This is a genomic window from Rhodoferax sp. BLA1 (genome assembly GCF_013416775.1).
Classification (GTDB): domain Bacteria; phylum Pseudomonadota; class Gammaproteobacteria; order Burkholderiales; family Burkholderiaceae_C; genus Rhodoferax.
Genome location: NZ_SZVI01000010.1, coordinates 288,209 through 344,967, shown reverse-complemented (window position 1 = coordinate 344,967; position 56,759 = coordinate 288,209). Strand labels below are relative to the sequence as shown.

Here is a 56,759-nt window from a genome sequence, read left to right as displayed (position 1 = left end):
ATGCCAATACTGGCCGCCAGCCCAAGTGATGCGGGGGTCAGACGCTCTCCTTTCGAGAGTATGGTAGCGCCTCGCTGGATGTCTTCACCGCTGCGGCGAATCCATTGGCCAAGCGTCACTGGTCCGTTGACCAACACACAGCCGTTCTCTTGCAATTGACAGTTTTCCTGCATCACCACCGCGTCCGCACCGGGTGGCAGCGGCGCACCGGTGAAGATACGCGCCACCGTTTGCGCGGCCAAGGGCTCAGGGCTGCTGCCCGCAGGGATGCGCTGCGACACCGGCAAAGCCTCCCCCGCGGCCAGATCGGCACAACGCAGGGCATACCCATCCATCGCGCTGTTGTCATGGGGCGGCACCTGCAGAGCGGACACCAGGTCTTGCGCCAACACCCGGCCATCGGCGTCGAAGGTGGAGATGGAGTCCACCCCGTCCAGGGGGTGGGCAAAATCGAGCAACTCCGCCAGTGCCTCGTCCAGCGGTTTCAAAGGTGGGCGCACAGTGGCTGGCTCGGCTTCAGGCGCAGCGACTGCGGATCAACTGCTTGATGGCGGCAGCATCGGCCGCCATGGTGATCACCCGTTTGGGCAAGGCCTCGATGCCATCAAACTTGGGCGGACGTTCCGGCTCGCGGCCAGTGGCTTCGACAATGGTTTCGGCAAACTTGATCGGCAAGGCGGTTTCCAACACGATCATTGGCACATCGGCTTGCAGCTGCTCACGCGCCACCTTGACACCGTCGGCGGTGTGTGGGTCGATCACCATGGCGTGTTGCTCAAAACTCTCCTTGATGGTGGCCAGGCGGTTGGCGTGGGTGCTTTTGCCGCTGACAAAACCGTAGCGCAGGCGGATGTCGTTGAAGGCCGGATGCTGGCTCAGGTCAAACTGGCCGCTGCGCGCCAGGGCCTCGCCAAACAGCGCTTTGACACGCGCGCCGTCGCGGCCCAGCAGGTCAAAAATGAAACGCTCGAAGTTGCTGGCCTTGGAAATGTCCATCGACGGGCTGGAGGTCTCATGGGTGTCGGCACTGGCGCGCACGCGGTAGACCCCGGTTTTGAAGAACTCGTCGAGCACGTCGTTTTCGTTGGTGGCCGCCACCAGCTTGGCAATCGGCAAACCCATCATGCGCGCGACATGGCCTGCGCAGATGTTGCCGAAGTTGCCGCTGGGCACGGTGAAGCTGACCTTCTGGTGGTTGCTTTCGGTGGCCTGGAAGTACCCGGCAAAGTAGTAAACCACCTGGGCCAGCAAACGCGCCCAGTTGATCGAGTTGACCGTGCCAATCTTGTACTGGCGCTTGAAGTCCAGGTCGTTGCTGACCGCTTTGACCATGTCCTGGCAGTCGTCAAACACACCTTCAACCGCGATGTTGATGATGTTCTCATCCATCAAGCTGAACATCTGCGCCTGCTGGAACGGGCTCATGCGCCCGGCCGGGCTGGTCATGAACACACGCACGCCTTTTTTGCCACGCATCGCGTATTCGGCAGCGCTGCCGGTGTCGCCACTGGTGGCGCCCAGGATGTTGAGCTGCTCGCCGCGACGTGCCAGCTCGTACTCGAACAGGTTGCCCAGCAGCTGCATCGCCATGTCCTTGAAGGCCAGCGTCGGGCCGTTGGAAAGAGCCTCCAGCCAGATGCCGTTGTCCAGATGGCGCAGCGGCACGATCTCACCGGTGCCAAACACCTCGGTCGTGTAGGTCTTGGCGCAGATGGCACGCAGGTCGTCGGCAGGAATGTCGTCGATATAGAGCGACAGGATCTCAAACGCCAGCTCGGCGTAACCCTGCACGTGGTAAACACTGCGCCAGCGGCTCAGGGTGGCGTCGTTTACCTGCGGGTAGTGCTCCGGCAAGTACAAGCCGCCATCGGGCGCCAGGCCTTCGAGCAGAATGTCACAAAAACGCTTGGGGCTGTGGTCGCCGCGGGTGGAGAGGTAGTTCATCAGGCCAGTTCCTCCTTGCGGATGCGGGTGATGGGCTCCAGCACACTGGGCAGGGCCTGCATCTGGGCAATCGCTGCGTTCATGCAGGCTTCCACACAGTCGTGGGTCAGGATGATCACATCGGTTTGCGGCACCTGGCCAAGGCTCACCTCGCCACTGATCTCGTCGGCCTCGCGCTGTAACACCGCGTCGATGCTGATGCCCGCCTCGGCCAGGATGCCCGTCACCTTGGTCAACACGCCAGTCTCATCGGCCACGCGCAGGCGCAGGTAGTAGCTGGTGACCACTTCACTCATCGGCAGCACCGGCAAGTTGCTCATCGCGTTGGGCTGGAACGCCAGATGGGGCACGCGGTGCGCGGCATCGGCAGTGTGCAGGCGGGTGATGTCGACCAGGTCGGCAATCACCGCGCTGGCGGTCGGCTCACTGCCCGCACCCTTGCCGTAATACAGCGTGGTGCCAACCGCGTCGCCCTGCACCACCACCGCGTTCATGGCGCCTTCCACATTGGCGATCAGGCGCTTGGCGGGGATCAGGCACGGGTGCACACGCAGCTCGATACCGTCCGAGGAGCCCTTGGCGGCGTCAGCAGCGCGGCGTTTCGTGATGCCCAGCAGCTTGATGCGGTAGCCAAGCTGTTCGGCGTATTTGATGTCGGCGGCGCCGAGTTTGGTGATGCCCTCCACATAGGCCTTGTCAAACTGCACCGGCACACCAAAGGCGATGGCGCTCATGAGTGTGGCCTTGTGGGCGGCGTCGATACCTTCGATGTCAAAGGTCGGGTCGGCCTCTGCGTAGCCCAGTGCCTGGGCTTCCTTGAGCACCACACCAAAGTCCAGGCCCTTGTCGCGCATTTCGCTCAGGATGAAGTTGGTGGTGCCGTTGATGATGCCGGCAATCCACTGGATGCGGTTGGCCGTCAGCCCTTCGCGCAGCGCCTTGATGATCGGGATGCCACCGGCCACGGCGGCCTCAAACGCCACCATCACGCCCTTGGCCGATGCCGCAGCAAAAATCTCGGTGCCATGCACCGCCAGCAGCGCCTTGTTGGCGGTCACCACGTGTTTGCCTGCGGCAATGGCTTCCAAAACCAGTGACTTGGCGATGCCGTAGCCGCCGATCAGCTCAATCACGATGTCGATGTCGGGGTTGGCGATCACCGCGCGGGCGTCGCTGACCACGGTCACACCGGGACCCACCAGTTCCTGGGCGCGTGCCACGTTGAGGTCGGCCACCATCGTGATCTCGATGCCACGACCGGCGCGGCGTTTGATTTCTTCCTGGTTGCGCTGCAGCACATTGAATGTGCCCGAACCCACCACACCGATACCGAGCAGACCAACTTGAATAGGTTTCATGATTTTCAATAGTTACAGGTTAAATTGGCCTCTAGCCCTTATGCAATAAGCACGAGTAGCTCTTAAAAACAGAGTGAGTCAGTTGCTGTGCCGCTTGCGGTAGCCTTCCAAAAACTTGGCAATGCGGCCAATCGCCACACGCAGGTCTTCCTCATGGGGCAAAAACACAATGCGGAAGTGGTCCGGCTGCGGCCAGTTGAAGCCAGTGCCTTGCACCAGCATCACCCGGGTTTCACGCAGCAGCTCCAGGAAAAACTGGCGGTCATCGGTGATCGGGTACAGCGTCGGGTCCAGCTTGGGGAACATGTAGAGCGCGGCTTCGGGCTTGACACAGCTCACGCCAGGAATGGCGGTGATCAGCTCGTAGGCCAGGTCGCGCTGGCGGCGCAGGCGACCACCCTCACACACCAGGTCGTTGATGCTCTGGTAACCACCCAGTGCGGTCTGGATCGCCCATTGGCCCGGCACGTTGGAGCACAGCTTCATGTTCGAGAGCATGGTCAGACCCTCGATGTAGTCTCCGGCGGCTTTTTTGTTGCCAGACACCACCATCCAGCCAGCGCGGTAACCGCAGGATCGGTAACTCTTAGAGAGCGAGTTGAAGGTCAGCGTCAACACGTCGGTCGACAAGCTGGCCAGCGCCGTGTGCTTGACACCGTCGTAAAGCACCTTGTCGTACACCTCGTCAGCCAGGATCACCAAACCGTGTTCACGGGCGATGGTCACAATGCCCTGGAGCAAGGCATCGCTGTACAACACGCCAGTCGGGTTGTTCGGGTTGATCACCACAATGCCTTTGGTGCGTGGTGTGATCTTGGCGCGGACGTCGTCCAGGTCCGGCATCCAGCCATTGGCCTCGTCACACAGGTAATGCACCGGCGTGCCACCCGACAGGCTGGTCGATGCGGTCCACAGCGGGTAGTCGGGCATCGGCAGCAGCAACTCGTCGCCGTTGTCCAGCAGCGCGTTGGTGGCCATGGTGATGAGTTCGCTGGCGCCATTGCCCAGGTAGATGTCGTCCAGCGTCACACCCACAATGCCCTGCTTCTGGGTTTCGTGCATGACTGCCTTGCGCGCCGCAAAAATGCCCTTGCTGTCCGAATACCCGGCCGAGTTGGGCAGGTTACGGATCATGTCCTGCTGGATTTCTTCGGGGGCATCAAAACCAAACACCGCCAAGTTGCCCAGGTTGAGCTTGATGATCTTCTGGCCTTCATCTTCCATCTGGCGCGCCGCGTCCATGATCGGGCCGCGGATGTCGTAAAGCACATTGGCCAGCTTGGCTGATTTGCGTATGGTTTTCAAAGTCCCTCCGGGAGTGGCTGCACGTGGGCGAAACCTATAATTTGACCACAAGTCTCGGCGCCCCCTGGCGCGGGTCGCAACACCCTCGCGCCACCCCAATTCACCTTGCCTGGCACCCCGAAAGACCCATGAAAATTCACCCTGACAAACCCCATGTGCAGTCGATCAGTGCGTACGGACCGGACTGGATTCAGGTGGCCAACGAGAAGATCACCCGCAGCGTCCTCCTGGACTCGCGCGGCAAACGTCTGGACTGGCCCTGTAACCGTTTTGAAGACATAACCGCCGAGCTGTTCGAGCAACTGGCGCAATGGCAACCCGAGTTGGTGATTTTTGGCAGCGGTGAACGCCTGCGTTTTGCCCACCCAAGCTTGACCCAAGCCCTGATCCAGCAGCAAATTGGCCTGGAAACCATGGACACCCAGGCCGCTTGTCGCACCTACAACATCTTGGCCGCCGAGGGTCGATATGTCGCGGTTGCACTGCTAATGCGTTAAAATCCGCAGTTGGCAGTCGAGGGCGCAGCAGCGCTATAAAAAAAGGATAGTGTCCGCGACTTGAGAGACTGACGCATCCTGTCACACGAGATTGAAGAACCATGGCGATTGTTGTCAATAAACCCATCCCCGAATTCGAGTCCAATGCCACTGGCGGTATCCGGGTCACCAACACTTCTCACCTCGGCCACATCGTCGTTTTGTACTTTTACCCCAAAGACAATACCCCTGGATGTACCACCGAGGCCATGCAGTTTCGCGACAAGTACAAAGACTTTGTCAAGGCCGGGGCCACAGTGTTTGGTGTCTCGCGCGACAACATGAAGTCACACGACGATTTCAAGCAAAAGCTGGAATTGCCGTTTGAGCTGATCGCCGACACCGAAGAAAAAATGTGCCACATGTTTGGTGTGGTCAAAAACAAGATCATGTATGGCAAAAAGGTCAAAGGCATCGAGCGCAGCACCTTCCTGATTGGTGCTGACGGTTACCTCAAGGAAGAATGGCGCGGCCTGAAAGTCCCAGGCCATGTGGACGAGGTGCTGGAGGCGGTCAAAAACCTCAAAAAGGCGGCCATCGCAGCCTGAGACGACCCCGTTTTGTCACACCCCGGAGACAAAACCTGCCAAAAAACCATCCAGCGCTGTTGTCAGACGGCTCGTGCATAATGATTTGCATGTTGCTGACAGTCACGCAAACTCGCTTTGAAACAGCCGCCCTGGTGACATGGCGGCTGTTTCGTTTTTAAGCCCCTACACCTCATCACTTCGAGAGTATTCATGCCCTTGCCCTCTGCCCCCACCAAACGCGCCGCCTTGCTGTCACAACAAGAGTATGAAACGCCTGCCAAGACGCGCCCGAAGCAGAAAACCACGGTCAGCGCCGAAGTGCAGGAACCGGTCAAGGCGACCGAAGTCCTGATCAGCAAGCCGGCCACAACCACACCACCCAGCCGCAGCCGGACCAGCAAAGCAGCGCAGCCGGTCCAGGCAGAACGGCCCATGGCCACACCCGAAGTGGTGCGCCCCGCCGCGCCCAAACCAGTGGAGCGTCCCCGCGCCAAATCCAAGCGCTTCGAGGGACCCACCCGCTTGTTTGTGCTCGACACCAATGTGCTGCTGCACGACCCGACCTGCCTGTTCCGTTTTGAAGAACACGACATCTTTTTGCCGATGATCGTGCTCGAAGAGCTCGATGCCCACAAAAAAGGCATGACCGAGGTCGCGCGCAATGGCCGCCAGACCAGCCGGTCGCTGGACGCACTGGCGGAACACCAGGGCGGCGACATCACCAGCGGCCTGCCGCTGGACGCCACCGGCCACACCGACGCCCGTGGCCGCCTGTTTTTCCAGACCCAGTTACTCAATTACGATCTGCCCCTGAGCCTGCCTCAAGGCAAGGCCGACAACCAGATCCTGGGCGTGGTGGAAGCGCTGCGCAAACAACACGCGCCGCGTGAGGTGGTGCTGGTGTCCAAGGACATCAACATGCGCGTCAAGGCCCGTGCGCTGGGCCTGTCTACAGACGACTACCAGAACGATAAGACTCTGGAAGATGGCGACCTGCTGTACTCCGGCGCCTACGCCCTGCCCTCTGATTTCTGGACCACCCACGGCAAATCGGTGGAGAGCTGGCAACAAGGCGCCCACACCTTCTACCGCATCAGCGGCCCGGTGGTGCCGCAGCTGCTGGTCAACCAGTTTGTCTACTTTGAATCACCCGGTGAACCCAGCCTGTATGCCAAGGTGACCGAAATCCGAGGCAAAGTGGCGGTGTTCAAAACCCTGCGTGATTTCACCCATCTAAAAAATGCGGTCTGGGGCATCACCACCCGCAACCGCGAGCAGAACTTTGCAATGAACTTGCTGATGGACCCCGAGGTGGACTTTGTCACCCTGACCGGCACCGCCGGCACTGGCAAAACGCTGATGGCACTGGCCTCCGGCCTGACCCAGGTGCTGGATGAACGCCGCTACACCGAGATCATCGTCACCCGCGCCACCGTCAGCGTGGGCGAAGACATTGGTTTCCTGCCCGGCACCGAAGAGGAAAAAATGGGCCCGTGGATGGGCGCCCTCGACGACAACCTAGAGGTGTTGGGCAAGACCGACACCGCCGCCGGTGAATGGGGCCGCGCCGCTACCAACGAGTTGATCCGCAGCCGCATCAAGGTCAAGAGCATGAACTTCATGCGTGGCCGCACCTTCCTGAACAAATACGTGATCATCGACGAGGCGCAAAACCTGACGCCCAAACAGATGAAGACCTTGATCACCCGCGCCGGGCCGGGCACCAAGATCATTTGTATGGGCAATATCGCGCAGATCGACACACCCTATCTGACCGAAGGCTCCTCCGGGCTGACCTATGCGGTGGACAAGTTCAAGGGCTGGGCGCATGGCGGCCACATCACACTGGCCCGCGGTGAACGCTCTCGACTGGCCGATTTTGCCAGCGAAGTGCTTTGAATTAAATAGCTACTAGCCCTTACAAAATAAGGGCTAGAGGCCACTTTTACCTACAAACCTGATGATGAACGGGCCTGTCTGGACCCGTGTCAACAGGCTTAGAAATCGCCGGTATCGCCACTGGCCAAAGACTCAAACTTGGTGATCCGGTTCAGGAAGGTCAGCTTGACGGTGCCGGTTGGGCCGTTACGCTGTTTGGCAATGATCACCTCGGCCACACCGGGTTCCTTGCAGGCATCTTTGGTGTAGTACTCGTCGCGGTAGATGAACATGATGATGTCGGCATCCTGCTCGATGGCGCCTGATTCACGCAAATCACTCATCATCGGGCGTTTGTCGGGGCGCTGCTCCACACTTCGGTTGAGCTGCGACAAGGCAATCAAGGGACATTTCAGCTCCTTGGCCAGCATTTTTAAACCCCGCGAGATTTCGCCCAGCTCGGTGGCCCGGTTTTCGCCGTCGCTGCCGTTGGAGCCACTCATCAGTTGCAAGTAGTCGACCACGATCAGGCCAAGCTGGCCACACTGGCGCGCCAGACGGCGCGCATTGGCGCGCAACTCGCTTGAGGTCAGGCCAGCGGTTTCATCGATGTGCAGGGAAATGGTGCGCAGCTTTTCAATGGCTTCGGTCAGGCGCGGCCATTCCTCGTCAGTGAGTTTGCCGGTACGCAAGTGGCCCTGGTCGATGCGACCAATGGAACCCACAATCCGCACCGCCAGCTGGGCCGCACCCATTTCCATCGAAAACACCGCTACCGGCAGGCCCTCGTTCATCGCCACATGTTCGGCAATGTTGATGGCAAACGCCGTCTTGCCCATTGATGGGCGCGCAGCCAACACCACCAAGTCACCCGCTTGTAATCCCGCCGTCATGCGGTCGAGGTCGTAAAAACCCGTCGGCACACCAGTGACATCGTTTGGGTTGTCGGCCATCTCTTGGACACGGTCGAGCAAATCAACCACCAGCGTGTCCATGCTCTGAAAGCCCTGCTTGGTGCGCGCGCCCTCTTCACCAATGTTGAAAATCTTCTGCTCGGCCTCATCCAGGATGGACGCCACCGGCCGACCCTTGGGGTTGAAGGCGTTGGCTGATATTTCTTCGCTGGTGGAGACCAGCTTGCGCAGGATTGAGCGGTCGCGCACGATTTCGGCGTAACGGCGGATGTTGCCAGCACTGGGCACGTATTGCGCCAGCGCGTTCAGGTAGGTCAGGCCTCCGACCTCCTCGGCCTTGCCCGCACTCTGCAACTGCTCATACACGGTGATCACGTCAGCCGGTTTCGAGGCGTTGATCAGCAACGCCATGGCCGCGAACACCGCACGGTGTTCATAACGGTAGAAGTCATGCTCGGCCAACACGTCACTCACCCGGTCCCAGGCTGCGTTGTCCAGCAATAAGCCGCCCAGCACGCTGGACTCGGCCTCAATGGAGTGTGGCGGGATACGCAGCTGCGCCACCTGGCGGTCTGGCGTCAGGTCATCGTGAAGAGCAGAAAGAACAGCAGACATGGGTGATTCCTTTGGACCTTGGATGCTAAGGTGTGTCGACGCGGGTGTCGAGTGAGAAGCTGGGGGCGACGTCTGTAAAACCTGTGAACAAACTGTGCAAAGGCTGTGATTTGAGCAAGCACCAATACAAAAGCCGCCTGGGCTTGCACCCGGGCGGCTTTTTAAAGCAGCGTCTGCGGCTTAGGCGGTTTCGCCGTACACCGACACGGTGATGTCGACCACCACGTCCGTGTGCAGGGCAACACCCACGGTGTTGTCGCCAACCACTTTGATGTGGCCAAGTGGCATACGGATCTGAGCCTTGGTCACGGTAAAACCGGACTTGGTCAGCTCTTCAGCGATGTCGGCATTGGTCACCGAACCGAACAAACGGCCATCCACACCAGCTTTTTGAGTCAGCTTGCAGGTGGTGCCTGCCAGCTTTTCACCCAAGGCTTGTGCTTCAGCCAGCTTGGCGGCAGCAGCTTTTTCAAGCTCAGCGCGACGGACTTCAAATTCCTTTTTGGCTGTTTCGGTGGCGCGACGGGCGCGGCCAGACGGAATCAGGAAGTTGCGGGCGTAACCGTCTTTGACTTTAACGATTTCACCGAGATTGCCAAGGTTCACCACCTTGTCGAGCAGAATGATTTGCATGGTAGGTAGTCCTTAGATCTTGTGCTGATCGCTGTAAGGCAACATGGCCAGGAAGCGGGCGCGCTTGATGGCGGTGTTGAGCTGGCGCTGGAAAATGGCACGGGTGCCGGTCAGACGTGCGGGAATGATCTTGCCGTTTTCAGCAATGAAATCACGCAGCGTGTCGATGTCTTTGTAGTCGATCTCTTCAACACCAGTCACGGTGAAGCGGCAAAAGCGCTTGCGCTTGAACAGCAGGTTTTGCGCGGGGCGCTTTGGGCGCTTGTCTTTGTTGTTGAAACGTTTTGGTCCGGCCATGATGGACTCCTTAAATATTTTGAAATGCGTTACTCTTGAGCAAATTCTTGGATGTGGAACACAACGTGTTTTGCACCACGCGGCGTCGCCACAAAACCCTTGAAATTCCAGCTGCTACCGATGTCTTGTTTGGCAAGTTGTTCTGCAACTGCACCAAAAGCCACCGACTTCATGACTGCCTTGACCTGCCTTAACTGACCCGCCTCAACCATCTCAGATGCATGCTCCAGACGACAGTTAAGAGCAGGAATTCCGGACGGCGTGTACCTTAAAACCTCGATTTCAAGAACGCTGGCTGTCAGGTGAAGGTGGTTGGCAAGGCTCACTGCAAGCTGGTTAACAAGGGTCTCAAGCCTGGTATTCGGCTTGCTGTGTCTTGCGAGCGTCTTCGCGCTCGACAGTCTTCATCATGGAAGAGGGGCCGGTTTCGGCTTTTTTCTTCAACACGGTCAGGTGACGCAACACAGCGTCATTGAACTTGAAGGCGTGTTCCAGTTCAGCCATCACAGCCTGGTCAGCTTCGATGTTGACACACAGGTAGTGCGCCTTGGCCAGCTTGTTGATCATGTAGACCAACTGGCGGCGACCCCAGTCTTCGACACGGTGCACTTTGCCACCACCAGCGGTGATCATGCCCTTGTAGCGTTCCAGCATGGCGGGAACTTGTTCGCTCTGATCCGGGTGGATCATGAGGATGATTTCATAATGACGCATTGAGACTCCTTGTGGAAGTACCTCTGATGAGGCGAAAAGCCACCCCCAGCGTCTGATTGGGGTGTGGCAAGGTAAGCCAAAGATTATAGCTTTTTGTTTGGGCTTGGCTGCCTGGCTTAGTGAGCCGGTTTGACGGAGCGTGTCAATACACTCACCAGCAGGGTTATGACCACCCCTGCACTGATGCCAAATACACCTGCAGAAATGGGCTCGATACCAAACCACAGGCCCGACCCCTGCCAGCCCCAGTAGGCACGTACACCAGGCGCGTTGATGAGCATGTAATACACCGTCACCCCCAAGCCGCTGAGCATGCCGCTGACGGCGGCCCAACGCGTGACACCGGTCCAGAAGATACCCAGAATCATCACCGGCACAAAAGCAGCACCAGCCAACGAGAACGATGCCGACACCAGGATCAAAATGTCGGCAGGCTTTTGAGCCGCCACATAGGCCGCCAACAAGGCCATCAACAACAGCGAAAACTTGGACAGCATGACCCGACTGACCGCACCCGAGGTCTCACTGTTTCCGCGGTAAAACAAGTCGTGAGCGAGTGCATTGCCAATGGTGAGCAACAAACCATCTGCGGTAGAGAGAGCAGCGGCCAGACCACCCGCCGCCACCAGGCCCGAGATGACATACGGCAAGCCACCAATTTCGGGAGTGGCCAGCATCACGATGTCGGGCCCCAGCCTGAGCTCGGCAAACTGCAAGATCTGATCACCGTTGATGTCACTGACTGAGATCAGCAACGGATCCAGCCTGGCCCACTGCGAAATCCAGGACGGCAAGTCATCAAAACGTTGCCCGACCAGATGACCCATGATCTCAAACTTGACCAACACCGCCAAGGCTGGCGCGGCCAGGTAGAGCAGCGCAATAAAAACCAGGGACCAAGTGGCCGAATTTCTGGTCTCGACCACGGACTGGGTGGTGTAAAACCGTGTCAGCAGATGCGGGAGGCCCGCCGTGCCCACCATCAGACAAAACATCAGCGCCAAAAAATTCAGCCGAGAGGTGTGAAACCTCTCTTTTTCATCGGGTGTGCCATTCGGGTCACCGGCAAACGGATGCGTCTGCTCAGACATACCAGCCAAAGGCTTGGCACGCTCCAGGTTGTCGTGCATGGCCCGGGTCCATTTGTCGCGGGCGCTGGCTTCATCACGCGGCAATGCGGCCAGCGCACGCCTGGCAGCCACAATCTGCGCCTCGTCTGCATGCGCCAGGGTCAGGCGTTGAACTTGGTCTCGATGCCACTTTTTTTCGGCATCCAGTGATTGCGGCAGGTTATTCAGCTTGAGGGCAAAGTCTCTTGCTCGCCGTGCGTATTCATTGACCACCTCCTGCTCGGCCGGGGAAGCTATCAAGCGCTGTTCCAGTTCGGCAATTTTGGGGAGTTGCTGACCATAAACAACCGGCGCCATGGGGTTGCCGAGCTGTTTGTAAGCCAGCCAGGAGACCGGGATCAAAAAGGCCAGAATCAGCACCACATACTGGGTCACCTGGGTCCAGGTCACCGCACGCATGCCCCCAAGGAACGAGCAGACCAGCACACCCCCCAAGCCCAGCAGAATACCGATCTCGAACTGAACCCCAGTCAGGCGCGAGGTGATCAAACCCACGCCATAGATTTGCGCCACCACATAGGTAAACGAACACAACACAGCGGACCAGGCCGCGATGATGCGAGGCCAACGCCCACCAAACCGGCGGCCGAAAAAATCGGGCACCGTGTACAGGTTCATCTTGCGCAAATGCGGCGCCACCAACAGCGCCACCAGACAAAACCCGCCGGTCCAGCCCAGCACATACACCAAGCCACCTGGCTGTGAACCTGAGCCGGAAAACCCCTGCAAATACAAGCCTCCAGCCATGCTGATGAACGAGGCAGCACTCATCCAGTCCGCAGCCACCGCCATACCGTTGTACATGGCCGGGATACGACGTCCGGCCACGTAGTATTCCGAGGCTCTGGAGGTGCGGTCGTAGATGCCGATCAAGGCATACAAAAAAACCGTGGCAAACAAAAAGATGGCGCCTACCCAGATCCTTTTGAGTCCGATGCGCTCAGCCAGTCCGAGGGCCAGCAAAAAAAACAGAAACATGAGCACATAGATCAAAAAACGCTTGTGGATGCGCCGTGTGTACCTGCCAAAGTCCGGGTCAACAAACACTTGAGCGCCATCTGCGCGATTGGCCAAGCGGGCATAAACGGCCACGATCAGGATAAAAATCAACAAGCTGCCCTGCGCGGCAAACCAATACGAAATCGGCCAACCAACCAGCGTGTGTTGAAGATCGTGGGCAAAAAAAACGATGCCAAATGAACCCAGAAACCAAACCACCAAAAGCCAGCCTTGCAAGCGTGTGAAGCTGGCAATGGGTTGGCTTTCAGGCAAGGGCAGCTCTGGTCTCATCTTCTGGAGATGATGGCACCCAGTGGTGCCAAGCTCTATAGGTGTTTGCTATTGACTGGCCAGGCTCTGCCAGGTGGCAACCACGGTGTCCGGATTCAGTGAAATCGAGGAAATACCTTGCTGCATCAACCAGACGGCAAAGTCAGGGTGATCGCTCGGGCCCTGGCCACAGATCCCGATGTACTTACCCTGGGCTCGGCAAGCAACAATCGCCTGACTGATCAAGGCCGTGACCGCCGGGTCACGCTCGTCAAAATCCTTGGCCAACAACTCCAGACCCGAATCTCGGTCCAGACCCAAGGTCAGTTGGGTCAGATCGTTGGAACCAATCGAGAAACCATCAAAGTACTGCAGGAACTCATTGGCCAAGATGGCGTTGCTGGGAATCTCGCACATCATGATCAGTTTGAGATCCAATTCGCCACGGCGTAGGCCGTGCTCGGCCAGCAACTCGGTCACCTTCTTGGCTTGGCCCAGGGTTCGGACAAACGGCACCATCACCTGGACATTGACCAGCCCCATGGTTTCGCGCACACGTTTGAGTGCCTCGCATTCCATGGCAAAGGCCTCACCAAAGTCAGCACTGACATAACGCGCCGCACCTCGAAAGCCCAACATGGGGTTCTCTTCTTCAGGCTCGTAGCGGCTGCCACCAATCAGCTTGCGGTATTCGTTGCTCTTGAAATCAGAGAGCCGCACGATGACCGGCTTGGGCCAGAAGGCCGCAGCAATGGTGGCCACACCTTCGGCCACCCGATCCACGTAAAAGGCCCGCGGAGAGGCATGGCCGCGCGCAACAGACTCCACCGCTTTTTTGAGATCGGCGTCAATATTGGGGTAGTCCAAGATAGCTTTCGGGTGCACACCAATGTTGTTGTTGATGATGAACTCGAGTCGCGCCAGACCCACACCGGCATTGGGCAGCTGGCAAAAATCAAACGCAAGTTGCGGGTTGCCCACATTCATCATGATCTTGACCGGGATCTCGGGCATCGCACCACGCTGAACTTCGGTAACCTCGGTTTCCAACAGTCCGTCATAGATGAACCCGGTGTCCCCTTCGGCACAACTCACTGTGACCAACATGCCGTCCTTGAGCACCTGATCGGCATGGCCACAACCCACCACCGCAGGAATCCCCAACTCGCGCGCAATGATGGCGGCATGGCAGGTACGCCCGCCGCGGTTGGTCACAATCGCCGAAGCCCGCTTCATCACCGGCTCCCAGTTGGGGTCGGTCATGTCAGTCACCAGCACATCACCAGGCTGCACACGGTCCATCTCGCTGATGTTGTAGACCACCTTGACCGGGCCAGTCCCGATTTTTTGGCCAATGGCTCGCCCTTCAGCCAACACAGCGCCTTTGCCTTTGAGCTTGTAACGGTGCTCCACCTTGCCCAGCGCCTGGCTTTTGACGGTTTCCGGACGCGCTTGCAAGATGTATAACTCACCATCAATTCCGTCCTTGCCCCACTCGATGTCCATGGGCCGACCATAGTGGGACTCAATGACCAAGGCGTAGCTGGCCAACTTCTGGACCTCGGCATCGGTCAGTGAATAACGGTTGCGCAGCTCGGTCGGGACATCCGTGGTTTTCACCAGTTTGCCCGTGGCGGCTTTTTCTTCGGGTGTTGAAAACTGCATCTGGATCAGTTTGGAGCCCAGGTTGCGTCGGATCAGCGCCAACTTTCCCGCCTTGAGCATTGGCTTGTGGACATAAAACTCGTCGGGGTTCACCGCACCCTGCACCACCGTCTCACCCAGACCATAACTCGAGGTGATGAACACCACATCTTCAAACCCGGACTCGGTGTCCAGGGTAAACATCACACCGGCCGAGCCCAGGTCAGAACGTACCATGCGCTGAACACCTGCACTGAGCGCCACATGTTCATGGGCAAAACCTTTGTGAACCCGGTAGCTGATGGCACGGTCGTTGTACAGCGAGGCGAACACCTCACGCATCTTGTGCAAGACCTCGTCAATACCGGTCACATTGAGGAATGTTTCCTGCTGGCCAGCAAAAGAGGCGTCGGGCAAATCTTCGGCCGTGGCAGACGAGCGCACCGCAAACGATGCAGAGGGGTTGTCACCACACAACACCGCAAAAGCCGCACGGATATCACGCTCGAAATCTGCCGGGAAAGGCTGGCTTTCCACCATGGCACGAATTTCAGCTCCAGCCACGGCCAAGGCATTGACATCTTCGGTATCCAAGCCCGCCAAACGGCCATTGATTTTTTGGCTCAGATTGCCATGGGCCAGGAACTCCCGGAAGGCATGTGCCGTGGTGGCAAAGCCGGTGGGTACTTTGACACCTGTGGGCAAATTGGAAATCATCTCCCCCAAGCTGGCATTTTTGCCGCCGACCGAATCCACGTCGGTCATTCTCAAGTTCTCAAAGGGGACGACCAGATCGGTCGATGCAAAAAGCGCGGTCATGATAAAACTCCAGAAGTTAAAAAACTGGTCATGACCGCCGTTTTTTTGCGTAACAGCGGTCAACGCGCAGCCCATTCCCGTCTGTTGTGGTGTTCTCGGTGGGGCGCTGCGCGGCAAATCGATCCGATAATAAGAATTGTAGGCTTGCGCGACACCGAGTCAGCCCTCTGGGAAGGCTGAAATTGACGGTTGGCACGCAAGTCACCCAACCTAAACCAGCCTGCACATGCCCAACCGCACTGTTTTTTTTGTCTCTGATGGCACCGGCATCACCGCCGAAACCTTTGGTAATGCCATCTTGAACCAGTTCGAGGCGAATCTGCACCGTGTCCGGTTGCCGTTCATTGACAGTGTGGACAAAGCACACACGGTGATCCGACAAATCAACCACGCGGCCACGATTGACAACAAACGCCCGATTGTTTTTCTGACGCTGGCGAACGTCGAGGTGCTGCGGGTCATCACTGAGAACTGCAGCGGCATGCTGATGGACATGTTCAGCACCTTTGTGCACCCGCTGGAAAATGAACTTGGCCTGAAGTCCAACCACCGTATTGGTCGATTCAGTGACTCGAGCAAGAGTGAAGAGTACCAGTCCCGCATTGAAGCCATCAACTTTTCTCTGGAGCACGATGATGGCCAGTCCAACCGCGATCTGGAAGGCTCCGACGTGATTTTGATCGGCGTCAGCCGAAGTGGGAAAACCCCAACCTCGCTGTATTTGGCGATGCAATATGGACTCAAGGCCTCGAACTACCCCCTGATTCCGGAAGATTTTGAGCGCCAGGACCTGCCCGCCGTGCTCAAGGCCCAACGCAAGAAGCTGTTTGGCCTGACCATCCAGCCCGAACGGCTCAGCGAGATCCGCAATGAACGCCGACCTAATTCCAAATACGCGTCTTTGGCCAACTGCCGCCATGAGGTCAAGGAAGCGGAAGCCATGATGCGTCGGTCCGGCATTCGGTGGCTGTCCACCACCACCAAATCGATCGAAGAAATCTCGACCACCATTCTGCAAGAGCTGCGCCCGGAGCGATTGACTTACTGACCTGTCTACGGCTTGCCTCAGCGACAGGCCTGCGCCCGCCACACCCAAGACCCCAGAATCGGATTGAAGCTCTTTTTACTCAGTTGTGGGGTGTTGTGTGGCCACCTGTTCGTGATCAGCTGGTGGGAGGTAAGCCGACCAGACCAGCCAGAGCAGGCACCAACTCCTGTTCAGACCCGACACATTCTGGAGCCATCCCCCGCACAGGCACCGACAACACAGGCGAACCACGCCCCTGTCGAGCACCGCCTGTTAGCCGCTAGGCCAAGCAGCAAGCGCGCGCCCGTGGCCCCCCCTGCAGCACAGACAGACCAGCCCACGAAAAACCCAAACAGCAGCACCCACACCCCCAGCCAGACAGGCACCATTGCAGAACATGCATCACCTACCCATACCGACAACGCTGCCCCGGTAGCGACCTCTGTCGCAGATGCGGGGAGCGCCGGTAAAAACACAGCGTCAAGCGGGCTGCACTTGCCATCCAACCAGGCAGATTACCTGAACAACCCGCAGCCGCCCTATCCCGCGCTGAGCCTCAGACTACGAGAAAGCGGCAAGGTCATGGTGCGGGTGTTGATTGGCAGGAACGGCCAAGCGTTGCGGGGTGAAGTTGTCCAATCCAGCGGATTTGAACGCCTGGACCAGTCGGCCTTGAGAGCCGTTCTGGCCTGGCGTTATGTGCCCGGCAAAGTTGATGGGCAGGCACAGGACATGTGGTTTGATGTGCCGATCAGCTTCAAGCTGCCCAATTAACCACAACAGGGCTTGTCAGAGGGCCAACGCGGCAATACCAGCACGTGCGATTTGTGCGTCTTCGCTGGACTTGACACCGCTGACACCCACTGCGCCCAGACACAAGCCATCTTTCAGAATCGGCACCCCACCTTCCAAAAGCCCTTCAACGGTGGGCACACTCAAGAAGGAGGTTCGCCCCCCATTCACGATGTCTTCATAGGCCTTGCTCTCACGCCTCCCCAAGGCTGCGGTATTCGCCTTGGCTGGCGCAATGTGGGCGGTCAGGGCAGGCGCACCATCCAGGCGCTGCAGCCACAACAAATGGCCACCGTCGTCCACGATGGCGATCGTCACCGCCCACTGGTTGCGCAGCGCCTCGGCTTCAGCGGCGGCAGCTATCAACTTGACATCAGACAATTCCAGAAACATCTTGGTTTTCATGTGCGTTTTTTGAGGTGTAAAGCACCAAGCATAACGGCGAACACACCGCGTTGTGACTCTGTTCAAGTCACAAGTAGCCTCACGAAAAGTAGGAGCTTGCACCCTCATTTTTTGAAAAAAGGGGCTGCCCACGCTTAAACTCTACGCGTCTTCATGTTTTCCGGCAGTAAAGGAGTATTGGTATGACCGATCACATTCAATCGATTGACCGCAGCTATGGCTTGAACGCTGGTGCACAACAACGCAACCGCGTCTTGCGCAACACCTATTGGTTGCTGGCGCTCAGCTTGGTTCCGACCGTCTTGGGTGCCTGGCTCGGTGTGGCCACCGGCATCACCCAGTCGCTGGGTGGTGGTTTGGGATTGATCCTGTTCCTGGGTGGGGCTTTCGGCTTCATCTTTGCCATTGAAAAAACCAAGAATTCGGCAGCCGGTGTGCCGGTGCTGTTGGGCTTCACCTTTTTCATGGGCCTGATGTTGTCGCGCATGATTGCCATGGTGCTGGGTTTCAAGAATGGCCCGGAACTGGTGATGACCGCCTTTGGTGGCACGGCAGGTGTGTTTTTTGCCATGGCCAGCCTCTCCAGCGTGATCAAACGTGACCTCTCTGGCATGGGCAAGTGGCTGTTTGTGGGTGCCCTGGCCATCATGGTGGGTGGCATCATCAATGTGTTTGTGGGCTCCACCGCAGGCATGATGGCGATCTCGGTGATGGCGATTGGTGTATTCAGCGCCTACATGCTGTACGACATCAAACGCATCGTCGATGGCGGCGAAACCAACTACATCAGCGCCACACTGGCACTCTATCTGGACGTCATCAACGTGTTCCAGAGCCTGCTGGCCCTGCTGGGTATCATGGGCGGCGAACGCGACTGACCTCCTGCTGCGCCCCAAGCGCCAGAACAAAAGGCCCATCCGGGCCTTTTTTCATGTTTTGTTGATGGGGCCGTCGTGGTTGAATCAAAATCACCCTGTGCCCGCTCATTCCCCTTTTGCGCTTTACCCTATGTCCAGACGCTTGCTGATCCTTTGTGTGGCCCTGCTGGTGGCTGGCTGCGACCTGCTGGGCCTGGGGCCGGACCCCAGAATTGCCCAAAAAGAGGCCGATGCCAAAGCCATTGGGGCCGCTTGCCGCAATGGCCTGCGCGGCATCGAAGATTGTTATGCCTTGAACAAGGGCATCAACAAAGCAGCGATTTACGCAGGCTGGCTTGAAATGGACGCCTATATGCGGGAAAACAAGCTGGAAGGTCAACGTGCCGAGATCGTGGCGCCTGCGGCAGCACCAGCTCCCCCTGCTGAAGAAATCATTGAAGACCCCAAGCCAAAGTCAAGAGCCAAGTAACACCCGGTTTGCCCAGGTGCAGATGGCCATCTGATCAACAAGCCTGCGTCTTACTCAGCCAGGTCAAAAACAGCCATGCTCTCCACATGCGCGGTGTGCGGGAACATGTTGACCACACCAGCGGCTGAACAGCGGTAACCCGCCTGATTCACCAGCAGACCGGCATCCCGCGCCAGGGTCGACGGATTACAACTCACATACACAATGCGTTTGGGCGGAGTCCAGGCTTGGGCGCCCGGTGTGGGCGGTAATTCGGAGGTGCCCAGGCGTTGCCGGTGCAGCTCAGCCAGCGCCAGCGCCAGCGCAAAAGCACCTTCACGTGGCGGATCCACCAACCATTTGTCAGCCACACCGTCCTTCACCAGCATCTCCGGGGTGATCTCAAACAGGTTGCGCGCTACAAAAGAAGTAGTAAATAGCCCTTTATTGATAAGGGTGTGAGCACGATTTTCCTCATAATTCTGGCGTGCCCGAGCCACCAGCACCTCGCTGCCCTCGATGCCCAAGACCTCCGCTGCCTGGGTGGCAATGGGCAAGGTGAAGTTGCCCAAGCCACAAAACCAGTCAATCACCCGCTCATTTTGTTGTGCGTCGAGCAAACGCAAAGCCCGCGACACAAGCACCCGGTTGATCTGCGGGTTGACTTGGGTGAAATCCGTCGGTTTAAACGGCATAGTGATGCCAAACTCAGGCAGCGCATAAGACAGCGGCTCACCGCCTTCGTCGAGCAGGCACACCGTCTCCGGGCCCTTGGATTGCAGCCACCACTGAACCGGCGGGTTGGCTGCCGCAAAAACACGCAAGCGCTGCAAATCTGCCTGGCTGAGGGGCTCAAGATGCCGCAGCACCAGGGCAATCACCTTGTCGCCACACGCCAGCTCGATCTGCGGACAGGTTTCCACTGCGTCGAGTGAGCCAATCAGGTCGCGCAGTGGCATCAGCATCGCACTGACTTGCGGTGGCAACACCGGGCAGACCGCCATGTCAGCCACATAACGGCTTTTGCGCTCATGAAAACCAATCAACACCGTGCCTTTTTTGCGGACAAAACGCACCGACAAACGAGCCCGGTAGCGGTAGCCCCAGGTCGGCCCCTCGATCGGTCGCAGCATCTGCTCGGGCTTGACTTTGCCCAGATGCCACAAATTGTCTTCCAGGGCACGTTGTTTGACCGCCACCTGCGCGGCGCTGTGCAAGTGCTGCATCTTGCAGCCACCACAGGCGCCGGTGTGCAGGCCAAAATGTGGGCAACCGGGCTGCACACGCTGGGACGAGTCGCGATGGATCTGGGTCAGTGTGCCCTGCTCCCAGTTGTTCTTGTGGCGGTTGATGTTGGCGCTGACCCACTCAAAAGGCAGGGCACCTTCAATAAAAACCACCTTGCCATCGGCCTTGTGGGCCACACCTTGGGCGTCCAGGTCGAGGGATTCGACCTGCAGCCAATGGTCAGGATATGCCGCCACAGCGGTTGTTTCGTTTGTATCTGTCATGGAATCAAGGCAAAAAATGACGTGCAACGTCAAGCCCGGCCGAGCCGGGACACCACTTAACGGGCTGGCAGGTATTTGGTGGGGTCAACCGGCTTGCCTTGGCGGCGCACCTCAAAGTGCAGCTTGACACGGTCGGCGTCACTGCTGCCCATCTCGGCAATCTTCTGCCCCTTGAGCACCGACTGGTCTTCCTTGACCAGCAAGGTCTGGTTGTGGGCGTAAGCGGTCAGATAGACGTTGTTGTGTTTGAGGATGATCAGGTTGCCATAACCACGCAGACCAGCGCCCACATACACCACCCGGCCATCAGCGGCGGCCAAAACGGGTTCACCCGCTTTGCCACCAATGTCCACACCCTTGTTCTTGACATCGTCAAACCCGGCCAGAATCGAGCCGTTAGCGGGCCAGATCCAGTTGATGTCATCTTCTGCCAGGGCTGGCTTGCTCGCGGCACTGGCTGGCGCCGATGCCGGAGTTGCGGGTTCGGAGGCCGCAGCCTGGGGTGCCGACGCGGGTGTGGCCACCACTTGTGGTTTGGTGACCGGTTTAACCACCACTTCGCTGCTGACGGGTGGCACCACACGTAGCACCTGACCCACCTCGATGCGGTTGGGGTTTTCTAGCTGGTTCCAGCGCACCACCTCTTGCATGCTCTGGCCGTGTTCCAGGGAGATTCTGAGCAAGGTGTCACCGGGTTTGACGGTGTAGTAGCCCGGTTTACCCGCATTCTCGAACCCTGGAGGCTGATTGACCGGTGCCATCACGGTCTGGGCCGGCGCTGCGGCCGCACCCTGCCTGACCGGGCGGTCTTCCACCGGTGCGCGGTTGAGCGTCCTCGAACCACAACCCACCAGCACCAGCGTCAACAGCGCCAGACCCATCCCCAAACCAAGTCGTCGAAACTCACGCATCATAAACATCCTGTCATGCAATACCCGATTTTAAAGGGACGAAATGAACCGCCTCCATCACGGTCTGACGTAAGCCTTGTGGCGTCTTGTCCACCACCACCAAAGCCTGGCGCCCGGGGCTCTGGGCACCGGCAGCCACCGGCGCCACCAGACGCCCGCCCACCGCCAATTGGTCCAGCCAGCAAGTTGGCAAGGCTTCACCCCCCGCAGCGGCAATGATGCCTGCGTACGGAGCCCCCTTGGCATAACCCAGCATGCCATCACCAAACAACAAATGCACATTGGCCAGACGGAAATGCCGCAGGTTGTCGCGTGCTTTGTCATGTAAACCGCGCAGCCGCTCGATCGAATACACCTCGCTGCACAAATGACTCAACAAAGCGGCCTGGTAACCACAGCCCGTACCAATCTCCAGCACCCGCCCCAGGCGAGAGGTCTGGCCCTGCAGCAACAGCTCCAACATGCGCGACACCACGCCCGGCTTGGAAATGGTCTGGCCCAGCCCAATCGGCAGGCTGGTGTCTTCATACGCCTGGTTGACCAGCGCGGAATCCACAAACCGGTGCCGCTCGACCTGCCCCAATGCGGCCAACACCCGCTTGTCCGAGATGCCTTGTTGGGCCAGTTTGTTGACCATGCTCAAACGCACCGCACTCGAATCCATGCCCAAACCGGTCGGCGCAGGTGCGGGACGGTGGCTGGCCACCCGGCTTACAGCTGGTGGCGGTGGTACTGCGGTCTGGATTGGCCCCAGACGCGCCGGAAAACCCGGGCGGGCTTTGACGCCCGCCTGACGATGGCTCGTCATCAACCCGGCCCCATGCCCGCAGCCAGGCGCGCGGCAGTCTGCGCCCAGTAGCCCAGGCTGTCGTGGTCGGTCAGGTCGATCTTGAGGGGGGTGATCGCGATATGACCCTGTGCGGTGGCGTGAAAGTCGGTGCCATCGGCATCGTCTTTGGCCGCGCCAGCGGCACCGATCCAGTACATGGTTTCATTGCGTGGGCTGAGTTGGGTGATGACCGGCTCGGCCGCATGACGCCGCCCCAGGCGACATAACTTGACGTGGCCCAGCTGATCTTCAGGCAGATTCGGAATGTTGACATTGAGCAGCCAGGCACTGCTGCCCAGCAGATTCTGCTGCGACATCTGTAACACTAGGTCACGCGCCTTGCGCGCTGCGGCATCCAGATGCAACCAGTCGCGCTGGACCTGGGAAAAGGCGATGGAGGGAATGCCAAACAGGTACCCCTCCATCGCAGCACCCACGGTGCCCGAGTAGATGGTGTCGTCACCCATGTTGGCACCGTTGTTGATGCCCGACACCACCAGGTCCGGCCGGTAGTCCAGCAGCCCCGTCAGGGCAATGTGCAGGCAGTCGGCCGGTGTGCCATTGACATACCGAAACCCGTTGGCTGCCCGATGTACATACAAAGGTGAATGCAGCGTCAGCGCATTGGATTTGGCGCTGTTGTTGTGCTCCGGGGCCACCACCTCAACCTCTGCCACGTCTTTGAGGGCCTCATACAGCGCCACGATGCCCGGTGCCTGAAAGCCATCGTCGTTTGAAATCAGAATTTTCATGCGTCCACCTTGTGTCTGAAACCATTGTAAGTGGCACCCTCACACCGACAGCAGACCGCCCGCCCGGGCCAGCATCAACACCGCCACCCCGACACAAAACCAAGCAAACACTTGCTGCAAACGCTTTGGGTGGACCCGGCTGGCCAACCGCCTGCCAGCCAGCAGCGCCACGATGGCACCGGCGGCAAAGGGCAGCGCAATGGCCCAGTTCATGGCGTCGTGTGCGGTTGCAGACATCACACCACTCAAAGACACCAGCGCCATCACCGCCAGCGAGGTGGCGTGCACACTGCGAATGCTCAAATTGGTGTAACGCGACAGGGCTGGCACGATCACAAAACCACCGCCCACGCCCAACAAACCACTGAGCAAACCCGACAGCAGCCCGGTACCGGCCAACACCTGGGCACAAGGGCGTGTCCAGATCAAGCGCTGGTCCACGGTGCTCAGCACACAAGGCGCTCGCGCCTGGGTGGTGGCTGGGGCAGCCAGACTGCGCCAGGCGCTGTACAACAGCACGCAGGAAAAAGCCACGATCAAAGGCCGATTGGGGATGTGTTGCGCCAGAAAAACGCCGAGTGGCGCCATCACCATCCCCGCCGCCCCCATCAAGGCCGCCGCACGGTAGCGCACCAGCGCCTCACGCCAAGCCAACACAGCGCCTAACAGCGATGCGGCAAACACCGCCAGCATACCGATGGGCGCCGCCTGCTGCACCGACAGATGCAGCCCAAACACCAGCAAAGGCACCGACAGGATGCCGCCACCTGCCCCGGTGAAGGCCAACACCAGACCAATCACCGTGCCCAACAGCGCCACCCACATCATCTGCTCCACGCGTGCCCCTGGGTTGCCGATTTGGCAAAAGAAGACATCAGCCAGAACGGCGGCAACCAGACATGACCTCCAAACTCAGCCAGATGGGCGCCGATGACATCAGCTGACAACAAGGCAAACACGTACAAGGTGGCGCTTACTCTGGCACGAGGAAGGTGGACTTTTCAAGCAACACCCCTGGGCTGTCCAGTGACTCGATCTTGAAATGAATCTCGTGTGAGCCCGGTTTGGCACCCTCAAACGGCAACTGCACACGCACCGGCACCGTTCGCGCCTCGGTGGACGGCACACTGACCGTGTCCTGCGAGGTCAACACCAGACCCGGCAGACCTTCCACCGAAAAGCGATAACGCTGAGCACTTTCGGTGGCATTCATCACCTGCAAGCGGTACACGTTTTCGGTTTTGCCCGCTTCCACCACCCGCGCCATCACACCGCGGTCACGCACCACGTCCACCTTGAACGGTGTGCGGGTGAACAGGCTGACCATGATCGCCAGCACAATCGTCAGCAAAATAGTGGTGTAGACCAGAATGCGCGGCCGGAACACATGGCGAAGTGTCTGCTTCTGCGTCCACTTGTTCAGCATGGCGTTTTCGGTTGAGTACTTGACCAGACCACGCGGGTAGCCCACTTTGTCCATGACGGTGTCACACACATCGGCACAGGCACCACAACCAATACATTCGTACTGCAGACCTTTGCGGATGTCGATGCCGGTTGGACACACCTGCACACACAGGCTGCAGTCAACACAGGCCCCCAGATTGAGCTTGGTTGGGTCCGCCTTCTTGGAGCGTGCACCACGCGGCTCACCACGTTCGGCGTCGTAGGTCACGATCAAGGTGTCTTTGTCAAACATCGCACTCTGAAAGCGTGCGTACGGGCACATGTGTTTACACACCTGCTCACGCATGAACCCGGCATTGCCATAGGTGGCAAAACCATAAAACAGCACCCAGAATGTTTCCCAGGGACCAAAATCCAGGTTCGCCAATTGGCTCATCATGGCCTGCATGGGCGTGAAATACCCCACAAAGGTGAACCCGGTCCAGATCCCAATGGCCACCCAGATCAAGTGTTTGGCTGTTTTGCGGCCCAGCTTCTCTGCGGTCATGGGGCCTTCGTCCCGGCGAATGCGGGCCGAGCGGTCCCCTTCCACAAATTTTTCAACCCACAAAAAGATCTCGGTGTAGACCGTCTGCGGACAGGCATAACCACACCACAACCGACCCGCCACCGCGGTAAAGAGAAACAGCGACAAGGCGGCAATGATCAGCAGACCGGTCAGGTAGATGAAGTCCTGCGGATACAAGACCAGACCAAAGATGTAAAAACGACGCACCCCCAGGTCAAACAGAACGGCCTGGCGCTGGCCCCACTCGACCCAGGGCAATCCGTAGAAGATGATCTGCGTCACCCACACCATGATCCAGCGCCAGTTGGAAAACACCCCTTTGACACTGCGCGGGTAAATTTTTTCGTGGGCGGCGTACAAAGAAACCAGCTGTGCCTCAGGCTCGGTTGGCACCGGGGTGATCGGGATCACCTTCTTCTCATCTTTTACTTCGGCATTCATTCGTCATTCCTCAAAAAATGGGGGCGGCACGCTGCGCTGCGACAGCACATCCATCTGTGCCAGAAATTCGTCACGGGTCAGGCCTGAAAAATAGGGATGCCAACGCCGTTGCTCCAGCACCGTGCTCACCGCACGTGCATGCTGTTCTTGCCCGCAAAACAGCAAGGTTTCGTCAGCGAGTGTAAAAACTTTTTGCATGACACTGTCCCACAGGTCCTGCGGCGATTGCGGGTAGGCCTGGTGGGGGCAGGTCGTGACCGCCAACAGCCCGCCACAGAACACGCGGTCGCGCCAGGCAAAACTCAGACAGCTGCGGGTGTGCCCCGGGGTTGCCAACACCTGGATCAGCCCATCACCAAATGGCAAGGTGGTGTGCCCCCCATCACCCTGGACCAGGGGTGCACCCAGCCCGGCCAACAGGCTGGGCTCGTGAGGAAACAGCCCATCATGGTGGTGGGTGCGCAACACCCAACGCAGCCGCAGGTCACGCTCGGCCAACAAGGCCAGCAGCACCGGGATGTCTTGTGCGCGGGGGTCGATCAGGACAGCGTCTTGGGTGTGGTCGGCCAGCAGGTAACTGAACTCGCCACTGTGGCTGTCATTGAGGATGCGAAAGTACATGTCATGCACCCCGCAGCGGCTGGTGCCCCGGGCAGTTTGGGTGGGTTGTTATCTTGGCCGCTGTTGTCATTTTCTAGATATAGATCAAGAAACGTGCCAACGGACGCACGCAGCCAGCACCCAACAGAATCAAGCACTTAGCCCAAACCCGCGACCCACGCACCGCGAGCGCGCCTGTCACAAGGCGCTATTTGTCAGAACAAACTGCCAAAAATGTCAGCTATCAACGGATAGCTGCAAGCGGGCTATCGGCTCAGATTCAGGCAAGATCGTCTTCACCAATCAGCAAACGGCTGTCCGACAGGTATTTGTGCGGCGGGATTTCCAAGTTGGTGGGTGCGGGTTTGTTTTTGAATACACGTCCGGCCGAATCAAAGGTCGAGCCGTGGCAGGGGCAAAAAAAGCCACCTTTCCAGTTGTTGCCAACACCCGGGTTGGCCGTGCCCTTGGCCACCGCGCTGGGTGAGCAGCCGAGGTGGGTACAAATGCCCACTGCCACCAGATACTCGGGTTTGATCGAACGGCTGACATTTTGGGCATAGGCCGGTTGCTGGCTCTTGACCTCTGACCTGGGATCAACCAGCTGCGCATCCAGGGTGGCCAGATCAGCCAGGGTTTCCTCGGTCCGGCGCACGATCCAGACCGGTTTGCCGCGCCATTCCACGGTTTTCATGGCGCCAGGCGCCAGGTCTGCAATGTCAGCCTCCACAGCGGCCCCGCTGGCCAGCGCCCGCTCACTCGGGGCAAAACTGGCAACCAGGGGAATGGCGGTGGCCACCGTGGCCACACCGGCCACCGCCGCCGTCAACAGCACCATGCTGCGGCGCTCGGCATCATGATCACTGGCATTGGCAGCCAGTGCTTCAAAGGTGTTGGAAGCAGACATCACATTCTCCTGAAGGACAAAAAGGGAAAGCAGCACCCGATGTTGCAGGTACTGCCCTGTTTGGTATCAATAAGCGTGCCACGTTGAGAATTCAGAAAAATCTTTTGATTTCAAGCACTTAAAAAGTCGACAAAATCCATCGGGTTCTACCTTCAGGGAATCACTGCCAGATTTGACAGACTGGCAGTCAGCTGACATACACTCACAAACACACCACACCCTGCGCTGAACCTACCTGATGAAACCGCTACCCGAACTCATGTCCTTCCTGGAAGGTTTGCCCGAGCCACACATCCTGTTTGACACCCAGTACCGCATCCTGGCCGCCAACGCCGCCTACCGGCGCCAGTTCAGCCCGGAGCGCAGCGTGGTCGGGCGCACCTGTTATGAGGTGTCGCACCACTTCCATCTGCCGTGTGACCAGGCCGGTGAATCCTGCCCGCTGCTCAAAGCGCGCGAGTCAGGCCAGCGCGAGCGGGTGCTGCACCTGCACCACAGCGCCAAAGGGGAGGAATACGTCAACATCGAACTGGCCCCCTTGCTCAATGCCGACGGTGAGCAGGCCTTTTTCATCGAGAAGATGGAGCCGCTGCGGGTGGCGCAGGGCCAATCCCGAACCCAGGGGCTGATTGGCCGCTCGGCCCCGTTCCAACAGATGCTGACCCTGGTGGCGCGGGTGGCACCCTCCATGGCCACGGTGCTGTTGCTGGGAGAGTCCGGTACCGGCAAGGAGTTGCTGGCACAGGCGGTGCACGAGGCCAGCCCACGCGCGGCACGGGCACTGGTGGCGGTGGACTGCTCCAGCCTGCCCGAGAACCTGTTTGAATCCGAACTGTTTGGCCACGAGCGCGGCGCCTTCACCGGCGCCAACGCGGCCCGTGGCGGCCTGGTCGAGGCTGCCAGCGGCGGCACGCTGTTCCTCGACGAGGTGGGCGACATCCCGCTGACCATGCAGGTCAAGCTGCTGCGCCTGCTGGAAACCGGCACCTACCGGCGGGTCGGCAGCGCCGAGCAGCGCCACGCCGACATCCGGGTGGTGTCAGCCACTCACCGCCATCTGGACGAGATGGTGGCCCAGGGCAAGTTCCGCGAGGATTTGTATTACCGCCTGAGCACCTTCCCGATCCACTTGCCCGCGCTGCGCGAGCGTCGGGACGATATTGCCCTGCTGGCCCAGGCCCTGCTGCAACGGGTGGCCGGGCCACGCAATATCCAGCTCAGCCCGGCGGCGCTGAGCCTGCTGGAGCAACAAGACTACCCCGGCAATGTTCGCGAGTTGCGCAACCTGCTGGAGCGCTCGGCACTGATGTGTGATGGCGAGGTGCTGGAGGCATCCCATGTTGAAGAGGCGCTGCAGTCAGGCCGACGCCCACGTGCCGCTGTCTCACAGCCCAAGCTGCTTGGCGCAACGCCACCGCTGTCTGATGCCGCTGTGCCGACAGCCGCCGCCGGCACACTCAAATCGGTCGAACGCGCCATGCTGCAAGACTTGGTGAACGCCCATGTTGGCAGCCGAGCCGAGTTGGCGGCGCGCTTAGGCATCAGCGAACGCTCGCTGTACCGCAAACTCAAAGCCCTGGCGCTGACCTGAGTCCTGAAACACTACCAAGAATATAGCTATTCGCCCTTGTTGAATAAGGGCTAGAGGCCATTTTTGTTCAAATTTCTGGGCTTCAGCGCATCTGGAACACCTTGACCGCGCGCACCAGCGTGTCAGCGCGGGCCGTCAAGCCCTCGCAGTCAGCGCTGGCCTGCTGGGCTAGATCGGCGTTTTGCTGGGTGACCACATCCAGCAAATGCATCGCCTCACTGATCTGCGTCACCCCGGCAGCCTCGTCCTGGGTGGCCTGGGTGATTTCGCCGAGGCGGGCCGACACCTCACACACCGCATCCACCGCCGTGCGGATGGTGGTGGCGGCCACGTCCACCGTGAGGGTGCCCTGTGACACCTGTTCGACCGAGTCGTGGATCAGCTGGCGAATCTGCTGCGCCGCCGTGCTGCTGCGCTGCGCCAGGGCCCGCACCTCGGCGGCCACCACGGCAAAACCACGGCCATGCTCCGCCGCATGGGCGGCCTCCACCGCCGCATTGAGCGCCAGCAAATTGGTCTGAAAAGCCAGTTTCTCAATCACCTCAATGATCTCGGTGATGCGATCCGACGAGGACTCGATGGCATGCATCGAGGCCGACACCTGGTCAATCGCCCGCGCACCTTCGCTGGCCATGGCGCTGGCATTGGTGCTCAAGGTCGACAAGGCATGTGCGGTGTCGGCGGTGCGTTGGACGGTGTTGGCAATCTCGCGCACGGCGGAGGTCGTTTTTTCGACCTCCCCGGCCTGGGTCTCGGTGTGACTGGACAACTCCACACTGCCTTGATGGATGTCTTGTGCCGCCAGGTTGGCGCCTTTGACCTCGGCACGAACGTCGGCCACGATGGCACGCATGTTGAGGTTGCTTAGCCACAAACGGCGCATCAGCGCCCCCAGCGGACTGGTGTTGTTGTAGTCAATCTGGCCATTGAGGTTGCAACAGGCCAGGTCATTGGCCAGACGTGTGGCCTTGTTGATCGGGTGCACCAAAGCCCGGCGAAACCAGGCCCAGAACAAGCCAGCACCCACCAAGCCAGCAGCCCCCTGGGCGGCCAGCAAGGTCTGGGCATCCTGACCGGCCAACACCCAGGTGGGCAACAAGGCCAGCACCAAGATCATGAGCAGCCCCAGGCCGGTACGCTGGCTCAGTGTGATGCGGTGCAATTTGCCCGGCCAGTCGCGCCAGCCCACCTGGCGCAGACCACCTGCATGCAGCCTGACGCGGACCTTGCCACTGGCGCGCTGCGCGTGCAGCAGCGCGTAGGCCTGTTCGGCCGCCTGGATTTGCGCGCGTGTGGGTTTGAGCCGGACCGACATGTAGGCGCAGGGTTTGCCGCCCTCCATCACCGGCACCACATTGGCCTGCACCCAGTAGTGGTCACCGTTTTTGCGGCGGTTCTTGACAATGCCAGACCACGGCCTGCCACGCCCGATGGTGCCCCACAAGTCCTTGAACGCCTCGGGTGGCACATCCGGGTGGCGCACGATGTCATGTGGCTGGCCCAGCAGTTCGGTGTAGTCAAAACCACTGGCTTGCACAAACGCCTGGTTGCAGTGGGTGATGATGCCTTTGGTATCGGTGGTGGACACCAGCGTGACGCCGTCCTCAAGCTCAAACTCACGCTGGGTGACAGGAAGGTTTATTTTCATTCTTGAAACAACTTGTGGCAACGACAAACACAGAAACGCGACTATCAGGGAGCGTGTAAACCCTAGGTTTGTTCTATATCAAACGGCCTCGTTTTTACAAATGAACGAGCACGACCATGCTGCTGTCATGCGGCATTTGTGCGACATCACACAGACAGCCCGTTTCGGCACAGCCACCATCGGCTTGTTTTTAGCCAATACACAAGGACACCATGAACCACCCCACCCCAACGACCCCGCCCGACAGTTTGCGGCAGCAAGCGGGCATCCACATTGAACAAGGTGCGGTCACACCAGGTTACGCCGCTGACCGCCCGCAGGTGTTGCTCCGGCTCAACGCAGCCCTGGCCACCGAGCTGGTGTGTGTGCTGCGTTATCGCCGCCACCATTTTTTGGCACGCGGCATCCACTCCCAGGCTGTGGCTGCCGAATTTCTGGCACACGCCAATGAAGAGCTGGGTCATGCCGACCAGATTGCGGCGCGCATCGTGCAGCTCGGTGGTGAACCTGATTTTTCGCCAGCCACTTTGCTGGAACGCAGCCACGCCGACTACACGGACGGGAAAAACCTGTCTGACATGATTTCTGAAAACCTGATTGCCGAGCGCATCGCCATCGACAGCTACCGCCGCGACATTGTTTACCTGTCTGACCAGGACCCGACCACACGGCGCATGCTGGAGTCGATTCTGGCCGTCGAAGAAGAACACGCCGACGAGCTGGCTGACCTGTTGGACGGGCTGCCACCCGCACCCACCCAAACCAAAACCAAGGACACCCCATGAGCATCGGCACCATTCTTCTGATTGTTTTGATCCTGATGCTGATTGGCGCGATTCCCAGCTGGCCTCACAGCCGAAGCTGGGGTTATGGGCCCAGCGGCGGCATCGGGCTGGTGGTGCTGATCATCGTGATCCTGCTGGTGCTGGGGCGGATCTGAACCTGGGGCGGCCCTGTCTGGGCCCTGCCTTTACTCGAAAGAAGGCGTTTGCGGCTTGACAACCGGCTTGCCAGCGCCCAACCAGGCGTCAAAACCGCCCGCAATCGACTGCACGTGCTGGTAGCCCATCTCCTGCAAGGCCCTTGCCGCCAGCGCGGCACGGCCACTGGTCTTGCAATACAACACAAGTTTCAGGTCGCGCGCTTGCAGTGCGGGGTCGGCACTGAACTTGAACTCCAGCAAACCACGCGAGATGTGCACCGCACCAGCCAGGTGACCGGCGGCAAACTCGTCAGCCTCACGCACATCCACCAGCACATCGGCCTGGGCGATGGCTTGCTCGGCCTCGGCCAGGCTGAGCTCATGCACGTGGGATTTGGCAGCGGCAACCAGATCGTGAGCGGTTTTCATCGGCGTTTCCTCCAGAGTTTACTATCAACAATATAGCTATTATCCCAATGAATATAAGGGCAAAAGCCCAATTTCTTCAATTTTTCAGACCCAACCAGCGCGTCACATGCGCCACACCCTGGTGGCCCGGCCCTTCCGAGAGATTCACCTCACCATGCCAGCGCAACACCGGCGTCAACAGACCAGCAAAGTCCTGATCGAGCAGCTCAGGCGTGTAGAGCATGTCCGCGTCTTTGGGGCCACCACTGTTGTGCTGCAACTGAGTGGGATGGAAGGCCTCCAGTAGCAAGCAGCCACCGGGGCACAGCGCCTGGGCCAGACGCTGATGGGCCAGGCGACGAAAACTGTTGGGCAAGTGGGTGTAAATCAACACCACGGCGTCCACACTCTGCGGCTCGGGCACCCAGTCGGCCAGATCGGCCACAAGCGTGTTGAGCACCAGACCATGCTGCTGCGCCAGCGCTCTGGCTTTTTGCAGGCCCACCACCGAACTGTCGACCGAACTCACCCTGTGGCCCTGCGCGGCCAGCCACACCCCATTGCGCCCTTCACCATCACCCGGCACCAACACACGGCTTGCCGGTGCCAGCCGCGCCGCTTGGCCGCGCAAAAAGACATTGGGTTCGGTACCGTATTTAAAACCGGGCTCGGCAAACCTTTGGTCCCAGAAGTTCATGATTGAAGGGCTCTCGGTAAGAGGTCGGCTCAACGGTCCAGCGCAGCGCGCAGATCCGCTTCGGTGCTGACAAAGCTGATGCGGTTGATCAGGTGTTGGTCCAGCTCGATCAGCGTCACCGCATCACCTTCGCGCGGCCAGGCCGCGAGTGTGGCCTCATCGGTGGACACACCAATCGGGTAAGGCAACTTCTTCAGCGCTGGCAGCGCAAAGGTTCGGGTGATGATCCCGGGCATCTTGCCCATGTCGGCCAGATACACCGCGTTTTTGCGAGTCAACAGGTCCGGCGGCAACTTTTGCAACACCTCCTGCACCAGGTTGGAGGCCTGGCGACTGGCCGCAAACATCAACAAACGGGTGTCGGCGTCCATCTGCCATGGCTTGTCGTGCTGGTCTTTGAGTGCCAGCGCAGGCAGGCGTTGACCTACTTGCACGGTGGACGTGGTTTGTGCGCTTGTCACCTTGGGCAGGCCAGCTGCGGCGGCGAGCAGGCTGGTGATCACCAGCGCGCTGAAGGCACGCCGCGTGGACTGGGCAGTGGGAACAAATGGCAACATGGACATCGCTCAAAACATGATGAAGAAGGACTATGACGCGGCCAACAGTGGGGGCGTGTACAGAGCTTACCTCTTCAGGCTGGGACTCTCCCCCCCACCCGCGAAGGCCTTGAGCAGCAACGAGATCAAGCACTACAGCAGTGACAACACCGCGCGATGGATCAACGCACCGCCTACAACCAGCCAGACAAACAGCACACCCGCCAGCAGCAAAGGTTTGACGCCCGCATGGCGAACAGCCGACAGGTGGGTGGTCAAACCCAGGGCGGCCATCGCCATGGCCAGCAAAACCGTGTCGACATCGATGACCCACACCACCACCGGGTGCGGCAGCCACTGCAGGGAGTTGAAGGCCACCATGGCGATGAAGGCGAAGGCAAACCACGGCATGCGGATGTTTGACCACCTGCTCCTCGCTCCACGATGTGGGACGGGCCACTGTGCAGGGCGCTGATGACACGCCAGCCAGGCTGACAACCCCATCAGAAACGGGGCCAGCATCATCACCCTCACCATTTTGGTGATGACGGCCGTGTCGGCTGCTGCGCTGTCCACCGAGTGGGCGGCGGCCACCACCTGGGCCACTTCGTGAATGGTCGAACCGACGTACATGCCAAAACCATGGACACCTCCGCCAACCACCGGCCAGTGCTGGTTCAGCACAAACAGCCACGGGTACAGCCACATAGCCAGCGTGCCAAACACCACCACCGTGGCAACCGCCACGGTGACATGTTCGGCGCGGGCGCGCAGCACCGGCTCGGTCGCCATAACCGCTGCCGCACCACAAATCGAACTGCCAGCACCGATCAAGATGGCCGCTTTGGGCTCCAGCTTGAGCCAGCGTGTGCCCAGCAGGTAAGCCAGCGTGAAGGTCGAGCCCAGCACCAGCGCATCGATCAGCACACCGGCCAGGCCCACCTGGCCGATGTCGTGCAACGTCAGGCGCAGTCCGTACAGGACAATGCCCAGGCGCAGCAGCCGCTGTTTGGCCAACGTCACACCGGGCGCACAGGGTGCAGCCAGGCGCCCATACACGGTGTTGCCGAGCAAGATCCCCAGCAAGATCGCCAGACTGAGGGCACTCAGACCATGCTTGCGCAGCCAGTCCAGCTGACCCAGTGCCATCGCCACACTGGCCAAAACGCCACTGAGCAACACACCCGGTGCATAACGCTGCAGAACTGCGCGTGTATGTGTCATGGCTATCTGGGGGTAGGCAAGCTGTGCCAAGTCGCTGCGGGTCATGGTGTTGCTGAACGGGAAAACAAGTGTTCAGCGACTGTAGGTTGCTGCTACTTATTTGTAAAACAGCTTATTCAGCTAATAATTACCCATCCAATCGCTATACCCCCCGCACCATGCCTGTTTTGCATCTGACCCTGCGCCAATTGCAGATTTTTGCTGCGGTGGCGGGCTGTGGCAGCACCACGGCGGCCAGCACACAACTGGCACTGTCGCAGTCAGCCACCAGCTCGGCCATCAACGAACTGGAGCGCCTGCTGTCTCAAAGCCTGTTCGACCGCAGTGGCAAGCGCCTGCTGCTCAACAACAATGGCCGCGACCTGCTGCCGCGTGCACAAGCCCTGCTGGATGCAGCCATCACCATCGAGCAAAGCGCCCAGGACGGCCTGGCCCAGGCACACACCCTGCGTATTGGCGCCAGCACCACCATTGGCAACTATGTGCTGCCGAGCTTGCTGCGCCAGTTTCTGCAACCGTCAGCCGCGCCAAGCAGCGCCTGGCAGTCGCATGTGCTGATTGGCAACACCGAGGTGGTGTGTGAGGCGGTCGCGGCCTTTGAGCTGGATGTGGGTCTGATCGAAGGACCCGCACACCAACCCACATTGAGCATGACCCCCTGGCTGCAGGATGAACTGCTGTTGGTGAGCGCCCCGGACACCCCGCGCGAGATTGACCCGCAAGAAGCAAATGCCCAAACAGCCAAGGTGTCCACCGTGTCGCTCGACGCCTTGCGCGAGCGGGTCTGGTTACTGCGTGAACAGGGCTCAGGCACCCGCGAGAGCACCGACCAGCTGCTGTTGCCCTACCTGCATGCTTACCAGCGCAGCATGGTGCTGGGCAGCTCAGAAGCCATCAAGCTGGCTGCTGCCGAGGGCCTGGGCGTGGCCTGCCTGTCACACTGGGTGGTGGCAGACTTCATCGCGACCGGGCGGCTGCAGGTGGTCGCCAGCCCCTTGCCAAGCATGCGTCGCCAATGTTACCTGGTGGTCCACCGGGACAAAAGCAACACGCCGGCGCTGCGCCACTTTGTAGCGCAGGCCAACCTGTATGCCACTGCGCGTGGGGCTTTGGCCCCGAACCAGTGAGTGCTGTGTGTCAAGCCGCTGCGCCGAAGTTGTCCGGCATCTGGATCGCCACCACGTCACCCCGTGCGGTGGCTACACCATCGGCGTAGACCGTCGCCTCCACCACCACCTTGCGGCCCTTGATCTCCTTGATGCGGCCACGAATCTCCAGCGTGACGTTGATCGGTGTGGGCTTGAGGTAGTCCACATGCAATGAGCCGGTGACAAACCGGAACGCGGGCAAACTGTCCATCGCCCGCCCCTCTTGCCGATACATCGCCGCTGCAGCAGTGCCGGTGCCGTGGCAGTCGATCAGCGAGGCCAGCAAACCGCCGTAGGTGTAGCCGGGCACAGCGGTGTGGTAAGGCTCGGGGGTGAAACGGGTCACCGTCTCGTCCCCATCCCAATAGGTCTTGATGCGGTGGCCGTGCTCGTTGTTGGCACCACAGCCATAACAATGCGACAGGTTATCAGGGTAATACTCTTGAAAAGCTTTCATGGGGCATCCTGCAAAAGTTGTGGGCAACAGCTGGGCCAAATGTAGCAGGCAGCGCCCTGACACCGTCCCCAGTCACTCAGCAGGGAAAGCCACCACATGGTCCGCCGCCAGGCGGATGCCAATCTGCTCACCCACCGCATGGTTATGGTGCGAGGGCACCAGCGACAACACGCGTTGGCCGCTGGGCAGCAGTAAGCCGTACAAAAACTCGGCCCCGCGAAACGCCTTGCTCTCGACCCTGGCCAACAACGGGCTGCTGTCGTCGTGCTCGATGTCATCCGGCCGCAGCAACACGTCGACCAGACAACTGTGGGTGCCGTCCGGGCTGACCGTTGGGCGGCATGACACCGGCACCCGGGCGTCCAGCACACCCAGTTCAATCGACACCTGCTGCTGGCCCAGCACCTCGCCCGGCAAAAAAGCGCCCTGCCCGACAAAGTCGGCGACAAAACGGTTGACCGGTCGGTGGTACAGGTTGTAGGGCGTGTCCCACTGCTGGATGCGGCCCTGGTGCATCACACCCACCCAATCCGCCAGGGAAAACGCTTCGTGCTGGTCGTGGGTGACGATCAGCGCGGTACTGGCTTCGCGTTTGAGGATGTCACGCACCTCAATCGACAAGCGCTCACGCAATTCCACATCCAGGTTGGAAAACGGCTCGTCCATCAGGATCAGGCGCGGGCGTGGCGCCAGTGCGCGAGCCAGGGCCACACGCTGCTGCTGCCCGCCCGAAAGCTGGTGCGGGAACTGCTTGGCCTGGCCGCTCAGCCCCACCAGCGCCAGCAGCTCTGCCACCCGCGCCGCAGCCACTGCCTTGGACTGGCCGTGCAGGCCAAAAGCCACGTTGTTGGCCACCGTCAAATGGGTGAACAACGCATAGTCCTGGAACACCATACCCACACCGCGCTGTTCGGCGGCCAACATCCAGCCCGGTCGGCTGACCAGGGTGTTGCCAATGGCCACCTCACCCTGCTGGATCGCCTCAAAACCCGCGATACAGCGCAGTGCCGTGGTTTTGCCACAGCCCGATGGCCCGAGCAGGCAGCCGATGTCCCCCTTCTCGAGCGAAAAACTCAGGTCGGTGATGACGGGTCGGGTGCCGTAAGACTGCGACACCCCTTGAAGCAACAATTCAGGCATAAAGATCAACAGCGCAGCTTATCCGCGCGCCAGGTCAAAAACAAAATTGGAACCAGCCCCACCAGCACAATCGCCAGCGACGGCAGCGCCGCGCGCTCCCACTGGCCTTCGGAGGTCATCTCATACACCCGCACCGCCAGCGTGTCCCAGCCAAACGGCCGGGTCATCAGGGTGATCGGCATTTCTTTCATGATGTCAACAAAAGCCAGCGCAGCGGCGGTGCTCAGGCTGGCGCGCAACATCGGCAGGTGCACCCGCCCCAACAATCGGCTGGTGCGCGTGCCCAGGCTGCGGGCGGCCTCGTCCACATTGCGGGTGATGCGCTGCAGCCCACTGTCCATCGGGCCAAAACCCACCGCCAAGAAACGCACCAGATAGGCCAGCAACATCACCAGCAGAGAGCCTTTGAAAACCTCGGTGCCCTGAAAACCAAACCAATCCCGCGCCAGGTCAATCAGGACATTGTCCAGGGCCGCCACCGGGATGAACAGCCCCACCGCCAGCACCGCACCCGGAAAGGCGTAACCCAGCGTGGCCAGGCGCTGCGTCCAGCGCATCAAGGCGCTGGGCCGCTGGCGACCGGCATACGCCAGCAGCACCGAGAACACTACAACTAACAGAGCACCCAGCCCAGATAATATAAGGGAGTGCCAGGCAAAAGACCAATAACGGGCGTCCAGGTCTTGCACCGCCACATCCAGCGTCCACACCACCAGTTGGGCCACCGGCACCCCAAACGCCAGCAACAGCACCAGCCCCGAGTAGAGGGATGCCAGCGCAGCCATGACCGGTGACAACACAATGCGGCGCGATACACCACTGCGCCCCACCGCCGCATAACGCATCTGGGCGCGTGAACGCTGCTCCAGCACCACCACGACCAGCACAAACAGGATCAACACCGAGGCCAGTTGGGCGGCTGCTGGCAAAGAAAACAAGCTGTACCAGGCCTTGTAGATGGCGGTGGTGAAGGTGTCGATGTTGAAAATCGCCATGGTGCCGAAGTCGGCCAGGGTCTCCATCAGCGCCAGCATCAGACCCGCCACGATCCATGGCCGCGCCATCGGCAGCGCCACCCGGACAAAACCTTGCGTGCGCGACAAACCCAGCGACTGCGCCGCCTCCAGTGCCATCGCGCCCTGAGTGGCAAAAGCGTTTTTCGAGATCAGGTAAACATAGGGGTACAGCGCCAGCGACAGCACCATCACCACCCCACCACGTGAACGCACTTCAGGCAGGCCGGTGATGCCCCAGCTTTCACGCAACCAACTCAGCAACGGGCCGCTGAAGTCCAGCAAGTCGATGGCGACAAAGGCCGTCACATAGGCGGGCAAAGCCAGGGGCAAGAGCAGCGCCCAGTCAAACAGGCGACGCCCCGGAAACTCACACATGGCCACCAGCCAGGCCAGTGACACCCCCAGCAGCGTCACCCCGAAGCCAACGCCCAGCAACAGCCAGAAGGTGTTGACCAGCAACTCCGGTAACACAAACTCACTGAGGTGCGACAGGATTGAGCCGTCGATCCGGGCGAACGACGACAGACTGACCACCACCGGCACCAAGACCAGCGCGGCCAGCAGCAGCGCAAACAGGACCCAACCGTCTACCCGAAAGCGCTTTTGGGGGGCAGCGACCGCAGTTGCTGCTGCCGGCAAGGAGATACTGCCCTCAGGCACAGACAGCCCGGATCACTTGTAACCGACGCGGTCCATCAGCTTCACGGCCTGCGCCTGCAGACTGCCCGCGTCTTTCACATTGATCAGGTTCGGCTGGAAGCTGCCCCAGGCGGCCACCGTGGCAGCGGGCTTGACCTTGGGGTTCACCGGGTACTCCAGGTTGTTGTCGGCAAACTGGTTTTGCGCCAGATCAGACGACAACCATTCGATCAGCTTTTGCGCGCCAGCCGGGTTTTTGGCATGCCGTGTCACACCCGCGCCGGACACATTGACGTGTACACCGGCGTCTTTGGACGTCAGGTTCTGGTTGGGCCAGAAAATGGCCAGCGGGTATTTGGGTTGGGTCGCCATCAAGCGGCCATAGTAATAGGTGTTGACCACGGTGACCGCACATTGGCGGTTGGCCACCGCCTCCATGGCTTTGTTGTCATCGGCAAAAGGCGCGGTGGCCAGGTTGTTGACCCAGCCTTTGACAATCGCCTCGGTTTTGGGTTCACCGTGCTCGGTGATCATCATCGCCACCAGACTCTGGTTGTAGACCTTCTTGGCGGTGCGCAGGCACAAACGACCTTTCCACTTGGGGTCAGCCAAGTCTTCGTAGGTGGACAACTCGGACGGTTTCACCATGGTGGTGTTGTACACGATGGTGCGCGCGCGCACCGACAAACCAAACCACTCGTTGCCCGGGTCGCGCAGGTGGGCTGGCACGTTGTCTTGCAAGGCCTTGGACTGGATCGGGCGCAACAGCCCCTGGTGCGAGGCTTGCCATAAGTTACCGGCATCGACCGTGAGCAACATGTCGGCGGGTGTGTTCTGACCCTCGGCTTTCAGGCGTTCCATCAGCGGGCCTTCGGCGCCGGTGATGAACTTGATCTGGACACCGGTATCGCGGGTGTAGGCATCAAACAGCGGTTTGATCAACTGCTCGGCGCGGGCGGAATACACCACCACGTCTTCGGCGGATGCACTCAATGCGGTAGCGGCCAGAACAAGGGCGGCCATCAGTGGCGGAAATGTCATGTCGGAAGGTCCTTCAGCAAGTTGTTGACAGAACAGTCATCTTACATCGAATGCGAATAGTTATCACTTGTGGGGAAATCATGCATAATCCATCACCAATGGGAATAACTCTCATTTAAACCAATGCAACCTGCCCCTCAGGTGCAAGGTGCCAGCCATCCGCTTCGTGAAACCAGAAACAGGAGAGCCTTGTGTGCCAAACCCACGCCATCGCTGACCATACCGCCACCAAGCCGATCAGTCCAGCCGCAGCGTCACCTGCGGTCGTTCAGACCACCACAGGCTCGCGCCGACGCAAGCTGTGGGAACTGGAAGACCGCGCATTTTGCCCGGTGATTGGTGTCTGCTTGCCGATTCCGGTCCTGCGGCGGGTGGTGAACAAGACGTTTCGCGGGCACAACGTCGACACCGACTACGCCCTGCATTCCGGCGCCGTGGGGCAATGTGGCAGTCGCACTCCCTTGGCCGAAGGCATGCAGCGCGAACTGGAGCAGCGGTATGCCCTGGCAATACGCCAGGCCACCAGCGTCAAAACCACCGAGGCGCTGGGCCACTGGTGGAATGAGGCTTCACAAAAAGACCTGGCTGGTCCGCTCTGGGCCACATTGACACATCCGCGCTGCAGTACCGACCTGGAGCGTCAGATCCTCGGTGAAGTGCACATGCTGCAACACCAGGTGGGTGCTGCACAACGCGCTGACCTGCAACGCCTGCAAACCCTGACAGATCACAACACTACGCTGACACGTGAGCTGGCCAATGCGCAACAACGCATCAACCAGTTGGCCAACGAGGGGGCGAACCGCCTCAAGATGCTGCAAGACCAGGTTTTACATCTGCGCACCGAGGTCATCAGCCGTGACACTCGCCTGGCCAACTTGCAACAACAGTTGAGCGCCCTGGAGGCCTCGGTGCCAGACCTGGCATGCCGCACCAAACAGGCGGCCGACCTGGCCCAACAAACCAAACAGATCCAGGCCCTGGAACGTGCCTTGCAGCAGGCACAACAGGACAATGAGCGCAACAGCCGCGTGATCGACATTCAAGCTGCTGAACTCAAACGCCTGGCGCCGCAGACCGACGCAGCGCTCACGGATGAAGCATCTGCCCCTCTCAAACCCGTCCAACTGGAGGACCGTGCCGTGTTGTGTGTGGGTGGGCGCACAGCCAGTGTGCCGCAGTACCGCGACATCATTGAAAGTGTTGGCGCCCGATTTGCCCACCACGATGGTGGTGAAGAAGAAAGCCTGACCAAACTCGACACCACGCTGGCAGCGGCCGATCTGGTGATCTGCCAGACCGGTTGTATCAGCCACAACGCCTATTGGCGCGTCAAAGACCACTGCAAACGTACCGGCAAACAATGCCTGTTTGTGGAAAACCCAGGTACTGCCAGCCTCAAACGCGCCCTGTCGGAGTTACAACACACCGCTGTGGCATGAGTTGCTGCACCCAGATGGATTGACCAAACCCAGACCGTTGACGGCCTGGGTTTGGTGCTGGCTTATTTGGTTAGGATGAGTTTGCCCAGTTTGGTGACCTGCAGGCGGTAAATCACACCCTCGTGCTCGATCGGCACCGACCTGAAACCACGCAATACTGCGGCGCTGGACACAGGCGATGGCGAGGCCAGACCACGCAGGTTGGCAGACTGTGCCGCCAAAGGCTGGGCGGCAACCCCTGCTTGGGTATCGTGAGCAGACTGCTGTGCCATCACTGCCCGGGCTCCGTGACAAAACCGATTTTGCGCAAGCCTGCCCGCTGTGCGGCCGCCATAACTTGCGCCACACGTTCATAACGCACCGCCTTGTCACCCCGCAAGTGCAACTCGGGTTGCGGCTCACGCGCGGCCTCGGTTTGTAACAACCCCGGCAAAGCAGACTCACTTACCAGGGCTTCGTTCCAGTAGTACTGGCCCTGCGCGTCCACACTGAGCCGGATGGTCTGCGGCAAAACCACTTGCGGCTGGTTGGCTGCCACCGGCAAGTCCACATTGACCGAGTGCTTCATCACCGGAATGGTGATGATGAAAATAATCAGCAACACCAGCATGACATCCACCAGCGGTGTCATGTTGATCTCACTCATCACATCGTCGGCATCGGATTGGGTTCCAAAAGCCATGCTCAGGCCCCCTTCTTCATCACCACAACATTGCTGGCACCGGTCGAATTCACCCGTGCCCCCGTAACAAAGAAGGCGTGCAGATCATGGGCAAAGCTGCCCAGCTTGTTCAGGATCGCCTTGTTGCCACGCACCAGGGCGTTGTAACCCAGCACCGCCGGAATCGCCACCGCCAGGCCCAGCGCCGTCATGATCAAGGCTTCACCCACCGGACCGGCCACTTTGTCGATGGTCGACTGACCCGACATACCAATACTGAGCAGCGCATGGTAGATGCCCCACACCGTGCCAAACAGACCCACAAAAGGTGCGGTTGACCCCACCGACGCCAGGATCGCCAAGCCAGACTGCAGGCGTGCGGTGATCTCATCCATGGCATTGCGCAGGCAACGTGTCACCCAGTCGCTGACATCCAGGCTGTCATGCAGATGTACCTTGCTGTTGCGGTGGTGTGCGGCAGCTTCCCGACCTTCAAGAACGATCTGGCGGAACGGGTCCGACGGATCCAAGCCCAGTTTGTCCAAGGCCGCAGCAAAGTCTTCGCTGTGCCAGAAGTCCGCCGCCTGTCTGGCCTGCTTGCGGTATTTGATGATGTCCAAGGTTTTGAGTGCAATCACGATCCAACTGGCCATTGACATCAGCAGCAACAGCACAGCCACCCCCTTGGTCACCCAGTCACCCTGGGTCCAGACATTGACGATGCCGAATTGCGATTCCATTGATAACACTCCTGATTAAAAAATAAGTTACTCAAGCACCCAATTGATGGGCACGTTAAAAGACATGGTGGTGGGCACGCCGTTGCGTTTGCCCGGGATGTAACGCCAGCGCATCACAGCGGTCAGAGCAGCCTGATCCAGTGCATCAAAACCGCTGGACTTCACCAATCGGGCACTCACCGGCAAACCATCGGTACCAATCAACACACTGTGAATCACCAAACCCTGCTCACCGCGACGTTTGCTGGCCGAGGGGTACACCGGCTTGGGGTTCTGCAAATAGTCCGCATCACTGGAAGGCAGCACCACACTCACAGGTGCAGGAGGCGCCGGTGTCGGCGACTCCACGGGTGCTGCGATGGGTGCCAGTGGCGCAACCGGCACCACCGGCACCGTCCAGGCTTCGGGCGCCGGGGTTTCGGTCCGTACCGCCAGTGTCTGTGGCACAACCGGGGTTTTGGGTTGGGTTACTGGGCGCTTGACCACCACTGGCGGCGCAGGCGGCATCACACGGGGCGCAGGTGGCTCAATAAATTCGCTCAGCATCTGCACCGGCACCACCATCTCGACCGCCTGGCGCAACAGCCCACTTTGCAGCGCCCACAGCGCCAGGGCGTGGAACACCAGGACATAGGCCACCACCACAAAAGGACGCCGGTCTGCGGCCGACATCGACAGCCAGGTTGAGCGTCGCTGTGTCAGAGACCTCATTTGCGCAAAACCCAGGCAGCCGCCACAAAAACCATGACCGCACTGCCCCCGAGAATGAAAAGTGTGTTCATGAAACAGCCCTTTCGAAGTGAATACATTCTTTATTATAAATACGAGTAATTCGCATTACATGACGTCGATCAATCATTTTCTTGTTATTTGCTGGCCCAAGCAGCAGACACATCTCTCTCCGTCGAGAACAGGCAATCACAGCCCGGCACCAAACGGTCGCAGCCACACAAAGCCATGGCCATTTCCAGTTCATCACGCAACAGACGCAGCACATGTGCCACGCCCAAAGCACCGGCATTGGCCAGGCCATAGATGTAGGGGCGACCAATCAACACCGCGTTGGCACCCAGCGCCACGGCTTTGAGAACATCGGTGCCACGGCGAATGCCACCATCCACCAACAGGGGCACATCGGCGCCCAGCGCCTGGCGAATGCGCGGCAGCACAGCAGCGGTTGCGGGTGCGGTGTCCAGCGTGCGCCCACCGTGGTTGGACACCACCAGACCCGCCACACCCAGTTGCACGGCCTGGCGTGCATCGTCCGGGTGCATCACACCTTTGAGCAACACCGGTAATTTGGTTTGGGACAGCAGCCAGTCGATGTCGGCCCAGCTTGTGGCGACTTGTAACAAGCCACCACACAAAGCACTTTGCCCCGGCACTTGAGTCGAGGCGGGTACGGGTGGCAAACCGGCCAGATTCACCGCCGACACGCCGGGTGGCAGGCGAAAGCCGACACGCCGCTCTCGGTCACGGGCGCCATTCACCGGGGCATCCACGGTCACCATCAGCGCCTCATACCCTGCCCGTTCGGCGCGCTGCACCAGTTCACGGTTAAAAGCCCGATCTGGCGTCAGATACAACTGAAACCACAAGGGGCCACGCTCCGGGTCGCTCACCACCGACTGGGCCACGGTTTCGAGCCGGATGCTGGCCTGGGTACTCAGCACCAAACCCGCCTGCTGGGCCGAAGCAGCGCAGGCGGTGGCCACTTCGCCGTCCGGGTGCGCCATACGCTGGTAGGCCACTGGGGCCAAAAAAATCGGGTGTGCCAGGGTGCGCCCCAGCAAGGCCACCTGGGTATGTGCGCCGCTCAGATCACGCAAAACCCGGGGTTGCAGCAGCTGTTGTTGCCACGCGACCACATTGGCTTGCAAGCTCAACTCGTCGGCAGCACCACCGCTGAAATAAGCCCAAGCATTGGCATCGAGTCGGCTGCGCGCCAAAACCTCGTGGTCTGCCAGACTCACCACACCCGCAGGCAACCCTGCCAGCGCAGGCGTTTGTTCACTCATGTGTCCGCCCAGCCGCGCAGCAGGTTGTGGTAGACCCCGGTGAGCGCGGTGGTTTCGTCACTTTCGCCATGTTGCTGGCGCAGGCGCAGCAGGTTCATGTCCAGCTCAAACAACAGACGACGCTGTTCATCACTGCGCACCATGCTCTCGATCCACAAAAAACAGGCCACCCGGTGACCACGTGTGACGGGCTTGACCTGATGCAGGCTGGTGCCTGGGTAAAGCACCGCGTGCCCTGCAGGCAGCTTCACCGCTTGTTGACCATAGGTGTCGGCGATGGTGAGTTCACCACCGTCATAGTCGTCCGGGTCGTTCAAGAACACCGTGCAAGACACATCGGTGCGCACCTTTTGACCGTTGGGCAGCGCCCGGATGGCGTTGTCGATGTGGTTACCGTAATAGTTGCTCTCACCACCATAACGGTTGACACGGGGTGTGAACACCCGTTTGGGCAAGGCCGCTGAGAAAAAGGTGCTGCTGCGGTCTAAGCCGCGCAGCACCATTGCCCGAATTTGCTGCGCTGCCTCACACTCATGCGGCAATTGCTGGTTGTTTTTGACCAGCGCCGCCTGCTCGCCTGCACTGGCGCGCCCATCAGCCCAGGGCGCGCTGGCCAGCAGCGCGCTCACGTTGTTGACCTCGTCAGGCGTCAGGATATGAGGTAGCGTCAACAACATGGTGCTCAGAACTTGAAGCTGCCCGTGACTTGAACTAAGCGCCCCGCACCCGGGATGTAATGCCCCGAGTACAGCTGGTCAGCGTACAGCTTGTTGGTGATGTTGCTGACACTGGCCTTGAAGGTGACCTTCTCGTTCATCTTGTACTCGGCCATCACATCCGCCGTGACCCAGCTGGGCACTTCCCAGCCGGGGTTGCGAATAGGTGTCTGGCGGCCACGGAAGTTGATGCCTGCCCCCACACGCCATTGGGCGTTGAGTTGGTAGGTGTTCCAGAACGAGCCACTGTGGTAAGGCGTATTGGAGGGGCGTGTGCCCTCACCTTCCGAGCCAGCCACACCGACGTCAATCTTCGCCACCGGCATCCACATGTACGAGGCATAAATTTCCCACTGCGGCGTGAGCCTGCCAGCGATGTCAATCTCTGCCCCGGCCACATGGCGTTTGCCTGAGAGCGTGACCAGATCGACCAGTGGATCGGTGTTGCGCTCATGCAGTTTGGTAGATCGGAAGACCGCGACCCGGGTGGTGAAGCGCTGGTCTTCGGTATCGAGTTTGGCACCCAACTCGATGTTGACACTCTGCTCGGGCGGGATGTTGGCATTGGTCGCCCCCAGCGAATAGGCATCACCGGAGGTGTTGAACGAGGTGGCTGCCGAGAAGTGGTAAGAATGCAGATCATTGGGTTGGTACAACACACCCACACGCTTGCTGAGTTCCGACACCTTCATCTGATAGCTGGCTTGCGAAGCCACATTGGAGTTGGACAGGTTGTAACTGGTGTAGTCGCCACTCAGATGGTCAAACCGCAGCCCTGCCAGCACTTTCCAGTGTGGCGCTACTTCAACCAAGTCCTGCATGTAGGCACCCCAGCCGCTGGAGGTGTAGTCACTGGTTGTACGCAGCACACGAGAAGACTCATTCACCCAGGCACCATCGTTGGGAGCACCCACGGTGGTGGCAGGTTTGGTTGGCACCACCCCACCCTGCGTGGCCGAGCGGGCACCGTAGACCGTTTTGGTTTCACGCGCCACATCAACACCGGTCAACAACTCGTGCTGCAAACCCCAGGCCTGGAACTTGGTCTGGTAATCACTTTGGGCATACAGGGTGTCCATATCCTGAATCTTCAGCTGGGTGCCACGCGTCAACACCGTGGCATTGCTGAAATTGCTCAGGTTGGCATTGGTCACCGTCGGGCAAGCGGCGTTAGGGGCGTAAACACCTGCCTGGTTGGTGCTGCCCTGACACAAGCGCACCGTACCCGCCCGCTGATCACGGGTGTATTCACCCTTGCGAATCTGGGTTTTGAGCGTGCTGTCAGCATCAAAACGGTGCGTGTGGGTGAAGGTGCCGGTGGTGGCGGTGCCCGCGTTGTAGTCGCTGGCCATGCCGTAATACGCGGTCGGGTCCAGCGGCAAGGTGGTGGTAGCGCTGGTAGGGGATGACGCAGTCGGCCGAATCCACGGCATGCCGTAGTTCATGCCATTGTTGTTATCCAGGTGGTAAAGGCTGGCCGAGAACTCGTCTTTTTCACCAATGTTCCAGCGGTAGGTGGCTGAAATACCCTTCTTGTCCAGGCTGCTGCCCGCACCGTTGTTGTCGGCCTCGGTGACCATGGTGTTGATGCGCAAGGCGGCATCGTCGGCCGTCTGGATGTTGAAGTCACCCACCACACGGCGGTGGTTGTGGCTGCCGACAGTCACATCCACCTGGTTGTCACCAAACAGGGTCGGCGCCTTGTTGACCAGGTTCACTGCGCCACCTGTGGAGCCACGGCCAAACAACATCGAGGCGGAACCACGCATCACCTCCATACGGTCCAGGCTGAAGGTGTCACGCTCGTAAAAAGCCGGGTCACGCATGCCATCCACAAAAATGTCGCCAGTGGAGGCCAACGAAAAACCGCGCAGCTTGATGTCTTCCTCACCGCCCTCCGCCGCCTGGAACGAGATGCCAGCAGTCACTTTCAAGGCCTCTTTGACAGTGTCCAGATTGCGCTCATCAATCAGCCGCTCGGTCACCACGGTGACTGACTGAGGGATGTCGCGCAGTTGTTGCACACCCTTGCCGATGGTGGTCTGGGTGGCGCGAACCGAGTCACGGCCTTCAGGCGCCTCCGCCTTCTCCTTGACCACCACCGGCTTGAGGGTTTTGTCATAGGCCGTGGTGGTTTCTTGCGCCAGCGCACTCATGGAGCCCGCCAACAACATGGCACCAATCGGCAGCAATTGCGGGTTAACTATTGATTTAGTAGCACTACACCCTTTTACCATAAGGTCTACAGGCATTTTTTTAGTAAATTTTGGATGTGGTTGTGTCATAGCGTTTGGTACCTGGTTGGGTGTTGGCTGGCTAGGACACAGGCACCGTAGAACGGTGACGTGACTTGACTGGCTGGTGAAGGCTGGCTGCAGTGGGGTGAAGGCAGCCGCCGAAAATTTAGTCTATCACAAATACGAATCGTTCTTATTGTGAAATATCATACGTTGTTCACTCACCACAAGGACCCTCATGAAACTTCACTCCCTGTCTTTGGCAACCGCCCTCGCCCTCGGTTCTTTGACCGTGCCCGCGCTTTTGCCAAGCGCATCAGCCCAGACCTCGGTCGCCGCCGCCAGCAACCAAACCAGCGTGACCCACGCCGCCGTGGTGACGCAATACGCCACACTGGTGCACGCCAACTACCAGGACGTGCACCAGGCGGCCGTCGCACTGCAGACCGCTGTCAACAGCTTTTTGGCCAATCCCTCCAGCGCCACGCAGGATGCCGCCAAACAAGCCTGGCTGAACGCCCGTGAGGCTTATGGCCAGACCGAGGCCTTCCGTTTTTACGGCGGTCCGATCGACAGCGACAGTGGCCCGGAAGGCCGCATGAACGCCTGGCCGATGGACGAGTCCTTTGTGGACTCGGTCAAAGACAAACCCAACGCGGGCCTGATCAACAACAAAAAATTTGCCATCAACCGCAAAAGCCTGATCGCCCAGAACGAGCGTGGTGGTGAAGAAAACATTGCCACCGGTTGGCACGCCGTCGAGTTCTTCCTGTGGGGCCAGGACTTGTCCGAAACCGGTCCCGGTGCGCGCAGTTTTGAAGACTTTGTCGACGGCAAAGCACCCAACGCCGAGCGCCGCCGCCTGTACCTGAAAACGGTGACGGACCTGCTGGTGGATGACAGCGCCAGCCTGGTCAAGGCCTGGGCACCCGATGTCAAGGGCAACTACCGCGCCAAGTTCGAGAAAGGTGGCAAGGAGTCTGTGCGCAAGATGCTGGTTGGTCTGGGTTCACTGTCACGCGGTGAACTCGCCGGTGAGCGGCTGGAAGTGGCGCTCAACAGCCAGGACCAGGAAGACGAACACTCCTGCTTCTCAGACAACACCCATCGCGATGCCGCCACCAACGCCAAAGGCATCCAGAACGTCTGGCTCGGCAGCTACAAACGGTTGGACGGCACCGTGGTCAGCGGCCCCTCGTTACGCGACCTGACCGCGCTGACCGACGCGGCTCTGGCCGAAAAAACCTCACAGCAAATCGCCCAGTCGGTAGCCGCTGCCGAGGCCATCCAGGCCCCGTTTGACCGCGAAATCATGGGCGCCAAAGACGCCCCGGGTCGCCAGCGTATCCAGAAAACCATCGCCAGCCTGACCCAACAAAGCAAAGACCTGGTGGCCGCTGCCAGCGCGGTGGGCATCAAGAAGCTGACCCTGGTCGAGCCGTGAAGCTGACCCGGTTGCCAACGCAACTGGTCATTATGTAAGAAATTGGCCTCCATCCCTTATTCCATAAGGGATGATAGCTATTGTTTTTAATATATCTGCACCGGCAGTCGAGTGCAGTTGCCCAACCAAGCGCCCTGCCCCTGACGCTTTCAGCAACATCCGCGCCAGTTCATGGGCGGGTGTTCAATACCCCCTACTGAAGGCTGAGAATCCACTTGGCCAGTTTGCTGGCATCGGCCGGGCTCACCGAGGCATTGGCCGGCATAAACGGCAAGCTGGCCTGACCTTCCTTTTGCCAACCCATACCCGCAGGCATCGGTGTGCCTTTGAGGATGTGTTGCGCCAATGTGGCCTCTGCGTCTTTTTTACCTTTGTATTTTTTGGCCACCGCCTTGTAGGCCGGCCCCAACACCTTGGCTTCGACCGTATGGCAGGCCAGGCAGCCCTTGGCTTTGGCCAGCGCTTCGTCTGCTTGCGCCGCACCGGCCAACAACAGACCAGCACCAAACAACAGAGATAGCTTGATTGACTTCATTGTGTGTCTCTCCATTCATGAAAGAAAACGCTCCGTCTGAGCATCGGATAACCATCTTATCTTAAATGCGAATGCTTCTCATATAGAATGAAAGGCTTATCTAGCAAGCCAAGCCAGACCAGTTCATCGCACACAGATTGCCCAGCGTTGAACACCAGCAGAGCCAGCCACATCACACACTTCTTAAAGGATGTTTCATGGCGAATTGGCGTACTTCTGGTGATTTTTCTCTGACCAAACTCTCCCTGTGCCTGGGGCTTGCTTGGGGCACGGCCGCAAGCTGGGGGCAAACCGCACTGGCGAACGAACCACAGGCACAAACCTCTGCCACACTCAAAGTGGTGGTGGTCAGCGGCAGCCGTGTGGAGCAAGAACTCGATGATGTGCCAGCCACCATCACCACCATCACCGCGCAAGATATCGCCAACCAGAATCCAACCGATCTGGAGGATTTGCTCAAAAACGAAGTGGGTGTCTCGGTGCGGGCCCAGCCGAACCGAGCCTCTGGCGTGTTCTACAACACCGGCCGCGGTGGCAACGAGGGGGTCAACATCCGAGGCCTGGAGGGTGACCAGGTGCGTCTGCAGGTGGACGGTGTGAGTCTGCCCGCCACCTACGAAAGTGGCCCTTATGCCGCCGGACGTGGCGACACACTGGAGTCAGAAGGTTACAAACGTGTGGAGATCTTGCGCGGTGCATCGAGCACCCAATTTGGCTCCGACGGGCTGGCCGGTGCGGTGAGTTTCCTGACCAAGGACCCGTCCGACCTGCTGACCCTGGGCAATACGACCCAGTTCAACCTGAAAACTGCCTATGCGTCGGCCGACCACTCGGTGCAAGTCGCGCCCAGTTTTGCCTTCAAGGGTGACACCGTACAAGGCATGATCCTGACCAGCTTCCGGCGTGGCCACGAAACCGACAACATGGGCACCAACGATGTGGCCAACCTGAACCGCACCACGCCCAACCCGTCCGACACCGAGGTGGACTACCTGCTGTCCAAACTGATCTTCAACCCGGGCGGTGGTCATCAGGTCAAACTGACCATGGAAACACTGGACCGGCAGAACGACACCAACATCCTGAGCTTTTTTGGTGACCCGTTCACCGTAGCGACACTCACCAAAGTGGACGCGCGGGAAAACATCTCCCGCGATCTGGCCAAGATCGATTACCAGTACATCCCCACCCAAGCGACCTGGTTTGATGTTCTGCTCACCAGCGTCTACGGCCAGCGCTCCGTCAACCACCAATACGGCTTTGAGGCCCGCTCCACCAATCCGCTGGTGCGCACCCGCGACACCGACTATTCGGAAGACACGGTGGGTGGCAGCATCCAGTTTGAAAGCAGCGCCGGGCGCGACATTCCCCACAGAATGGTGTATGGGCTGGATGTGGCGCGGACGCAGGTGGCCTTGGTCAAAGAGGGCTACAACAGCAGTGGCACCGCGTTTGTCAACAACACCAGTTTCCCGGACACCGACTACAGCACCTTTGGCGCCTTCGTGCAGGACGAGATCAACTTAGGCGCGGTCAGTGTGACCCCCGGTTTGCGCTTCGACAGCTTCAAGCTCTCACCCAAAACCAGCGCGCTCTACCAGGTCAACAACCAGACCACACCGTCCGAACTGAGTGACTCCGCGCTTTCACCCAAACTCGGTATGGTGTGGCGACTGGCACCCATGACCAACTTCTTCACCCAGTACGCCCACGGCTTTCGTGCACCCAAAGCCAGCCAGGTCAATGGTGGTGTAACCAACCTGACAGCGACAGATCCCTACACCTCCATCGGCAACCCCAACCTCAAGGCCGAAACCAGTGACACCCTTGAAGTGGGCCTGCGCGGCGGTGATGCCACGCGCCGCTACAGCGTCAGTGCTTTTCGCGGCAAATACAAGGACTTCATCGCCAGCAATGTGCTGATCACGGACAACACCAGGCCTACACCCGACGTGTACCAAAGCATCAACCTCAACAATGTCACCATCCAAGGTGTCGAATTCCGTGGGGACTGGTCCTTTGCCAAAGGCTGGACAGTTTCAGCGGCCTACGCCCATGCCGAAGGTGACTCGATCAACAATGGTGTGAAAAAACCTCTGGACACCATTGACCCAGACAAACTGGTGCTGGGGCTGCGCTACACCCATGGCGCCAGCTGGGGTGTGGAGAGTGTGTTCAAAGCCGTTGATCGCAAAAAACGCAACCCCAACGCCAGCGGTTACACACCCGGCGGTTACTCGGTGATGGATGTCTCTGGTTGGTACGCGTTCAGCAAAGCCACCCGGTTGACAGCAGGCATCAACAACCTGTTTGACCGTAAATACGTCGAATGGGCCGATGTCCGCAGTCTGAGTGCCAGCAGCAATGTGGTGGATGCCTACAGCCAGCCCGGTCGCAACTTCACGGTCAGCCTGACCCATAGCTTTTAAGCTCAACCAATGTGTTGTTTATCACTTGCCCAGCGCTTTGCGCTGCGGCTGCTGGCTTGGTGTTGTTTGCTGTGTTTGCCACTGACATCCTTCGCCGCATCGGTGCTGTTTGTCACCACCAGCCCGATCACACCCGGCAAGTTTCGGGTTTTGTCGGCGGTGGCAGCGCCTTATGGCATCCAGGTCGAAGCCAGGTTTGTTGAAAAACTCGGCAACGTCGACGCCAGCCTCTGGCAAGGGTTTGACGCGGTGATGTTTGACGCACCGCGCGACCACATCCAGGAGGCCATATCCGCCAAAGTGAAAGACGCACTGCCCGCCCTGGCGCTGGCCAGAACACCCGTTTTGTGGTTACACACCAGCCAGCCGCAATGGCAACACCTACCCGACGACCTGGCAAAACGCCTGCACGCCTACTACGTGAATGGTGGGCGCACCAACAACGCGGGCTTTTTTGCCACCCTGGCCGCCCATCTGGCGCGCCAACCCTGGCAACACCTGGCCCCACCCCAGGTGTTTGCCGCCACAGCCATCTACCACCCCAAGGCGCCCCAACTGGTGTTTGACAACACCGCAGCCTACCTGCGCTGGAGGGGTGATGTGCGGGGCAAACCAGTGGTGGCCATCGCCTTTCACCAACAGGCCATCGCCGCAGAACAAACCGGCCTGATCGACGACCTGATCACCCGCATCGAGGCCGCTGGCGCGGTGCCTCTGGCTTTTTACAGCCCGGTGATGGACAACAGCGCCATCACCCGGCTGCTGGCTCCCGAAGGCCAAGCGCTGGCCAACGTGCTGATCAGCACCCAGATTTTGCTCAATCCAGAAGGCCGCCGCGCCGAGTTTGACAAGCTGGGCATCCCGGTGATCCAGGCCATGGCTTACCGAAAAGCGGATGCCGATGTGTGGGCGCAAGATCCGGTGGGCATCAGCCTCATGGACGTACCCTTCTACCTGTCGCAACCTGAATATGCCGGTGTGTTGGATGTGATGGTGGCCGCTGCCACCAACAAAGCCAGCGAACAGGTTCAAGCCATTCCCGAGCAAACGGCGGCGGTGGTCGGCAAAGCCCTGGCCCTGGCCCGCTTGAACCGGCTGGCCAATGCCGACAAAAAGGTGGCCTTCATGTTCTGGAACTACCCGCCGGGCGAGAAAAACCTGGGGGCCTCCTTCATGAACCTGCCCACCAGCCTGGAGGCCACGCTGGCGGCCATGAAGGCAGCAGGTTACCGCACTGAGACACCCGATGCGGCCACACTGACGCGCCAGATGCAGCGCCTGCTCAAACCCTTTTACCGTCCCGGCACCGTGGCCGATGAAATGGACGCACTGGTACGTGACGGCCTGGCTGAACTGATGCCGCTGGCCACCTACAAAACCTGGCTGGCCAGCCTGCCCGACGCGCAGCGCGAGGCCTGGGTAACGGCTGTGGGTCACCCTGACAAGTCGGTATTTCTGGTGCAGAGGGATGGCAAAACCTACTTTGCGATTCCGCGCCTGAAACTCGGCAACATCAGCATCCTGCCGCAACCACCTCGTGGTGAACCCGCGGGGGGTGGTGTGTATGCCAAAAACAAAGCCATCTACCACTCCAGCAGCGCGGCACCGCCACACTCCTACATGGCAGGCTATTTGTGGATGCGTGAGCAGTTCAAGGCCGATGCCTTGATCCACTACGGCACCCACGGTACCCAAGAGTGGCTACCCGGCAAAGAGCGCGGCCTGTCGGTGACCGACTACGCCTTGCTGGCGATTGGCAACGTGCCGGTGATTTACCCCTACATCGTTGACAACATTGGCGAGGCGGTGCAGACCAAACGGCGTGGCCGTGCGGTCAACATCAGCTACCAGACCCCGCCATTTGCCCCGGCCGGGCTGCACTCGGTGCTGACCCAGTTGCACGACGATTTACACGCCTGGCTGGCCCAGGATGAAGGTGTGGTCAAAGAGCAGTTGCGCGCCCAGCTTATGGCAACCGTGGCCAAGGAACGCATTGACCTGGACATGGGCTGGAGCCAGACGCGCATGGCGCAGGAATTTCCGACCTTTGTCAACGCCCTGCACGACCATTTGCACGAACTGGCCCAGACCGCGCAACCCTTGGGTTTGCACACCTTTGGCAAAGGTGCGGGCGAACACGGCCAACTGGCCACCGTGTTGATGATGCTCGGGGCACCATTCTGGGAAGCCACGGCGGTGTTTGTGGACGGCAACAACAAACAGGCGGATGAAGCCGTCGTGACGGACTTCAGCAAAATCGCGCAGACCGCGCCCTACCAACTGTTGCGCCGCCATCTGGTGCAAGGCGCAGCCGTGGACACCCTGCCACCCAAACTCCGGGCCATGGTGGCCCAAGGCCAACGCTGGTTCACCGACCTGCAGGCGGAAGGTGAAACCCGTGGTCTGCTGGCGGCGCTGGACGGCCGCTACATCCCCACGTCTTACGGCGGTGACCCGATCAAAAACCCCGACAGCCTGCCCACCGGGCGTAACCTGTACGGCTTTGACCCGTCCCGTGTGCCGACCCAGGCCGCCTGGAAGGCAGGCCAGGAAGCGCTGGACAAACTGGTGGCGGCGCACCGGCAGAAAACCGGTGTGATGCCATCCAAATTCACCTTCTCTCTCTGGTCGGTCGAAACCATGCGCCACCAGGGCCTGCTCGAAGCACAGGCACTCTGGGCGATGGGTGTCGAGCCGGTCTGGGATGCAGGCGGACGGGTGGTGGACGTCAAGCTGGTGCCACGCCAGACCCTGGGTCGACCGCGCATTGACGTGGTGTTGTCCGCCACCGGCCTGTACCGCGACCACTTTCCCAACGTGTTGAAACAGCTGGCGCGGGCGGCGCAACTGGCCGCACAGGCCACCAACGAGGCCGACAACGCGGTGGCCCACAACACCCGCACGGTGGCGGGGCAACTGGCAGCGCAGGGCTGGCGCACCGAGGCCGCCCAGAAAGCTGGCGAAACCCGGATTTTCGCCAGCGCATCAGGCAACTACGGCTCCGGCCTGGACGATGCGGCCCTGGCCACCGACACCTGGAAGAGCAAGGCCGAAGGTGACCGCAAAATGGCCGAGCTGTACCTGCGCAAAATGCAGTTTGCCTATGGCCCGGATGAGGCCGATTGGGGCAAAAGTGGCGCCGATCTGGCCAGTGCGGCCGGAGCCGATGGCAGCACAGCTGTCAACCTGTACGCGACCCAGCTCAAAGGCACTCAGGCGGCGGTGCTGGCGCGCAGCTCCAACCTGTACGGCATGCTCACCACCGACGACCCGTTCCAGTACCTGGGTGGCATTGCCGCAGCGGTGCGTTACATCGACGGCAAAGCGCCGGAGCTGTTGATCTCGAACCTGCGTGGCACGGGCTCAGGCAAGGCGGAAGATGCCGCCAGCTTTTTGGCCAAGGAACTGGCCACACGCAACTTTCACCCAGGCCATATCCAGGCGCTGATGAAAGAGGGTTATGCCGGCACCACCCAGATGCTCGACAGCCTCAACAACTTCACCGGCTGGACCACGGTGGCACGCGAGATCGTGCGTGATGACCAGTGGCAGGAGTTTGCCGACGTGTATGTGCGCGATAAACACCAACTGGGCATCACGCAGTGGATGGAGCGCAACAATCCGCATGCCCTGGCGCAGATGATGGAACGCATGCTGGAGATGGCACGCCAGGGTTACTGGCAAGCCGATAGCGCCACCGTCGACGAGTTGAAAGCACGCTACAAGGACCTGGCCCAACGCTTTGACGTGCGCACCGACAACCGCAGCCTGCAGGAATTTGTCGGTTTGCCAGGTTACGGCCTGAGCCAATCACAGGTGCCCCAGGAGGCCTTGATGAGCCCCTCAGCCCCTCGCGCTGTCAACCGGCCCGTCGCTGCGCCAGCTGCGGCCCCCGTTCCCCAACCGGCGCCAGCGCCTGTGCCACCCCAGATCACCGGTTTGAAACTGGAGTCTGTGCAGCCTGAGACTCCAAATGCCTTGGAGCCCTTGTTATTGCTCGCACTATCGCTATTATTTTTGGCACCGCTGGCAGGTGCCTGGCAACAATGGAGAACAACATGAGACCCTGGTTACCCCTGCTCACTTTGAGCCTGATACTGACGGCCTGTGCCAGCCCACCCGCCGACACCACGCCAAGCCATGCGTTGACGGACCGCATCTGGGATGTGCGTTCGGGTCAGTTCATCAGCTCCCAACAAGCGTTTCAGCGCGCAGGCGCCAGCCGTTATGTCTTGCTCGGTGAAAAACACGACAGTGCCATCCACCATGCACGCCAGTTGCAGGTGCTGCAAGCGCTGGCAGACCAGGGGCGACAACCCGCCCTGGCGCTGGAGCAATTCGATGTCCAACACCAGAGCGCCCTGAGCGCTGCGCAACACAGCGGCACCACCGATGCCGAAGCCCTGGCCGACGCGGGCCAACTCCATCGCGAGGGCTGGCGCTGGCCGATGTACAAGGCTCTCATCAGCCACGCCGCGCAGCAGCATTGGCCCTTGCTGGCGGCCAACCTGTCGCGCGCTGACGCACGCAACATCGCCCTGGGCAAAGTGGCACCCGAGTTGCCGGTGTTGTCTGCAACCCAGATGGCCCACCTGGAAGACGACGTGGTTGAAGGCCACTGTGGTCACCGCCCCAACCCCCAACTGCTGACCCGCATCGTGGCGGCACAACGGGCACGTGACCTGCAGATGGCCCAGGTGCTGGACAGCGTGCCCGGCCCGGTGGTGCTGGTGGCTGGCGCCGGCCATTTGCGCAGCGACCGCGCTGTGCCCCAGTACCTGGCCGAACCCAGCCGGGCTCTGAGCATCGCTTTTGTGGAGGTGCTTGACGGCAGGCTCAACCCCCGTGACTACGACAGCGCCGGGTTTGACCTGCTGTGGTTCACCGCCGCCACACCCCGGCCCGATGCCTGCGCCAAACCGCTGACCGGCCTGGTGGCCCCTGCCGCCGCACCAGCCCAGCCCCCAGAATCCAAATGAAAGAAAGTTCCATGATTGAATTGTTGATG

General features: G+C 59.8%; 54 protein-coding genes (2 of these 54 running past the window's edge). 17 read left to right on the top strand and 37 right to left on the bottom strand.

From position 1 onward, the window contains the following. From glp to FDG13_RS12395, 4 genes are all read right to left on the bottom strand, one after another. Positions 1 to 500 carry the 5' end (the start) of a gephyrin-like molybdotransferase Glp gene (gene glp, locus FDG13_RS12410; RefSeq protein ID WP_180128076.1) on the bottom strand. The gene continues 739 nt to the left of window position 1, outside the view, so 500 of the gene's 1,239 nt are visible here — the first part of the coding sequence; it begins with the start codon at positions 498 to 500; its stop codon lies beyond the left edge, outside the window. A gap of 16 nt (positions 501 to 516) precedes the next feature. Further along, complete coding sequence (gene thrC, locus FDG13_RS12405) at positions 517 to 1,944, bottom strand: threonine synthase (protein ID WP_180128074.1); 1,428 nt, start codon at positions 1,942 to 1,944, stop codon at positions 517 to 519. Continuing rightward, the gene (locus FDG13_RS12400; protein ID WP_180128071.1) at positions 1,944 to 3,302 is read right to left on the bottom strand and encodes a homoserine dehydrogenase; all 1,359 of its coding nucleotides are present in this window, start codon (positions 3,300 to 3,302) and stop codon (positions 1,944 to 1,946) included. Before FDG13_RS12400 ends, thrC begins: the two co-directional genes overlap by 1 nt. 78 nt (positions 3,303 to 3,380) lie before the next feature. Next, positions 3,381 to 4,607 carry a pyridoxal phosphate-dependent aminotransferase gene (locus FDG13_RS12395; protein WP_180128069.1) on the bottom strand — a complete coding sequence of 409 codons (1,227 nt, stop codon included), beginning with the start codon at positions 4,605 to 4,607 and terminating at the stop codon, positions 3,381 to 3,383. Between the two features lie 128 nt (positions 4,608 to 4,735). Between FDG13_RS12395 and FDG13_RS12390 the strand changes: the two genes are divergently transcribed. The 3 genes from FDG13_RS12390 (at position 4,736) to FDG13_RS12380 (ending at position 7,572) form a co-directional block, all read left to right on the top strand. Then, a complete protein-coding gene (locus tag FDG13_RS12390) occupies positions 4,736 to 5,104 on the top strand; it encodes an Mth938-like domain-containing protein (protein WP_180128067.1) in 369 nt (122 codons plus the stop codon). 101 nt (positions 5,105 to 5,205) lie between these two features. After that, on the top strand, positions 5,206 to 5,691 hold the full coding sequence (locus FDG13_RS12385) for a peroxiredoxin (protein WP_180128065.1): 486 nt from the start codon (positions 5,206 to 5,208) through the stop codon (positions 5,689 to 5,691). Positions 5,692 to 5,883: 192 nt separating this feature from the next. Next, a complete protein-coding gene (locus FDG13_RS12380; RefSeq protein WP_180128063.1) occupies positions 5,884 to 7,572 on the top strand; it encodes a PhoH family protein in 1,689 nt (562 codons plus the stop codon). Positions 7,573 to 7,670: 98 nt separating this feature from the next. Here FDG13_RS12380 and dnaB read toward each other — a convergent pair whose 3' ends face one another. From dnaB to ppsA, 7 genes are all read right to left on the bottom strand, one after another. Next, positions 7,671 to 9,080: a replicative DNA helicase gene (dnaB, locus tag FDG13_RS12375; RefSeq protein WP_180128061.1), complete on the bottom strand. Its 1,410-nt coding sequence runs from the start codon at positions 9,078 to 9,080 to the stop codon at positions 7,671 to 7,673. Positions 9,081 to 9,260: 180 nt separating this feature from the next. Then, the gene (gene rplI, locus FDG13_RS12370) at positions 9,261 to 9,713 is read right to left on the bottom strand and encodes a 50S ribosomal protein L9 (RefSeq protein ID WP_180128059.1); all 453 of its coding nucleotides are present in this window, start codon (positions 9,711 to 9,713) and stop codon (positions 9,261 to 9,263) included. 12 nt (positions 9,714 to 9,725) lie between these two features. Beyond that, positions 9,726 to 10,010, bottom strand: a complete 285-nt coding sequence (gene rpsR / locus FDG13_RS12365) for a 30S ribosomal protein S18 (RefSeq protein WP_011464487.1) — start codon at positions 10,008 to 10,010, stop codon at positions 9,726 to 9,728. Positions 10,011 to 10,039: 29 nt separating this feature from the next. Next, positions 10,040 to 10,336: a primosomal replication protein N gene (gene priB, locus FDG13_RS12360; protein WP_180128057.1), complete on the bottom strand. Its 297-nt coding sequence runs from the start codon at positions 10,334 to 10,336 to the stop codon at positions 10,040 to 10,042. A 22-nt stretch (positions 10,337 to 10,358) separates the two neighbouring features. Further along, positions 10,359 to 10,724 carry a 30S ribosomal protein S6 gene (gene rpsF / locus FDG13_RS12355; RefSeq protein ID WP_078366096.1) on the bottom strand — a complete coding sequence of 122 codons (366 nt, stop codon included), beginning with the start codon at positions 10,722 to 10,724 and terminating at the stop codon, positions 10,359 to 10,361. 116 nt (positions 10,725 to 10,840) lie between these two features. Further along, on the bottom strand, positions 10,841 to 13,126 hold the full coding sequence (locus FDG13_RS12350) for a VC_2705 family sodium/solute symporter (RefSeq protein WP_255435221.1): 2,286 nt from the start codon (positions 13,124 to 13,126) through the stop codon (positions 10,841 to 10,843). Positions 13,127 to 13,192: 66 nt separating this feature from the next. Next, the gene (gene ppsA / locus FDG13_RS12345; protein WP_180128053.1) at positions 13,193 to 15,586 is read right to left on the bottom strand and encodes a phosphoenolpyruvate synthase; all 2,394 of its coding nucleotides are present in this window, start codon (positions 15,584 to 15,586) and stop codon (positions 13,193 to 13,195) included. A gap of 226 nt (positions 15,587 to 15,812) precedes the next feature. On the opposite strand from ppsA, the gene FDG13_RS12340 reads away from it, so the two are divergent. Together FDG13_RS12340 and FDG13_RS21170 are read left to right on the top strand one after the other, a co-directional pair. After that, on the top strand, positions 15,813 to 16,634 hold the full coding sequence (locus FDG13_RS12340) for a pyruvate, water dikinase regulatory protein (RefSeq protein ID WP_180128051.1): 822 nt from the start codon (positions 15,813 to 15,815) through the stop codon (positions 16,632 to 16,634). Positions 16,635 to 17,108: 474 nt separating this feature from the next. Beyond that, a complete protein-coding gene (locus FDG13_RS21170) occupies positions 17,109 to 17,387 on the top strand; it encodes an energy transducer TonB (protein ID WP_255435220.1) in 279 nt (92 codons plus the stop codon). Between the two features lie 15 nt (positions 17,388 to 17,402). Here the strand turns inward: FDG13_RS21170 and FDG13_RS12330 are convergent, their stop codons facing one another. Then, complete coding sequence (locus FDG13_RS12330; protein WP_180128049.1) at positions 17,403 to 17,810, bottom strand: heme-binding protein; 408 nt, start codon at positions 17,808 to 17,810, stop codon at positions 17,403 to 17,405. A 182-nt stretch (positions 17,811 to 17,992) separates the two neighbouring features. Between FDG13_RS12330 and FDG13_RS12325 the strand changes: the two genes are divergently transcribed. Then, positions 17,993 to 18,688 (top strand): Bax inhibitor-1/YccA family protein, encoded by a 696-nt coding sequence (locus FDG13_RS12325; protein WP_180128047.1) that lies wholly within the window; start codon positions 17,993 to 17,995, stop codon positions 18,686 to 18,688. Between the two features lie 130 nt (positions 18,689 to 18,818). Then, a complete protein-coding gene (locus FDG13_RS12320) occupies positions 18,819 to 19,157 on the top strand; it encodes a hypothetical protein (protein ID WP_180128045.1) in 339 nt (112 codons plus the stop codon). A 50-nt stretch (positions 19,158 to 19,207) separates the two neighbouring features. On the opposite strand, the gene rlmD is transcribed toward FDG13_RS12320, so the two are convergent. The 8 genes from rlmD to petA form a co-directional block, all read right to left on the bottom strand. Further along, the gene (gene rlmD / locus FDG13_RS12315; RefSeq protein WP_180128043.1) at positions 19,208 to 20,647 is read right to left on the bottom strand and encodes a 23S rRNA (uracil(1939)-C(5))-methyltransferase RlmD; all 1,440 of its coding nucleotides are present in this window, start codon (positions 20,645 to 20,647) and stop codon (positions 19,208 to 19,210) included. 56 nt (positions 20,648 to 20,703) lie between these two features. Then, entirely contained in the window at positions 20,704 to 21,558 is an 855-nt protein-coding gene (locus tag FDG13_RS12310) for a peptidoglycan DD-metalloendopeptidase family protein (protein ID WP_180128041.1), read from the bottom strand. A 13-nt stretch (positions 21,559 to 21,571) separates the two neighbouring features. Further along, entirely contained in the window at positions 21,572 to 22,366 is a 795-nt protein-coding gene (locus FDG13_RS12305) for a protein-L-isoaspartate(D-aspartate) O-methyltransferase (RefSeq protein WP_180128039.1), read from the bottom strand. Then, on the bottom strand, positions 22,366 to 23,139 hold the full coding sequence (surE, locus tag FDG13_RS12300; RefSeq protein ID WP_078366106.1) for a 5'/3'-nucleotidase SurE: 774 nt from the start codon (positions 23,137 to 23,139) through the stop codon (positions 22,366 to 22,368). Before surE ends, FDG13_RS12305 begins: the two co-directional genes overlap by 1 nt. Before the next feature lie 39 nt (positions 23,140 to 23,178). Beyond that, positions 23,179 to 23,967: a sulfite exporter TauE/SafE family protein gene (locus FDG13_RS12295; protein WP_180128143.1), complete on the bottom strand. Its 789-nt coding sequence runs from the start codon at positions 23,965 to 23,967 to the stop codon at positions 23,179 to 23,181. Between the two features lie 145 nt (positions 23,968 to 24,112). After that, positions 24,113 to 25,555 carry a cytochrome c oxidase accessory protein CcoG gene (gene ccoG / locus FDG13_RS12290; RefSeq protein ID WP_180128037.1) on the bottom strand — a complete coding sequence of 481 codons (1,443 nt, stop codon included), beginning with the start codon at positions 25,553 to 25,555 and terminating at the stop codon, positions 24,113 to 24,115. Between the two features lie 3 nt (positions 25,556 to 25,558). Next, a complete protein-coding gene (locus tag FDG13_RS12285) occupies positions 25,559 to 26,176 on the bottom strand; it encodes a hypothetical protein (RefSeq protein ID WP_180128035.1) in 618 nt (205 codons plus the stop codon). A gap of 259 nt (positions 26,177 to 26,435) precedes the next feature. Then, the gene (petA, locus tag FDG13_RS12280) at positions 26,436 to 27,062 is read right to left on the bottom strand and encodes a ubiquinol-cytochrome c reductase iron-sulfur subunit (RefSeq protein WP_180128034.1); all 627 of its coding nucleotides are present in this window, start codon (positions 27,060 to 27,062) and stop codon (positions 26,436 to 26,438) included. Positions 27,063 to 27,300: 238 nt separating this feature from the next. Between petA and FDG13_RS12275 the strand changes: the two genes are divergently transcribed. Beyond that, positions 27,301 to 28,653 carry a sigma-54-dependent Fis family transcriptional regulator gene (locus FDG13_RS12275; protein WP_180128032.1) on the top strand — a complete coding sequence of 451 codons (1,353 nt, stop codon included), beginning with the start codon at positions 27,301 to 27,303 and terminating at the stop codon, positions 28,651 to 28,653. An 82-nt stretch (positions 28,654 to 28,735) separates the two neighbouring features. Here the strand turns inward: FDG13_RS12275 and FDG13_RS12270 are convergent, their stop codons facing one another. Further along, entirely contained in the window at positions 28,736 to 30,301 is a 1,566-nt protein-coding gene (locus FDG13_RS12270; protein WP_180128030.1) for a PAS domain-containing methyl-accepting chemotaxis protein, read from the bottom strand. A 212-nt stretch (positions 30,302 to 30,513) separates the two neighbouring features. Between FDG13_RS12270 and FDG13_RS12265 the strand changes: the two genes are divergently transcribed. Together FDG13_RS12265 and FDG13_RS12260 are read left to right on the top strand one after the other, a co-directional pair. Further along, complete coding sequence (locus FDG13_RS12265; protein WP_180128028.1) at positions 30,514 to 31,086, top strand: bacterioferritin; 573 nt, start codon at positions 30,514 to 30,516, stop codon at positions 31,084 to 31,086. Beyond that, a complete protein-coding gene (locus tag FDG13_RS12260; RefSeq protein WP_078366113.1) occupies positions 31,083 to 31,241 on the top strand; it encodes a DUF3309 family protein in 159 nt (52 codons plus the stop codon). The genes FDG13_RS12265 and FDG13_RS12260 overlap by 4 nt, the downstream gene beginning before the upstream one ends. A 30-nt stretch (positions 31,242 to 31,271) precedes the next feature. On the opposite strand, the gene FDG13_RS12255 is transcribed toward FDG13_RS12260, so the two are convergent. The 4 genes from FDG13_RS12255 to FDG13_RS12240 form a co-directional block, all read right to left on the bottom strand. After that, positions 31,272 to 31,652, bottom strand: coding sequence for a rhodanese-like domain-containing protein (locus FDG13_RS12255; protein ID WP_180128026.1), 381 nt, complete (start codon positions 31,650 to 31,652; stop codon positions 31,272 to 31,274). A gap of 76 nt (positions 31,653 to 31,728) precedes the next feature. Beyond that, a complete protein-coding gene (locus FDG13_RS12250; RefSeq protein ID WP_180128024.1) occupies positions 31,729 to 32,328 on the bottom strand; it encodes a bifunctional 2-polyprenyl-6-hydroxyphenol methylase/3-demethylubiquinol 3-O-methyltransferase UbiG in 600 nt (199 codons plus the stop codon). A 29-nt stretch (positions 32,329 to 32,357) separates the two neighbouring features. After that, a complete protein-coding gene (locus tag FDG13_RS12245) occupies positions 32,358 to 32,885 on the bottom strand; it encodes a hypothetical protein (protein ID WP_180128022.1) in 528 nt (175 codons plus the stop codon). Positions 32,886 to 33,017: 132 nt separating this feature from the next. Next, positions 33,018 to 34,088 (bottom strand): YeiH family protein, encoded by a 1,071-nt coding sequence (locus tag FDG13_RS12240; RefSeq protein ID WP_180128020.1) that lies wholly within the window; start codon positions 34,086 to 34,088, stop codon positions 33,018 to 33,020. Between the two features lie 158 nt (positions 34,089 to 34,246). Between FDG13_RS12240 and FDG13_RS12235 the strand changes: the two genes are divergently transcribed. Further along, positions 34,247 to 35,215 carry a LysR family transcriptional regulator gene (locus FDG13_RS12235; protein WP_180128018.1) on the top strand — a complete coding sequence of 323 codons (969 nt, stop codon included), beginning with the start codon at positions 34,247 to 34,249 and terminating at the stop codon, positions 35,213 to 35,215. Between the two features lie 10 nt (positions 35,216 to 35,225). On the opposite strand, the gene FDG13_RS12230 is transcribed toward FDG13_RS12235, so the two are convergent. The 4 genes from FDG13_RS12230 to FDG13_RS12215 form a co-directional block, all read right to left on the bottom strand. Further along, positions 35,226 to 35,693, bottom strand: coding sequence for a PaaI family thioesterase (locus FDG13_RS12230; RefSeq protein WP_180128016.1), 468 nt, complete (start codon positions 35,691 to 35,693; stop codon positions 35,226 to 35,228). A 72-nt stretch (positions 35,694 to 35,765) separates the two neighbouring features. Then, positions 35,766 to 36,833: an ABC transporter ATP-binding protein gene (locus tag FDG13_RS12225; protein WP_180128014.1), complete on the bottom strand. Its 1,068-nt coding sequence runs from the start codon at positions 36,831 to 36,833 to the stop codon at positions 35,766 to 35,768. Between the two features lie 5 nt (positions 36,834 to 36,838). Then, positions 36,839 to 38,509 (bottom strand): iron ABC transporter permease, encoded by a 1,671-nt coding sequence (locus FDG13_RS12220; RefSeq protein ID WP_218942704.1) that lies wholly within the window; start codon positions 38,507 to 38,509, stop codon positions 36,839 to 36,841. A gap of 12 nt (positions 38,510 to 38,521) precedes the next feature. Then, a complete protein-coding gene (locus FDG13_RS12215; RefSeq protein WP_180128012.1) occupies positions 38,522 to 39,529 on the bottom strand; it encodes an extracellular solute-binding protein in 1,008 nt (335 codons plus the stop codon). Between the two features lie 191 nt (positions 39,530 to 39,720). Here FDG13_RS12215 and FDG13_RS21380 point away from each other — a divergent pair, with 191 nt between their 5' ends. Next, positions 39,721 to 40,971: a DUF2325 domain-containing protein gene (locus tag FDG13_RS21380; protein WP_180128010.1), complete on the top strand. Its 1,251-nt coding sequence runs from the start codon at positions 39,721 to 39,723 to the stop codon at positions 40,969 to 40,971. A gap of 62 nt (positions 40,972 to 41,033) precedes the next feature. Here the strand turns inward: FDG13_RS21380 and FDG13_RS12205 are convergent, their stop codons facing one another. The 7 genes from FDG13_RS12205 to FDG13_RS12175 form a co-directional block, all read right to left on the bottom strand. Then, on the bottom strand, positions 41,034 to 41,243 hold the full coding sequence (locus tag FDG13_RS12205; RefSeq protein ID WP_180128008.1) for a hemin uptake protein HemP: 210 nt from the start codon (positions 41,241 to 41,243) through the stop codon (positions 41,034 to 41,036). Further along, positions 41,243 to 41,653, bottom strand: coding sequence for a biopolymer transporter ExbD (locus FDG13_RS12200; RefSeq protein WP_180128006.1), 411 nt, complete (start codon positions 41,651 to 41,653; stop codon positions 41,243 to 41,245). Before FDG13_RS12200 ends, FDG13_RS12205 begins: the two co-directional genes overlap by 1 nt. Positions 41,654 to 41,655: 2 nt before the next feature. Beyond that, the gene (locus FDG13_RS12195; RefSeq protein ID WP_180128004.1) at positions 41,656 to 42,372 is read right to left on the bottom strand and encodes a MotA/TolQ/ExbB proton channel family protein; all 717 of its coding nucleotides are present in this window, start codon (positions 42,370 to 42,372) and stop codon (positions 41,656 to 41,658) included. A gap of 27 nt (positions 42,373 to 42,399) precedes the next feature. Beyond that, positions 42,400 to 43,083, bottom strand: coding sequence for a TonB family protein (locus FDG13_RS21310; protein ID WP_304621515.1), 684 nt, complete (start codon positions 43,081 to 43,083; stop codon positions 42,400 to 42,402). Between the two features lie 155 nt (positions 43,084 to 43,238). Then, positions 43,239 to 44,390: an alpha-hydroxy acid oxidase gene (locus tag FDG13_RS12185; RefSeq protein ID WP_180128002.1), complete on the bottom strand. Its 1,152-nt coding sequence runs from the start codon at positions 44,388 to 44,390 to the stop codon at positions 43,239 to 43,241. Beyond that, complete coding sequence (locus FDG13_RS12180) at positions 44,387 to 45,067, bottom strand: Fe2+-dependent dioxygenase (protein ID WP_180128000.1); 681 nt, start codon at positions 45,065 to 45,067, stop codon at positions 44,387 to 44,389. Before FDG13_RS12180 ends, FDG13_RS12185 begins: the two co-directional genes overlap by 4 nt. Positions 45,068 to 45,072: 5 nt before the next feature. Further along, a complete protein-coding gene (locus FDG13_RS12175; RefSeq protein ID WP_370528219.1) occupies positions 45,073 to 47,343 on the bottom strand; it encodes a TonB-dependent receptor in 2,271 nt (756 codons plus the stop codon). Between the two features lie 238 nt (positions 47,344 to 47,581). Between FDG13_RS12175 and FDG13_RS12170 the strand changes: the two genes are divergently transcribed. Beyond that, the gene (locus FDG13_RS12170; RefSeq protein ID WP_180127996.1) at positions 47,582 to 48,787 is read left to right on the top strand and encodes an imelysin family protein; all 1,206 of its coding nucleotides are present in this window, start codon (positions 47,582 to 47,584) and stop codon (positions 48,785 to 48,787) included. Between the two features lie 193 nt (positions 48,788 to 48,980). Here the strand turns inward: FDG13_RS12170 and FDG13_RS12165 are convergent, their stop codons facing one another. Further along, complete coding sequence (locus FDG13_RS12165; protein ID WP_180127994.1) at positions 48,981 to 49,322, bottom strand: c-type cytochrome; 342 nt, start codon at positions 49,320 to 49,322, stop codon at positions 48,981 to 48,983. Between the two features lie 197 nt (positions 49,323 to 49,519). Here FDG13_RS12165 and FDG13_RS12160 point away from each other — a divergent pair, with 197 nt between their 5' ends. The 4 genes in view from FDG13_RS12160 to FDG13_RS12145 are tightly spaced (at most 11 nt apart) and all read left to right on the top strand, a layout consistent with a single transcriptional unit that may run on beyond the window. Continuing rightward, on the top strand, positions 49,520 to 51,751 hold the full coding sequence (locus tag FDG13_RS12160) for a TonB-dependent hemoglobin/transferrin/lactoferrin family receptor (RefSeq protein WP_180127992.1): 2,232 nt from the start codon (positions 49,520 to 49,522) through the stop codon (positions 51,749 to 51,751). Positions 51,752 to 51,760: 9 nt separating this feature from the next. Continuing rightward, positions 51,761 to 55,813 (top strand): cobaltochelatase subunit CobN, encoded by a 4,053-nt coding sequence (gene cobN, locus FDG13_RS12155; RefSeq protein ID WP_180127990.1) that lies wholly within the window; start codon positions 51,761 to 51,763, stop codon positions 55,811 to 55,813. Further along, a complete protein-coding gene (locus FDG13_RS12150) occupies positions 55,810 to 56,730 on the top strand; it encodes a ChaN family lipoprotein (RefSeq protein WP_180127988.1) in 921 nt (306 codons plus the stop codon). Before cobN ends, FDG13_RS12150 begins: the two co-directional genes overlap by 4 nt. 11 nt (positions 56,731 to 56,741) lie before the next feature. Then, on the top strand, positions 56,742 to 56,759 hold the start of the coding sequence (locus tag FDG13_RS12145; RefSeq protein ID WP_255435218.1) for a MotA/TolQ/ExbB proton channel family protein. Its footprint extends 459 nt past the window's final position; the window shows 18 of its 477 coding nt (coding positions 1-18); the start codon lies at positions 56,742 to 56,744; its stop codon lies beyond the right edge, outside the window.

Excerpts from the sequence above, each read along its gene's own strand:
- rpsR (WP_011464487.1), bottom strand. The coding sequence starts at position 10,010 with ATGGCCGGACCAAAACGTTTCAACAACAAAGACAAGCGCCCAAAGCGC.
- FDG13_RS12260 (WP_078366113.1), top strand. The coding sequence starts at position 31,083 with ATGAGCATCGGCACCATTCTTCTGATTGTTTTGATCCTGATGCTGATT.
- ppsA (WP_180128053.1), bottom strand. The coding sequence starts at position 15,586 with ATGACCGCGCTTTTTGCATCGACCGATCTGGTCGTCCCCTTTGAGAAC.
- rlmD (WP_180128043.1), bottom strand. The coding sequence starts at position 20,647 with ATGACAGATACAAACGAAACAACCGCTGTGGCGGCATATCCTGACCAT.
- FDG13_RS12390 (WP_180128067.1), top strand. The coding sequence starts at position 4,736 with ATGAAAATTCACCCTGACAAACCCCATGTGCAGTCGATCAGTGCGTAC.
- FDG13_RS12150 (WP_180127988.1), top strand. The coding sequence starts at position 55,810 with ATGAGACCCTGGTTACCCCTGCTCACTTTGAGCCTGATACTGACGGCC.
- dnaB (WP_180128061.1), bottom strand. The coding sequence starts at position 9,080 with ATGTCTGCTGTTCTTTCTGCTCTTCACGATGACCTGACGCCAGACCGC.
- petA (WP_180128034.1), bottom strand. The coding sequence starts at position 27,062 with ATGTCTGCTTCCAACACCTTTGAAGCACTGGCTGCCAATGCCAGTGAT.
- FDG13_RS12245 (WP_180128022.1), bottom strand. The coding sequence starts at position 32,885 with ATGTTGCCATTTGTTCCCACTGCCCAGTCCACGCGGCGTGCCTTCAGC.
- FDG13_RS12240 (WP_180128020.1), bottom strand. The coding sequence starts at position 34,088 with ATGACACATACACGCGCAGTTCTGCAGCGTTATGCACCGGGTGTGTTG.
- rplI (WP_180128059.1), bottom strand. The coding sequence starts at position 9,713 with ATGCAAATCATTCTGCTCGACAAGGTGGTGAACCTTGGCAATCTCGGT.
- FDG13_RS12330 (WP_180128049.1), bottom strand. The coding sequence starts at position 17,810 with ATGAAAACCAAGATGTTTCTGGAATTGTCTGATGTCAAGTTGATAGCT.
- FDG13_RS12320 (WP_180128045.1), top strand. The coding sequence starts at position 18,819 with ATGTCCAGACGCTTGCTGATCCTTTGTGTGGCCCTGCTGGTGGCTGGC.
- rpsF (WP_078366096.1), bottom strand. The coding sequence starts at position 10,724 with ATGCGTCATTATGAAATCATCCTCATGATCCACCCGGATCAGAGCGAA.
- FDG13_RS12285 (WP_180128035.1), bottom strand. The coding sequence starts at position 26,176 with ATGTACTTTCGCATCCTCAATGACAGCCACAGTGGCGAGTTCAGTTAC.
- FDG13_RS12305 (WP_180128039.1), bottom strand. The coding sequence starts at position 22,366 with ATGACGAGCCATCGTCAGGCGGGCGTCAAAGCCCGCCCGGGTTTTCCG.
- FDG13_RS12325 (WP_180128047.1), top strand. The coding sequence starts at position 17,993 with ATGACCGATCACATTCAATCGATTGACCGCAGCTATGGCTTGAACGCT.
- FDG13_RS12340 (WP_180128051.1), top strand. The coding sequence starts at position 15,813 with ATGCCCAACCGCACTGTTTTTTTTGTCTCTGATGGCACCGGCATCACC.
- FDG13_RS12180 (WP_180128000.1), bottom strand. The coding sequence starts at position 45,067 with ATGTTGTTGACGCTACCTCATATCCTGACGCCTGACGAGGTCAACAAC.
- FDG13_RS12275 (WP_180128032.1), top strand. The coding sequence starts at position 27,301 with ATGAAACCGCTACCCGAACTCATGTCCTTCCTGGAAGGTTTGCCCGAG.
- FDG13_RS12225 (WP_180128014.1), bottom strand. The coding sequence starts at position 36,833 with ATGCCTGAATTGTTGCTTCAAGGGGTGTCGCAGTCTTACGGCACCCGA.
- FDG13_RS12160 (WP_180127992.1), top strand. The coding sequence starts at position 49,520 with ATGGCGAATTGGCGTACTTCTGGTGATTTTTCTCTGACCAAACTCTCC.
- FDG13_RS12270 (WP_180128030.1), bottom strand. The coding sequence starts at position 30,301 with ATGAAAATAAACCTTCCTGTCACCCAGCGTGAGTTTGAGCTTGAGGAC.
- FDG13_RS12165 (WP_180127994.1), bottom strand. The coding sequence starts at position 49,322 with ATGAAGTCAATCAAGCTATCTCTGTTGTTTGGTGCTGGTCTGTTGTTG.
- FDG13_RS12230 (WP_180128016.1), bottom strand. The coding sequence starts at position 35,693 with ATGAAAGCTTTTCAAGAGTATTACCCTGATAACCTGTCGCATTGTTAT.
- FDG13_RS12265 (WP_180128028.1), top strand. The coding sequence starts at position 30,514 with ATGAACCACCCCACCCCAACGACCCCGCCCGACAGTTTGCGGCAGCAA.
- FDG13_RS12295 (WP_180128143.1), bottom strand. The coding sequence starts at position 23,967 with ATGATGTGGGTGGCGCTGTTGGGCACGGTGATTGGTCTGGTGTTGGCC.
- FDG13_RS12255 (WP_180128026.1), bottom strand. The coding sequence starts at position 31,652 with ATGAAAACCGCTCACGATCTGGTTGCCGCTGCCAAATCCCACGTGCAT.
- FDG13_RS12250 (WP_180128024.1), bottom strand. The coding sequence starts at position 32,328 with ATGAACTTCTGGGACCAAAGGTTTGCCGAGCCCGGTTTTAAATACGGT.
- FDG13_RS12185 (WP_180128002.1), bottom strand. The coding sequence starts at position 44,390 with ATGAGTGAACAAACGCCTGCGCTGGCAGGGTTGCCTGCGGGTGTGGTG.
- surE (WP_078366106.1), bottom strand. The coding sequence starts at position 23,139 with ATGAAAATTCTGATTTCAAACGACGATGGCTTTCAGGCACCGGGCATC.
- cobN (WP_180127990.1), top strand. The coding sequence starts at position 51,761 with ATGTGTTGTTTATCACTTGCCCAGCGCTTTGCGCTGCGGCTGCTGGCT.
- FDG13_RS12235 (WP_180128018.1), top strand. The coding sequence starts at position 34,247 with ATGCCTGTTTTGCATCTGACCCTGCGCCAATTGCAGATTTTTGCTGCG.
- FDG13_RS12400 (WP_180128071.1), bottom strand. The coding sequence starts at position 3,302 with ATGAAACCTATTCAAGTTGGTCTGCTCGGTATCGGTGTGGTGGGTTCG.
- FDG13_RS12200 (WP_180128006.1), bottom strand. The coding sequence starts at position 41,653 with ATGGCTTTTGGAACCCAATCCGATGCCGACGATGTGATGAGTGAGATC.
- FDG13_RS12205 (WP_180128008.1), bottom strand. The coding sequence starts at position 41,243 with ATGGCACAGCAGTCTGCTCACGATACCCAAGCAGGGGTTGCCGCCCAG.
- FDG13_RS12195 (WP_180128004.1), bottom strand. The coding sequence starts at position 42,372 with ATGGAATCGCAATTCGGCATCGTCAATGTCTGGACCCAGGGTGACTGG.
- FDG13_RS12380 (WP_180128063.1), top strand. The coding sequence starts at position 5,884 with ATGCCCTTGCCCTCTGCCCCCACCAAACGCGCCGCCTTGCTGTCACAA.
- FDG13_RS12310 (WP_180128041.1), bottom strand. The coding sequence starts at position 21,558 with ATGCGTGAGTTTCGACGACTTGGTTTGGGGATGGGTCTGGCGCTGTTG.
- FDG13_RS12215 (WP_180128012.1), bottom strand. The coding sequence starts at position 39,529 with ATGACATTTCCGCCACTGATGGCCGCCCTTGTTCTGGCCGCTACCGCA.
- ccoG (WP_180128037.1), bottom strand. The coding sequence starts at position 25,555 with ATGAATGCCGAAGTAAAAGATGAGAAGAAGGTGATCCCGATCACCCCG.
- FDG13_RS12385 (WP_180128065.1), top strand. The coding sequence starts at position 5,206 with ATGGCGATTGTTGTCAATAAACCCATCCCCGAATTCGAGTCCAATGCC.
- thrC (WP_180128074.1), bottom strand. The coding sequence starts at position 1,944 with ATGAACTACCTCTCCACCCGCGGCGACCACAGCCCCAAGCGTTTTTGT.
- FDG13_RS12175 (WP_370528219.1), bottom strand. The coding sequence starts at position 47,343 with ATGGTAAAAGGGTGTAGTGCTACTAAATCAATAGTTAACCCGCAATTG.
- FDG13_RS12170 (WP_180127996.1), top strand. The coding sequence starts at position 47,582 with ATGAAACTTCACTCCCTGTCTTTGGCAACCGCCCTCGCCCTCGGTTCT.
- FDG13_RS21310 (WP_304621515.1), bottom strand. The coding sequence starts at position 43,083 with ATGAGGTCTCTGACACAGCGACGCTCAACCTGGCTGTCGATGTCGGCC.